Consider the following 54,907-nt stretch of genomic DNA (forward strand, 5'->3'; position numbering starts at 1 on the left):
TCATGCGCCCGACCGTTCCTCACCCCTTCCCTCCGCCGTGGCTCTGCCCTAGGGTCCGCGCCATGCCTCACCGCCGCCCCCGCTTCTCCGCATCTCTCCTCGCCTCCCTCCTGCTCGCCGCCGCCCTCGCCGGCCCGGCCGCCAACCCGGCGACCGCCCAGCAGGCCACCCCACAAACCAATGGCTTTCCGCCCGCTCCGCTTCCCCCTGGCCTTCCCCCCGCCGAACCCTGGGAGCCGGTGGAGCAGGTCAAGACCTATGGGATCCGCGGAACGACCGGCATCGATCTCTACCGCTCGATCGGCGAGCGCGGCCCGGCCGCCGGCGTGCAGGCCATCGCCCATACGAGCTTCAAGCTCACCTGGACGCGCGATTACCGCCCGCAGCCGGACGGCTCCTGCATGCTCGCCGTGGCGAAGCCGAAGCTGATCGTCACCTACACGCTGCCCAAGGCGCCGGCCGGCCTGCCGCCCGTGGTCGCGGAAAAATGGCAGCGCTTCATCGCCGGCGTCGAGAAGCACGAGCGGGTGCACGGCCGGCAGATCGTCGACATGGTGCGCAGCATCAAGGCCTTCAGCCGCGGCCTGGCGGCGGCGGACGATCCGGAATGCCGGAAGGTGCGGCAAAAGCTGCAGGCGCGGCTGAAGGAGTTTTCCGACGAGCGGGTGCGCCAGTCGCGGGAGTTCGACGAGGTCGAGCTGACGGAAGGCGGCGCCGTCCACCAGCTGATCCTGGCGCTCGTCAATACCCCCGACTTTTGAGGGGTGAACGAAAAAGCCCCCGCGGCGCTTGCCACGGGGGAGAGTTCGACAGGAAGGCTATTGTTACTGCTGTTCCGGGGTCTCGGAGCGCAGGCCCTCGAAGGCCGGGGCGTCTTCCAGCTGCTGGCGGGTGACGTTCAGCACGATCCGCTCCGGCAGGCCGTCCGTCCCGATCATGATGGCGCCGTCATTGCCGTCATTGCCGGTCTCTGCCGAGGCCATCTGGTCGTCGCCGGTGGCGGGCATGCCGGTTCCGGTGGTGGTGTTGCCGGTCGTGGCGCCGGACGGGGCGGCACTGTCATTCGTCATCGCCGTGTCGGTGCCGGTCGCCGCCGTGCCCGCGCCGCCGGCCGGCGGCGTCGTGGTGCCGGCGCCGGTCGAGGCGGTCGTCTCGCCGGAGACATCGCCCGGTGCGGCTTCCGGATTGGCAGCGGAAGCGGCATTGGCTTCGGCCTGGGTGGCACCGGGGCCGAGCTCGAGCGCGTTCATGTCGACCGCCACATCCTTGGCCCCGATGCCGAGGAAGCCGCCGACGCCGATGATCACGGCATTGACCGAGCCGTCCTGGCTGACGAGGACATCGCTGATCGAACCGATGTTTTCGCCGTCGGTCCCATAGACCTCCTTGCCTTCGAGGTCACTGACCCGCCATGCGCCGGTTTCCGGAACCGTCACGAAGGGACCTTCCGTGGTGGCGCTCGGACCCGAAGCCTGTTCCATCGGCTTGGCATCGTTCGTGCCGCCCGCGGCGTCGGGCGCGGTCTGCGCGTTCTGGTCGGCGGCGGCACCCGGATTGGTGATCGTCGTGCCCGACTCGCCGGCTGCCGTCTGCGCCATGGCAGCCATCGGGAAGGCGGCAGTCATGAGAAGGATCGGAAGTAGACGCTTGGCCATGAGAAAGCTCCTTGTGCGTTGCGGTTGGTCGCAGGGGACAAGGACCTAACCCCTGCGCCAAGGCGTGGTTCCGCGATAAAATAGATGTGAGAAGGCCGTATCAGCCCGCCTGCTGCTTCGCACCGGCATCGAGGTCCACGACGGCAAACGCGGCGCCGATCACCTCCGGCCCGGCCCCCGGCTTCGTCGGTTCCGTCGACAGGATCTGCCGGTACCGGCGGGCGCCGGCAAAACCCTGGAACAGCCCGACCATGTGGCGCGTCACCTGGTTCAGCCGCCCCCCGGACGCGATCACCCGGTCGGCATAGGCCATCATCGCATCGCGCAGTTCAAGCCAGTCCGGCTCCCGATGCGCCTCGCCCAGAACTCTCTCGTCCACCTCTGCCAGAAGTCCGGCATTCTGGTAGGCTGCCCGTCCCAGCATCACGCCGTCCATCACCGTGAGATGGCGCGCCGCCCGGTCGAGATCGGTAATGCCGCCGTTGATGCCGAGGAAGACATCCGGGTTCTCCCGCTTCATCCGGTGGACGATCTCGTAGTCGAGCGGCGGGATCTCCCGGTTTTCCTTCGGCGAGAGGCCCTGCAGCCAGGCCTTGCGGGCATGGATCCAGACGGCATCGGCACCGGCGCCCACCACGCGGGAAAGAAAGTCGGGGAGCACCGCTTCAGGCTCCTGCTCGTCGACGCCGATGCGGCACTTCACGGTCACGGGCACCGTCGCCACCCGCTTCATCGCGACCACACATTCCGCCACCAGTTCCGGCGTCTTCATCAGACAGGCGCCGAAAGTGCCGGACTGCACGCGGTCGGAGGGGCAGCCGACATTGAGGTTGATCTCGTCATAGCCGAAGTCGCTCGCGATCCTCACCGCCTCCGCGAGCTTCGCCGGATCGGAGCCCCCGAGTTGAAGCGCCACCGGATGCTCCTCCGGCGAATAGGACAGGAGCCGCTCCCGCGGCCCGTGGATGATCGCATCGGCGACGATCATCTCCGTGTAGAGCAGCGCATGGGCGGTCAACTGCCGGTGCAGATAGCGGCAGTGCCGGTCCGTCCAGTCGATCATCGGGGCAACCGCAAAGATCTTGCGGCCCGTCTTCAGCGCCTCGGCATACATCGCGTTCCTTTCCTTGCCGCCGCTCATACATCAAGCGCGACACCTTCGCCAGTTTGGCGAAGATGCCGCAGCAGCTAGGATAGGATGGAATCGCGGGCAGGAAATAAGAGAGCGAGCCCGCCACCTGGAGGAGACATCATGCCGCTTTACGCCCTCGGGCAGATCCAGCCGAAGACCCCTGCCCCCGACCGCTATTGGTTAGCGCCGACGGCGACCGTGATCGGCGACGTCCATATCGGCGACGACGTCGGCATCTGGTTCGGCGCGGTGCTGCGCGGCGACAACGAACCGATCGTGCTTGGAGAGCGCACCAACATCCAGGAGGGCGTGATGATCCACAACGATCTCGGCTTCCCCGTGACCATCGGCGCCGGCTGCACCATCGGCCATCACGCCATCATCCACGGCTGCACGATCGGCGAAAACTCGCTGGTCGGCATGGGCGCGACCATCCTCAACGGCGCGAAGATCGGCAACAACTGCCTGATCGGCGCCAATGCGCTCGTCACGGAGGGCAAGGAGTTTCCGGACAAGTCGCTGATCGTCGGCTCGCCCGCGAAAGCGATCCGCACGCTTGAGGAAAGCGCCGTCGCGGCACTCAAAAGATCGGCGGCCCACTACGTCGAGCGCTGGAAGCTCTACGCCCGCGACCTGCGACAGCTCCAAGATTGACGAGCGCTGCCGTGCCCGGACGGGCGGGCGGAGCTACTTGATCTTCAGGAGATGCATCTTGCCCGCCATGGTGATGGCATGGGGGGATTCTTCCGGAGCCACTTCGTCATTCAGCGGCTTCACGAGACCGTGTTCGCGCAACTCGGTCAGGGTGGCGGTGGTCAGGAACTTGATCTTCTGCGGGCGCTCCTTGAACCGGTCGTTCCTGGCATAGGTCACCTGTGCATTGAGATGCGTCCACTTCTTCCCCTCCTGCGGATGGACGTCTCCGTCCTTCGCAAGTTTGAGACCGCGGATCTGGGTTGGCGTCAGTTCGATCATTTTCTCGTCTTTCGTGTCGGTAGTCTGTACGGCAGCGCCAAGGGCGCGATGCGATTATGAGGGCGACGTGGCGGTGCGAAACGTCACCAGCTTCCGGCGCTCCTCGTCCCAGAGCACGAGCTTGACGCACCGCAGGCTGTCCAGGAGCGTGATGCGGCCGATCCCCACCAGTTGCGGATGGTCGCGAAGAACTTCCGGTAACCGGTAAAAGGGAATGCGGCTCGACAGGTGGTGGACATGGTGGATGCCGATATAGCCGGTCAGCCAGCGCAGCACCGGCGGCAGATCGTAATGGGAGGCGCCGTGGAGGGCCGCCTGGGGAAACTCCCAATCCTCGCCCGTCGACCAATGGGTCTCCTCGAACTGGTGCTGCACATAGAAGAGCCAGATGCCTGCTGTGCCCGCCAGCAGGACGATTGGCAGGTGGATGAGCAGGAACGGCACCAGACCGACAAGCGATACCAGTAGTCCGCCAAACAGGATGATCCCTGCATTGGTCGCCATGGTCGAGATCCAGGGCAATGCACCTGAAGTCAACATTCCGAACGGCAGGCGCTGCTTCAACAGGAAAAGCCAAGCGGGACCGACGCCGAACATAACGAGCGGATGACGATAGAGCCGATAGCCGAGGCGCTTCAAAGGAGAAAGAGCCCGGTACTCGGCAACGGTCAGCGTGGTGATGTCGCCTACGCCGCGATCGTCGAGGTTGCCTGCAGAGGCATGATGGGCTGCGTGTGCGCGCCTCCAGTAGTCATATGGCGTGAGCGTCAGGACGCCCAGCAACCGTCCCGTCCAGTCGTCGAGGCCGCGGCGGGCGAAGAAGGAGCCGTGGCCGCAGTCGTGCTGGATCATGAACAGCCGGAGCAGGAAGGCGCTTGCCGGCAAAATGGCAATCAGGCCGAGCCAGAATCCGGTGACCAGGGAATAGTAGGCCGCGGCCCAGAAAAGGGCGAATGGCAGCAGTGTGACGATCAGTTCGAACACGCTCCGCCCAAGGCGGGGCTGCCGGTACTTTGCCAAGGCCTTCAGCCAGGCCGCCGGATTGTCGGCAGCAGGTGGAGGCGGCGGATAGACATGTGCGTTCATCGGAACCGATCTGTTTTTGGGCTCTACAACCGTCTTCGGAATTCGCTGCGCCGGCGGACGCAGCTCGTGTGTCAGCCCTGGCGAGCCTTACGCGCCGCATAGCGCCGGTCGCGTTCTGCCTTGCGGGCCGCCTCATCGGCGATCACGCGGGAAACCCGATCTGCCATCTCGGCCTGCCGGGCTTCCGCTTCGGCTCTTTCGTCTGCTTCGGCTGCAGCCGCCAGTGCTGCCGCCTGAGCCAGTTCCCGCTCGCGTTCCGCGGCCTTCAGCGCGTCACGCTCGGCACGCCGTGCTTCGCGGGCAAGGCTTACCGCCTCGCGGGCGGCGAGCTTTTCCTGCATTTCGGGATCGGTCGGCTTCGGCGCGGATGCGAACTTCGCCAGAAGTTGGCGTTTTGCATCGGCCGCGGCACTGCGCCGTTCAACGAAACCATTGTCGTTCGGATGTCTCAATCGCTAGTCCTCTTGATGGTATGGGTGCATCCGCGGGCTTCTGGCAGTGGCCAGGCGTGCAGGACGTCTGCAGCCGCAACGGAAAAAGGCCAGACTCTGCGCCTGGCCTTCTTGAACGTCTTTGCCGCTATGCCAGTACATCCGTGGTCATTGGCGGCGAAAAGCGTCAGGCAGCGCGAAGCTGGCCTGCGGACATCTTGCCCGACTTGCGGTCGCGCTCCAGCTCGAAGCCGAGCTTCTGGCCTTCGGCGATCGAGCCCATGCCGGCGCGTTCGACGGCGGAGATGTGAACGAACACATCCGCGCTGCCGTCATCCGGCTGGATGAAGCCGAAGCCCTTGGTGGAATTGAACCATTTTACTGTGCCTGTGGTCATGACGAACCCTTTCTTAGCAACGGTGATTACCGCAGGGCGAAGGCCCAACGGGGTTTCGACTTTTGAGAGAGGGAAGTTCGTTCAGAAACGCGCGAGGCGCGGCAAAAACAAATATCGGCAAACAAAGTGTCGATGTCTCTTCATAGACAGGATCGGCCGCCGCGTCAACTTCTTGTTTGGTTTTTTGCGCAAATACAACTTAAAGAAGAAGCTCTCTCAGCTAGTCGCCCTATTGCTTCCCGCCCGACCGGGACGGCGTGGACTCTCTCGGGGATCCCGGCGCTTCAACGGATAGGCCTCTGCCTCGTAGAGACGCTGGATCTCCGGACCCCCGAAGCGTGCCTCATCGACCTCGAGGATAGAGCCTTGGAGCATGGAAGCCGGCATATCCTCGATAGCGAAGCGCAGGGCTTCCGCCACGGTATCGAACCTCCTGTACCGGATCCGGGTGGTCCTCCTCACCGTCTTGCACGGGTAGAGGCCTGCGCCTGCGCTATAGTCAACCATGGGATTGCGCCGCGGCGACCGAGGCGATCAGCGCCGTGGCAGCGGCTGGACGATTGCGCTTCTCCAGACGCTCCTGGCGCTCGTCCATCCTCGCCCGGTGCATCCGGGTCTTCTGTCTCAGCCGAAATTCCTCCAGCTTGGCAGCATTGCTGCCTGTAGCCGCGGGATGCCTGAACAGGCTCTCCGCTGCATGGCGGGTCGTCTCTATCATTGATATGTCCTAAATCTGGTGCGGGCACGCTTTAGCGATGCCTGCAGGTGATCCGTTATGAGAACGGAATCGATCGTTCCGACGATCGTGAAATGCAGTCGACCGTGGTTCGGAAAGATCGACGGTTGCGCCTTGTGGCAACCCTTAGATGGCGACGTTGGCCGGCTATTCAAGACGGGGCGGTTCACGACCTGTCGGGCGCCCTGCCGAGAGCCTCGCAGGGGTAGAACCGCCTCTCGCCTGCTTATCTCTTGCGCGCCGCCTCGGTTACGCTTGCGAACTTGACCTGCGACCCTTGCGGAGCAGCGGCTGGAGCAACGCCTTTGTCCTTCTTCGGCTTCCGCGCTTCCTTGTTGCTTCTTACTTGACCCTTCGCCATGGCGATCTCCTGGTTTGATCTGGTGACAGACATATGCGCTGCCGCTCCAACCTTTGGTTAGGTTGCCGATGGCGCGGGAATGCCCGCGGCGACACCATGCGCTGCGGCGCACAGGGGCAGTGACCGCGGACCGGCAACGGCGAGCCTCGCCAGCCGGTAGATCACGGGCGTGCCCCCGGTCGCGGCATGAGGTAGGCCGGTGGCGATGTTCTCGCGATAGCCGAAGCCGCTGATGCTGACGAGATTGCGCGATACGGTATGTCGGTGGAGGTCGGAAGACATCTTGTCCTCCTTTCGTTGGGGCCGGGGTATTCAGCCCCGAAACAGCAGCGCCCTTTAATGTGGCTGCTGACGACTCACCTTGCGCCCTTTGACGGGTGAAAGCAACTTATATCACCACCGCGCCGACGGGCGGACAGGCCGCCGCCGCCATAGGCCTCTCCTAGGCGGCGCAGGCTTCGCAGAGCCCGCGGATTTCGATCGTGGTCTTGGCGGGCTTGAACCTGCGGTGGCGGGCCCAGTCTTCCAGCCGGTGATCGACCTCGTGGTCGTGGAACTCGACGACCTGCCCGCAGCTCTCGCAAATGGCGAAGGCGACCGTGCCGTGTCCGTGGCCGGCACAGCAAGCATTCTGCGGGTGGGCACAGGCAACGAAGGCGTTGAGGCTTTCCAGCCGGTGCACCATGCCGCGCTCGAGCAGCTTGTCGAGGGCGCGATAAACCTGCAGCGGCGCGCGAAACCCCTCGCCGCGCAGCCGGTCGAGGATGGTATAGGCACTGAGCGGCCCGTCCGATTTCGTCAGCACGTCGAAGACCAGCGACTGGTTGCGGGTCAGGGCCGGCACCGCAGCGGCGGCGATCGTTCCAGTCATGGGCGCACTCCTTTGTTCACGGCCGTCTCGTGGCGGGGCTTGCCGGCCGGCAACAGGCTCAGGATGAAGAGCACAAGCGCGGCGACGACGATGGAAGGCCCGGACGGCGTATCGTAATGTAGGGATCCGAACAGGCCCGCCACAACCGCCAGCGCACCGATGAGCGAGGCCAATACCGCCATTCCTTCGGGACTTGCCGAAAAGCGCCGTGCGGTGGCCGCAGGGATGATGAGCAGCGCGGTGATCAGCATGATGCCGACGATCTTCATCGCGATGGCGATGACGAGCGCCATCAGCAGCATGAAGACGAGCCGTGCCCGCTCGGGCCTCAGGCCTTCCGCCTCGGCGACGTCCTCGCTGACGGTGGAGGCGACAAGCGGGCGCCAGAGCCAGATCACGGCCGCAAGCACCGCCAGCCCCCCGGCCCAGATCAGTGCGACATCGCCCGGCGTGACGGCGAGGATGTCGCCGAACAGGAAGGCCATCAGGTCGATCCTGACCCAGCTCATGAAGGCGACGAGCACGAGGCCGATGGCGAGCGTCGAATGCGACAGGATGCCGAGCAGCGCATCGGCCGAAAGCGCCTGGCGCCGTTGCAGGAAGAGGAGCAGCAGCGAGATCACCACCGCGACCGCGAAGACGCTGACAAGCAGGTTGAGTTCAAAGAGCAGCGACAGCGCCACGCCGAGCAGCGCCGAATGCGCCATGGTGTCGCCGAAATAGGCCATCCGCCGCCAGACGACGAAGCAGCCGAGCGGACCGGCGGTAAGCGCCACGCCGATTCCGGCGAGAAGCGCCCGCATGAAGAAGTCGTCAAGCATCGCGCGCCTCCCCCTCTCGCCCTTTTCGATCATGGCCGTGATCGTGGTGATGGTCATGGCCGTGGCGGGAATGATCCTCGTGATGGTGATCGTGATGCCCGTCGTCCGGGTAGCAATGGTCGGTGATCGAGCCGTCGCCGTGCAGCACCCGCCCGTCCGGCAGGTGCGTATGGTCGTGACGGTGGCTGTAGACGGCAAGGCCGCGCGCCGCACCACCGAAGAGGCGCTGGTAGTCCTCGCTGCGGCTAACCGTTTCCGGCGTGCCGCGGCAGCAGACATGCCCGTTGAGGCAGATCACCGTATCGGTGCCCGCCATGACCATGTGCAGGTCGTGGGAGATCAGCAGGATGCCGCAGCCGGTCGTATCGCGGATCTGGCGGATAAGATCGTAAAGTGCCGTTTCGCCGGCGAAGTCGACGCCCTGCACCGGCTCGTCGAGAACAAGCAGATCGGGCCTGCGGGCAATCGCCCGTGCAAGAAGCGCGCGCTGGAACTCGCCGCCGGAGAGATGGCGCACCTCGGCATCCACCAGATGCGGAATGCCCGTCGCCTCCAGCGCATCCAGAAGATCGGCATCGGACAGACGCCCTGTCAGCCGCATCAGGCGCCGCACGGAAAGCGGCATGGTCCAGTCGATGGACAGCTTCTGCGGCACGTAGCCGATGCGCATGTCGTGGCTGCGCTCGACCGCGCCCTCGTTCGGCCGCAGCACGCCCGTCACCATCTTGGCGGTGGTCGACTTGCCGGCGCCGTTCGGGCCGATCAGCGTCAGTATCTCGCCGGACGCGATCGTCAGGTCCACACCGCGCACCAGCCACCGGCCGTCGCGGCGAAGCCCGGCATTCTTCAGTTCGACGAGGTGGCGGCGGTCGGACGACGCGCCCTTGTTGGTCATCAGCATCTTTTTCTGCAGCCCTGTTGCACGAGGCTATGGCACACGTTATAGCATAACGCAATTGATGTAATAATATTACACAACCAGGACAAGGATCCCATGAAGCCTCTCTCCCTCCTTCTCGCCAGTTCGGTCCTTTTCGGCGCCTCGGCGGCAGCCGCGGCTCCGCAGGTTGTGGTTTCGATCAAGCCGATCCACTCGCTGGTCGCATCGATCATGCAGGGTGTCGGCGAACCGGCGCTGATCGTGGAAGGAGCGGCCTCGCCGCATACGTTCACGATGCGGCCTTCGAACGCCCGCGCAGTCGAAGCCGCCGACATGGTCTTCTGGATGGGGCCCGGCATGGAGGCCTTTCTCGAGAAGCCGCTGGCGGCGCTGGCCTCCGATGCGACGGTCGTGGAACTCGACGATGCGGAGGGGTTGACTAGGCTGCCTTTCCGGGAAGGCGGGGCCTTCGAAGCGCATGACCACGCAGATCATAGCCACGGCGAAGCCGGACATGACCACGCCCATCAGGAGGGGGAAGAGGGCGATGATCATGATCACCACCAACACGGGCAGTTCGATACCCATCTGTGGCTCGACCCGATGAACGCGAAGGCGATGGCAGCCGCCATCGAACAGGCACTTTCCGCCGCCGATCCGGCAAATGCCGAGAGCTATGCCGCTAATCTCGAAGAGCTCAACGGGAAGATCGACAGCCTGGACCGGGAGATTGCGGAGACACTGGCGCCGGTGAAGCACAAGCCCTTTGTCGTCTTTCACGATGCCTACCAATATTTCGAGGCGCATTACGGCGTCCGCGTCGTCGGCTCTGTCACCGTCAGCCCCGAAGTCATGCCCGGCGCGGAGCGGGTGAAGGAAATCCACCGGAAGGTCGAGGAGCTCGGCGCCGCCTGCGTCTTCGCCGAGCCGCAGTTCGAGCCGAAGCTGATCCAGGTGGTGACGGAGGGGACGGAAGCCCGGTCCGGCACGCTGGATCCGGAAGGCGCTTCGCTGACCGAAGGTCCAAACCTCTATTTCGACCTGATGCGTTCGATTGCCGCAAGCCTCAAGGGCTGCCTGTCCGGCACCTGATCACAGCCTCATGGAAAAGGGGCGGTATGGAGCCGCCCCTTCCTATGTCACCGTTCGGCGATAATGCCGGTTTGACGTCACCGTCCGGCGATAATGCTGGCTATGATGCCGGATGTGATGCCGACCAAGAGGAAGTCGTTATCCACCCGTACCCACCGGTGGCCCCGCGGTGGTGCAGACAGACGGTGACGCCGGTAGTCGCGAACCTCCTGCATGCGCCGACGATCACCGGCGCTCATGCGATGTCCCCTGCTCCACCGGTGCTTCTGAACGATCACCTTCTTGTGCGGGCTCATCTTGTGGTGCGGTGCGGACCGCTCGATATGACGGCCACGGTCAGGCCCCCGATGGTCGTCCCGCGCTTGCGCTATCGGAGCTGCAAGGATCGTGGCAGCGAGCAGAGTGATCGCGAACTTCTTCATGTCTGTTTCCTCGTGTTGAACACGCTGGAAACTAGGGCTTGGCTGATGAACGCGATATGAACACTGACATTACAGATGTGTAATAAAAATAGCAGCTTGAGGCTGAAAATTAACAAGAGGCGTTAACGTCCTTTCAGGAATTTCCTGGATTTGCCGGAGATTCGTAGATGAACCTTTGGAAGTCCGCTGCCCGGCCGCGGCCGGAGGTGTCGAAGGCAACCATCCCGGTAAAGGCGCCGGTGAAGGAGCCGTGTTCGCCGCGGCCGCCCTCGTCGGAGATCACTCCTGCATCGAGTACCGGCCCGATCGCCTGCCATGAGCCACCGGAGGCGGCTCGCCAGAAGAACTGCAGATCGTTCTCGCGGATTTCCATCGCCAGGTCCACCGGCCCCTCCGGCGCGGATATGCCGCTGTCGATGGGGAAAACCATGCGCCCATGCGGAAAATCGCCGGGGCAGGAGAAGATGGTCACGACACGCCCGAGCTTTTCGTGCAGCGTCACCACCAGGGCGTGGAACTTGTGGCGGTTGTAGTAGTGCGTCAGGCCCGCCACCTGCTGATAGGTCTCAGGGGAAAAATCGACGGTCGTCTCGGCTCGGAAGGAATGATGCTCCTGCCGCCGCGCGACCAGCGCCTGCTCGAACCAGGAGCCGATGCTTTCACGCCCATAGAGACGTAGATGGCCCGGCCGCTCCGAGAGGCTGAAGATGCGTTCCGGCTGCGGCGTACGCAGCCACTGGAACTCCTTCGGCAGCGGCCCCGGCTCGAACCGGGTCTCGATGCGCGATGGCTGCTCCACCGCCTCGACACTGGTCGGCGCCGGGACAACGACATCCGGCACGACGCCGCCCTGGGCAAGATAGAGCCAATCGTCCTCCCATATGCACTTCTGCAGCGCCGTCTCTCGGCCGAGCGTGCAGCGCCGCTTCGGCGGCATCGGACGGCCGCAGAGATGCGTGTGATAGGCCTGCCCGTCGGCTGCCTCGACATACTGCCCGTGCCCTGCCCTCTGAAGGACTGCGTTCGGAGCGTCCTTGGACGTGATGAGATGCAGGTTCGGATGCATCTCATAAGGACCTTCGATAGCGCGCGAGCGGGCCATGGTGACCGCATGGTCATAGCCGGTACCGCCCTCGGCCGTCGTCAGGTAATACCAGCCATTGCGCTTGAAGAGATGCGGCCCCTCGACCAAACCGAGCGGGCTGCCCGCAAAGATGTTCTTGATCGGGCCCTTCAGGCTTTTCGTTTCCGGGTCCCATTCCTGCAGCAGGATGCCGTCGAAAGCCGGGTGTTTCGGCGCGCCGCCATAGCTTTCCGTCCGGTGGTTCCACTGCATGTTGAGGAACCACTTGCGGCCGTCGTCGTCATGGAAGAGCGACGGATCGAAGCCCGAGGAGTTCACATAGACCGGATCCGACCACTCGCCCTCGATGGTGGGCGAAGTGACGATGTAGTTGTGGGCGTCCTTGAAGTTGCCGTCATAGCGCTTGACGTCGGTATAGACGAGCCAGAACAGGCTGTCGGCATAGGAGAGGCAGGGCGCCCAGATGCCGCAGCTGTCCGGGTTGCCGCGCATGTCGAGCTGGCTCGCACGCTCCAGCGGCCGGCGCACCAGCGTCCAGTTGACGAGGTCACGGGAGTGGTGGATCTGCACGCCCGGATACCATTCGAAGGTGGAGGTGGCGATATAGTAATCCTCGCCCACCCGGCAGATGGACGGGTCGGGATTGAACCCCGGCAGGATCGGATTGCGGATCATCTTGCTGCTCCTCCAACTGTGATGCCCGACGGCAAACCGCCGGGCATGAATGGCTTAGTGCTTGCGCTGGGGGCCCTGCCGCTCGGCCGATGCGGCCCAGAGGTTGATGTTGCCTTCTTGGGCGTAGCGGTCGATCTCGGCCAGTTCCTCCGGCGTGAACTCCGGATTGTCGAGCGCGTGGACGCAGTCCTCCACCTGCTCCGGCCGGCTCGCACCGATCAGCGCGGTCGTCACGCGGCCGCCGCGCAGCACCCAGGCAATCGCCATCTGCGCCAGCGTCTGGCCGCGCTTCTCCGCGATGGCGTTGAGCGCCCGAAGGTTGGCGATGTTCTCGTCGCTCAGGAACTCCGAGCGCAGCGATTTGCCTTGCGCTGCCCGGCTGTCCTCTGGGATGCCGCCGAGGTATTTCGAGGTCAGCATGCCCTGCGCCAGCGGCGAGAAGACGATCGAGCCGATGCCGAGGTCGTCGAGCGTGTCGAGCAGCCCGTCCTCCTCGATCCAGCGGTTGATCATCGAATAGCTCGGCTGATGGATGAGGATCGGCGTGCCGAGCTCCTTCAGGATCGCCGCGGCTTCACGCGTACGCTGCGAGTTATAGGAGGAAATACCAATATAGAGTGCCCTGCCCGACCGCACGATCTGATCAAGCGCGCCGCAGGTTTCCTCGAGCGGCGTGTCCGGATCGAAGCGGTGGGAATAGAAGATGTCGACATAGTCGAGGCCCATGCGCTTCAGGCTCTGGTCGCAGGAGGCGATCAGGTACTTGCGGCTGCCCCACTCGCCGTACGGGCCCGGCCACATGCCGTAGCCGGCCTTGGAGGAGATGATCAGTTCGTCCCGGTAGCCGGCCAGATCCGTGCGCAGGATCTCGCCGAAGGCGATCTCGGCGCTACCGCCCGGCGGACCGTAATTGTTGGCGAGGTCGAAATGGGTGATGCCGAGGTCGAAGGCTTTGCGGCATATCGCCTGCTTGCGCTCGTGCGGCGTGTCATGGCCGAAATTGTGCCAGAGGCCGAGCGACAGAGCGGGTAGCTTAAGGCCCGAGCGGCCACAGCGGTTGTATTTCATGTTCGAATAACGATCGTCTGCCGGTTGCCAGGCCATGACATCCTCCTTCTGTCCAGATGCGACGCGGGCGCGAACGGCCCGCATCGCATTGATAGCCGATCACCGCAGAAGCGCCAGAGCCTCGGCGATGCCGAGCGGCTCCGGCTGGGTGCAGGTGGTCGTCATCTCCACGAAACGCCCCTCCTCGCCGGATTTCAGGATCGAGGTCAAGACGTCGATGCCATGCAGGGAGCGGTCGAGCGAGCAGCGCGGGTCGCGGTTCTCGATCAGCGCCATGGCCATATCGGCAAGGCCGGCGGCGCGATAATTGGCACGCGGGCCGTTGGGATGCTCCTGGTTTGCCTTGGAGAACGGATGGTCCCAGGCCGGCAGCGGCTTGATGTCCTTGTCGCGGCTGGACGCCTCGACGAGGCCGCCGAAGAAGTTCGGGTCGGGCACATAGAGCGAGCCCTCGGTGCCGTAGAGCTCCATGTTGGCATGCCGGTGCGACCAGACATCCCAGCTCGCCGACATGGTGATCGTCGCGCCGTTCACGAACTCCAGCAGCGCATGGATGTTGGTCGGCGTTTCGACCGGGATCGTCTGGCCGGCGAGCGGCTGGCTGGTGATCGTGCGCGTCGGGTTTGCCATGGAGGTGAGCGCCGCGACCCGCTTCACCGGCCCGATCAGGTTGATGAGGTTCGCCACATAGTAGGGACCGAGGTCGAGGATCGGCCCACCGCCCTTGAGGAAGAAGAAGCCGGGATTGGGGTGCCACATCTCCATGCCGGCGCTCATGACGTGGCAGGTGCCGGAGGTGATGCGGCCAACGCCGCCTTCGTCCACATACTTGCGGGCAAGTTGGTGAGCGCCGCCGAGGAAGGTATCCGGGGCACAGCCGATGGCCAGCTCCTTTTCCCGGGCGATCCGCCGGAGCTCCTCTCCCTCTTCCAGAGACAGGACCAGCGGCTTTTCCGAATACACGTGCTTGCCGGCCTCGAGGATGGCCTTGGAAACGGCAAAATGGGCATCCGGAATCGTCAGGTTGACGATGACGTCGAGTTCGTCATTGGCGAGAAGTTCACCGATCGACTGCGCCTTGACGCCATATTCCTCCGCCCGCAGTTCGGCTGCGCTGCGGTTGAGGTCGGCGCAGGCGAGCATCTTGATGCCCTTGAACAGCGGCGCCAGCGCCAGATAGGTGATTGAAATATTGCCGCATCCGATGATGCCGACGCCGAGTTCCTTGGCCATGAAGGGCTCCGAAAATGCTGTTGTGTCAGTAGGTCTTGAAGGCGGCGATGGAACGGGAAATCAGGCGCTCCAGGTCGTTCGGATTGTCGTGCTCGACGATGAAGTGCTTCGCCGGCGTCTTGCCGCGAAGAGCCTCCATGAGCCCCTTCCAGTCGACGGTGCCGTGGCCGACATCGGCCCAGCCATCTTCGTCGGTATTCTCGCCCGCCGGCGCGATGTCCTTGACGTGGACAGCGGTGATGCGGTCGCCGTAGCGGTCGATCCAGGCGATGGGATCGGCCCCGCCGCGGATGACCCAGGCGATGTCGGCTTCCCAGGCGAGATCCGGACCGCCTTCGAGGATCTGCTGCTGCGGAATCGTGCCGTCTTCGAGCGTCTTGAACTCGAAGTCGTGGTTGTGCCAGCCGAAGGTGTAGCCGGCGTCTTTGTAGCGCTGGCCGGCTTCCGAGAGCCGCTTGCCGAAGGCGCGCCAGCCAGCCGCTTCTGTCGGACGCTGGTCGGGAGCGAGATGCGGGCAGTAGATAGCCTCCATCCCGAGCGTCTTTGCGATCAACAGGGCCTGCTCCGGCTGCTTCTCGAGAAGATCAAGCCCGAAATGGCCCGTCGGCATGGTCAGGCCATTGGCGTCGAGGTCGGCCTTCATCGCCTTCAACTGGCTTTCGTCCATGCTCGCATAGAGGCCGCCATAACCTTCGACCTCTGCATAGCCCGCCTTGGCGAGGGCGGTCAGCGTATTGGCGAGCGGCGGGAAATTGCGCGCGCTGTAGAGCTGGAAACCGAGTTTGGTCATGTCATCCTCCCTGGGCTCCGCGCCCGTCTGCAAGAAAGATTCATCCCACCGACTGGCAGGAATAAAGGTCGTAGATCCGGAACACCGGCGCTGCTGCGCTGGGCTCCGATGGCGTGAAGGTGATGCGGCGGCTCTCGCCGGCCGTCAGGTCGAAGGCGTTGTCGGAGTAGCGGCCAGGCGTGTTGCTCTCGACCATGACGAAGAGCGCCAGCCCCGACGCCTGAACTAGCAGGTCGACCGCGCCGTCACCGGCCGGCAACATGGAGACTTCCAGTCCAGGCGGTGCGAGATCGAACGCCTTGTAGGTGCCGTGCACGTAGTGCCCCTCGCCGCCCATGCCGTTAGTAGCGGTGAAGCTCCAGAAGAGGATCGCGTCCGGCGGAAGGTCCGACGCAGACAGGGCAACCGCCGTCACCGCCGCATCCGGCGAGCAGAGGGCGTCGACGCTTTTCAGCGATGTGCGGGCTCCCTCGAGAGAGACCGTTGACAAGTTGATGGTGACGGTGACGTCCTCCATCGTGTCGTTGACCAGCGAGATGCCGATCTCCGAACCGTCTGCCGAGGGAATGGCGGCAACGGCCACCGGCTGGAAGAAGCGCCTAGCGACATAATGCAGGACCTTCCAGCCACCGCCATAGTCGAGGCTCGACCAGGAGGCGACCGGCCAGGTGTCGTTGAGCTGCCAGTACAGTGTCCCCATGCAATGGGGCTTCAGCGACCGCCAGTAGTCGACGGCGGTCCGGATCGCGAGTGCCTGCTGCACCTGGCTCAGATAAACGAAGTTTGCGAAGTCCTTCGGGAAGCGGAAATAGCGGAACATCGTCGCCGAGATCCGCTCGTTGCCGCCGGCATTCTTCTGATGGTGCTCCATCACCGGCGAGGCGATGTTCATGTCCTCCGCGTCGGCATAGGTCCGGATGACCGGCAGCGAGGTATAGGACTGGAAGCCGAATTCCGAGCAGAAGCGCGGGCGGACGGAACGATAGTTGTCGAAGCTCTTGTTCTCGTGCCAGACCGACCAGTAATGCATGTCGCCTGAACCATCTGCGTGCCAGGCATCGCCATAGTCGAGATAGCCGGATGCGGGGCTTGACGGCCACCATATCGCCTCCGGTGCCGCCTTCTGCAGCGCCTGCTCGATCGTCCGGTTGAGGCGGTCGTAGGAGACGAGATAGCGGTCGCGGTTCTCCAGCGATTCCTTGAACCAGTTGAGCGCGCCGACCAGCTCGTTGTCGCCGCACCAGACGACGATCGAAGGGTGCGAGATGAGGCGGCGAACCTGGTAGTCCACCTCCTCCCCCACGGCGTCGAGGAAGTCCGGCGTCGACGGGTAGAGGCTGCAGGCGAATTGGAAGTCCTGCCAGACCATCAGGCCCAGCCGGTCGCAAAGGTCATAGAACCAGTCGTGCTCATAGAAGCCGCCGCCCCAGACGCGGATCATGTTCATATGCGCATCGGCCGCGGAGCGCAGCAGGTTTTCCGTCTTCTCGGGGCTCGACAGCGAGAACAGCGCGTCCGCCGGGATCCAGTTGGCGCCGCGGCAGAAGACTTCACGGCCGTTGATGCAAAACGCGAAGCGCGCGCCTGCCTCGTCCGGGGTCGTCAGGAGTTCCACGGTGCGCAGGCCGATCTGCCGGGTGACCTGCTCTTCGGGGATATCCACCGTCAACCGGTAGAGATGCTGCTCACCACTGCCGGCCGGCCACCAGAGCCGCGGTTCGTCGATCTCGAAGACATGATGGACGACCGTCTCTCCCGCAGCGATGCCGCAGTCCAGCCGTACGCGCTCCCCGTCGAGGTCGAAGTGCACCGGCACAACGGCCGGGTCCTGCGCAAGGAGCGTCAGCGCCACATGCAGTTCGACCTTGCCGTCCGCATGTCTCTGGCGGGTGACGATGTGCTCGATGCGGGCCGTGTCGAGGCGTCTGAGCGAGATTTCGCCATAGAGCCCGAGCGGCGCGAGCGCGATGTTCCAGTCCCAGCCGAAGTGACATTGCGGCTTGCGCAGCATGTTGCCGTTGGGGATGGGGCAGTTCCCGGTGGAATAGGGAATGTAGAAAGGCTGACGCGCCTGCCGTTCGGCGCCCGCGGCGACGCTGGAGTGGAAGTGAATGCGGATCCTGTTCTCCCCCGCCTGCAAGGCGGAGGAGACGTCCGGACGATAGCGGCGGAAGCAGTTGTCCGCCGAGAGTACCGGAACGTCGTTCACGAAGACGACGGCAACGGTGTCGAGATAGGTGATGTCGAGATACCAGCTGCCGTCGGGATCATCGATCACAAACTGCCGCTCGATCACCCACTCCCGCTCGGCGACCCACTGAACCTGCTCCTCGTTGCGGCCGACATAGGGGTCCGGGATGATGCCGGCGAGCTTCAACGCGGTATGGGCGTCTCCGGGCACGGGCATGGGAGCCCGATGCCGGCCGTCGCTGGAGGCAAGTTCCCAGGTACCGTGAAGATCGATGTGGGAGATCGACATTTTCCGGTCAGACCCGCTCTTCCGTCTCTGCGTCGAAGAGGGAAGCGACCGACATGTCGAACGACATCTGGAGCTTCGTTCCGGGCGCGAAACGCTTGGCACCGCCGGTGCGGACGGACATCGTGTGGCCGGCATGCTTCAACCACAGGAGATTGTCGGCACCCATCGGCTCTTCGATGTCGACGACTGCGTCATGCATCTCCGCGCCGGGCTCATGGTTGTCGACATGGATGTGCTCCGGCCGGACGCCGAGCACGACCTTGCGTCCCGGAGCAAGCGGCTCAGTTGCTTCGTAACCGGTCAGGGAGAAGGAGACGCCATGGGTCCGGAAGACGGCGCGACCGCCCTCCTCCGCCAGTTCCCCATGCAGGAAGTTCATCGAGGGCGAGCCGATGAAGCCGGCAACGAAGAGGTTGACCGGACGGTTGTAGATCGTCACCGGATCATCCAGCTGCTGAATCACGCCGCTCTTCATGATGGCGATCCGGTCTGCAAGCGTCAGCGCCTCGATCTGGTCGTGGGTGACGTAGATCATCGTGTTCTTCAGCGAATGGTGCAGCCGCTTGATCTCGACGCGCAGTTCGGAGCGCAGCTTGGCGTCGAGGTTCGACAGCGGCTCGTCGAACAGGAAGACGTCGACATCGCGCACCAGCGCACGGCCGATCGCCACGCGCTGGCGCTGGCCGCCCGATAGTTCCGCCGGCTTGCGGTTGAGGAGCGGCTGGATCTGCAGGATGTCGGCGGCGCGGGCGATGCGACGCTGGATGTCCTCCTTGGGAACCCCGGCGACGCGCAGGCCGAAGGACAGGTTCTTCTCCACCGTCATCTGCGGATAGAGCGCATAGGACTGGAAGACCATGCCGATGCCGCGGTCCTTCGGCTCCTCCCAGGTCACGTTGCGGCCCTTGATGAAGATCTGCCCGTCAGTCGGCTCCAGGAGACCGGCGATGCAGTTGAGGAGCGTGGACTTGCCGCAGCCGGAGGATCCCAGAAGCACGAGGAATTCGCCGTCGCGGATCTCCAGGTTGAGGTCCTGTAGCACCTTCACGGCGCCGAAGGAGAGCGAAAGGTCGCGGATGGATACGCTGTTCGTCATGGAAAGTCTCACCCCTTCACTGCACCTGCGGCGATGCCGCGGACGAAAAGCCGGCCGGACAGGAAGTAGACGATCAGCGGAACCGCCCCCGTCAGAAGCGTCGCGGCCATGTTGACATTGTATTCCTTCACTCCCTGGACGGAGTTGACGATGTTGTTGAGCTGGACCGTCATCGGGTAGACGTCAGGCCGCGTGAACACGACGCCGAACAGGAAGTCATTCCAGATGCCTGTCACCTGCAGGATCATCGCGACGACGAAGATCGGCAGCGACATGGGCAGCATGATGCGGAAGTAGATCTGCCAGAATCCGGCACCATCGATGCGCGCAGCCTTGAACAGCTCCACCGGAAGCGAGGCGAAATAGTTGCGGAAGAGCAGCGTCAGGATCGGCATGCCGAAGATCGTATGGACGATGACGAGGCCCGTGAGCGTCCCGTAGACGCCGATCTCGCGCAGCGCGATGACCACCGGATAGAGCATTACCTGATAGGGAATGAAGGCGCCGATGATGAGGATGGAGAAGTAGAACTCCGAGCCCTTGAAGCGCCAGTTGGCGAGCGCATAGCCGCTGACCGAGGCGACCGCGATGGACACGACGACCGACGGCACCAGAATGCGGACCGAATTCCAGAAGCCGCGCGACAGTCCGTCGCAGTTGAGGCCTGTGCAGGCTTCGGCCCAGGCTTTCACCCAGGGCTCGAAGGTGATTTCCATGGGCGGCGAGAAGATGTTGCCCATGCGCACTTCGGGCATACCCTTGAGCGAGGTCACGACCATCACGTAGAGCGGCAGAAGGTAGTAGAGCGCGAAAACGAAGAGCGTGCCGTAGAGCATGATGTTGCGGGGCGAGAGCGTGCGACGGGGCTTTCTGCCGCGCGGGCCGCTCGCGACCTGATCGGACACGGCATCGAAACCGGCCGCGGTGGTGTTGAGGGTGGAGATGTTAGCCACGCTTCTTCCCTCCGAATTCGAGATAGGCCCACGGGATGATGATGATCGCAACGGTGAGCAGCATCATGGTCGACGCCGCGAAGCCCTGACCGAGGTTCTGGGCCTGGAACATGTAGTCGTAGACGTATTTGGCCGGGACTTCGGAAGCATTGCCCGGGCCGCCGCTCGTCTGGGCCACCACGAGGTCGTAGACCTTGACGATGCCGCTGGCGATGATGACGAGCGTCGTGATGAAGACCGGCCGCATCATCGGGATGACGATGAAGAGATAGGTCCGCCACATCGGGATGCCGTCGACGCGCGCCGCCTTCCAGATGTCCTCATCGATGCCGCGCAGGCCGGCGAGCATCAGGCACATCACGAGCCCCGTTCCCTGCCATAGCCCGGCGATCAGGATGCCGTAGATGACGATGTCGGCATTGTAGAGCGGATCGAAGCTGAAGCTTTCCCATCCGAGCGAACGGACGATGCCCTGGATGCCGAATTCGGGATTGAGGATCCACTGCCAGACCAGGCCGGTGACGATGAAGGACAGCGCGAACGGATAGAGGAAGATGGTGCGGAACGTGTTCTCGAAACGGATCTTCTGGTCCATCAGCGCCGCCAGCAGGAAGCCGATCACCATGCTGAAGATCAAGGACAGGATGCCGTAGATCGCCAGGTTCTGGATCGAGATGATCCACCGCGAGGAGGACCACAGCCGCTCGAACTGGTCGAAGCCGACAAAGCTGGCCCGCGGCAGGAGCTTGGAATTGGTGAACGAGTAGACGACGGTCCAGAGCGAACCACCGAGGAAAATCCCGAGCGCGATCAGGATCATCGGAATGGATGCAATCTTGGCGGTCAGATTGCGGAAGAGCTGGTTGGGGCGTTTGGCAGGCGCGTGACCTGTCATGTCTCGATCCTCCTCGAACGGGGCGCGGCATGGGGACGGTGGCCGCCGCAAAAGGCGTCGGCGGCAACCGGCCGCAAAGCCGTTCCACCGGCCGGCGCCCTCCGAAGGAACGCCGGCCGGCCGCGGTCGCTTGGGATTAGTCGGCCGAGGAGATGATCTCGGCGAAGCGCTCCTGAGCCGCCTCGGGAGTCATCGAGGTGCTGGAGAAGAACTCCGTCATCAGGTCCTGCTTCTGGCTTTGCGAGTCAGGCGAGAGCAACTGGTCGGTGCTGGTGAGCGCGTTGCCCTGGGCGACGATCTCCAGGCCCTTCTTCATGCAGTCGTTGGCCGTCGCCAGATCAACGTCGCCCCGGATCGGCAGTGATCCCTTCTTGAGGTTGAAGGCAACCTGGGTTTCCGGCGCGACCAGCACTTCGGCCAGCGCGTCCTGCGCCTTCGATCCCTCCTCGTCCTCGAGGACGGGGAAATAGAAGGCATCGCCGCCGGTGGTGATATACTGGCTGACGCCAAGGCCCGGAAGGCAGCTGTAGTCCTTGCCCGCCACCTTGCCGGCAATCTGGAACTCACCTTGCGCCCAGTCGCCCATGACCTGCCCAGCAGCCTTGCCGGTGATCACCATGTTCGTCGCCTGGTTCCAGTCCTGCACATTGGTGCCGATAGACAGTTCACGCGCCTGGGCCGCGGCGTCGAAGATCTTCTTGACCTCCGGACCGGCGGCGGACTCGGCATCCTTCTCCACATAGACCTTCTCGTGCAGCTCCTTACCGCCGAGCGCCAGGAGCAGGGTGTCGAACAGGCCGTTCGCCTGCCAGGGCTGGCCGCCGAGCGCCAGCGGATGGATACCGGCCTCCTTCAGCTTCGGACCGGCGGCGACGAACTCGTTCCAGTCCTTGGGAACGGGAACGCCGGCCTTCTCGAAGGCTTCGTTGTTGAGCCAGAGCCACTGCCAGGAATGGATGTTCACCGGCACGCAGTAGATCTTGCCGTCGATCGTGCAGCTTTCGAGCAGGCTGGCCGGCTTGATGACCTCTTTCCACTTGCCCTTCTCGGCAACCGCCGTGAGGTCGCGCATCAGCCCTGCCTCGACCAGTTCCTGCGCCTGACGGCCATGGTTGAACTGCGTCGCGCCCATCGGATCGCCGCCGGTGATGCGGCTGATCATGATCGGGCGCGCGGTGCTGCCACCCCCGGCGATCGCGCCGTCCACCCATTTGTTGCCGGTGGCGTCGAACGCCTTGGCGAATTCGGCGACGGCAGCAGCCTCGCCGCCGGAAGTCCACCAATGGGTCACTTCCAGATCGGCGGCCTTGGCGAGACCGAGCGGCAGCACGGCGGTTGCCGCCAATGCGGCTGCAAATGCACGAATATTCATGAGTCTCCTCCCTCACTGAAACGATGCAGTAAAAAGCTATGTCAAAGCCGGCACACGCGCAACCGGGTCGGGCCGAAAAAATGACAGGACCTCGCATAACAGGCTCCAGGCAGAAGGATGGTGCAGCGCCGAAGTTGAAGAAAAGTCCATCATATGTCTGATAATCAACGCCATTTTTCACACCGCCCAAGGCGGGCATTTTGCTTCTGCAAAAATCCCATTCGCAACCGGCTGGTTCGCCTCGTCGAAGCAGTTTGGACATCGGCTGCAAAATTTCGCTCGACAACTCTCCTGTATCGTTTCAGTTTTGATGCCTGACACACCGGCAGATGGAGGAGGCATCCGTTTCCAGTCGCGGCTAAGACATCTATAGTCGGGACCGGATTCGGATAGCGGCAGGGCATGGACGACAGCAGCACAACGAGAGCAGCGAAATCACCGTTGGCGGCGGGAGATCGACCGACGCTCAAGACGATCGCCTACATGACGGGCCTTGGCATCACCACCGTGTCTCGCGCATTGAAGGACGCGCCCGATATCGGGACGGAAACCAAGGAGCGGGTTCGGCTGGTCGCCAACCAGCTCGGCTACCAGCCCAACCGCGCCGGCGTCCGCCTCCGGACCGGCAAGACCAACGTCATCGCCCTTGTCCTCAGCATCGAGGAAGAGCTGATGGGCTTCACCAGCCAGATGGTGTTCGGCATTTCGGAGGTTCTGGCCGGGACGCAGTACCATCTGGTCCTGACGCCGCATTCGCACCAGAAGGACCCGATGGTTCCCGTGCGCTACATCCTGGATACGGCGTCGGCAGACGGGGTCATCATCTCCCGCATCGCTCCAGACGATCCGCGGGTCCGGCTGATGACCGAGCGCAACATGCCGTTCGCGACCCACGGACGAACCGACATGGGGATCGTCCATCCCTTCCACGACTTCGACAACGAGGCATTCGTCTACGAGGCGGTGGCCAAGCTGGCCTCCAAGGGCCGCCGACGGATCGCCTTTCTGCCGCCACCCGCCACCCTCTCCTTCTACCTGCACAGCCGCACGGGCTTCGAGCGCGGCCTTGCGGACTTCGGCCTGACGGAAGTTTCCATGGGCCGGATTTCGACGGAAACTCCGCTCGGCGATATTCGGGCCTATGCCGAAACGCTGATGCGCTCCGTCAATGCTCCCGACGGCATCATCTCCATCAGCGGCAGTTCGACCATCGCGCTCGTCGCGGGCATCGAGGCGGCGGGCAAACAACTGGGGAAGGATGCCGATCTCGTCTCGAAGCAGTCTGCGGAATTCCTCAACTGGATCCGCCCCGAGATCTACACGGTGAACGAGGATGTGCGGCAATCGGGACGCGAACTGGCGAAGGCCGTGATCGCGAGGATCGACGGCGTCGCACCCGAACTGCTCCAGAGCATCAGCAAGCCGACATGGTCGACGGTGGGGCCGCAGGACTAGGCAGCGACCTGGCAGGGCCCGTAGGCCTTACTTGCCTCGGCACATGAAAAACCCGCTACAAGGGCGGGTTTTCATGATGCTTCTGACAAGTCAGTCCTGGTTGAGCCCGCTGCCCCACGGCCCGTGCGGACGGTCGAGGCCGTCCACCCGTTCGAAACCATGGGCGCCGAAGAAGTCTCGCTGCGCCTGGATCAGGTTGGCGGTGCCTCGCCCGCGCCGATAGGCATCGAAATAGGCCAGCGCGGACGAGAGGGCCGGCGCCGGCAGTCCCGAAAGCACGGCATAGGAAACGACGCGGCGCAGCGCTCCGTCCGTCTCCTTGACCATCTGCGCGAAGGCCGGAGTGACGATCAGGTTGACGTCCGGATCCCTGGTGAAGGCCGAGGTGATCTCGTCGAGGAACTGGGAGCGGATGATGCAGCCGGCGCGCCAGATGCGGGCGATCGTCGGCATCGGCAGGTTCCAGCCGAATTCGGTGGAAGCTGCCGACATCACGGCGAAGCCCTGCGCATAGGCACCGATCTTTGCCGCAAGAAGCGCATTCTCAAGGTCCGCGAGGAAGGCTTCGCGATCCTTCGGCGCTTCGGCAAGGGCCGGCAGGCCGAGGATCTTCTCGGCAGCCTCGCGCTCGCCCTTCTGTGACGAGAGAATGCGGCCGGCGACGGCGGCCTCGATGGCGGTCGCGGCGACGCCCATGTTCTGCGCCTCGATCACCGACCACTTGCCGGTGCCTTTCTGGCCGGCGCGGTCGACGATCATGTCGACCATCGGCTTTCCCGTGACCGGATCGGAGGCTTTCAGTACCTTCTCCGTGATCTCGATGAGATAGGAGTTGAGACGTCCCTTGTTCCAGCGGCCGAATACCTCCCCGATTTCCTGGGCGCTCATGCCGAGGCCGTCACGCAGGATGCCGTAGATCTCGGCGATCATCTGCATGTCGGCATATTCGATGCCGTTGTGGATGGTCTTCACGAAATGGCCGGCGCCGTTTTCGCCGAGCCACGCAACGCAGGGGTCATCGTTGAACTTGGCAGAGATGGAGGTCAGCACCTTCTCGACGCGCTTCCAGCTCTCCTGCGTACCGCCGACCATGATCGACGGGCCATGGCGTGCGCCTTCCTCGCCCCCGGAGACACCCATGCCGATGAAGGTCAGGCCCGAGTCTTTCAAGGTGTCGAAGCGGCGCATCGTGTCGCGGAAATTGGCATTGCCGGCGTCGATCATGATGTCGCCGGCGGAAAGGTAGGGCTTGAGAGCCTCCATCTGCTGATCGACCGGATCGCCCGCCTTGATCATGATGATGATCGGCCGCGGCGGACGGATCGAAGCGACGAACTGCTCCAGCGTCTCGCAAGGAACGATCTGGCCCTGCAAATCGCCGGCCTCGGCGAAGAACTTCCGCGTGGCCTCCGGGCTGCGGTTGAAGACCGCAATGCGGTTGCCCTTTTCGGCGATGTTGAGCGAGAGGTTCGAGCCCATGACGCCGAGCCCGATAAGGCCGATTTCTGCCTGTTCCACGGATGTGCCTCCATTTGCGATTGGCGGCTGTTTTGGCACCGCAAATCGCAAACGGCAAGGCTGGACCGATCAAATAGAGAATATCATCCGCTTGTCAGACAGCTGGACGATCATCGTCATCGTCAATGGCCCTCCAGGCCGCGCCATCCAGATCGTCATACTGGCCGCTTTTCAGGGACCAGAGGAAGGCGAGAAGCCCCAGTCCTCCGAGGAAGAGCGCAATCGGGATCAGATAGACCAGCATGTTCATGCCAGGCGCGCCTCCACCGCAACCGGCCTCGATGCTGCCGGCACCGACAGTTTCCTCTCCACGCCGGCCAGCCTATTCAGCCGCAGCGCATTGGCCACCACGATGATCGACGACGTCGACATGGCGACGGCGGCAATCAGAGGCGTCGCATAGCCGGCGAGCGCGATCGGCACGGCAATCACGTTGTAGCCGATGGCGAGCGCGAAATTCTGGCGGATCAGGCGCCCTGCCCGCCGCGACACCTCGATGGCCAACGGCACGGCGTTGAGGCTGTCGTGCATGAAGACGAAATCCGCCGCCTGGCGGCCGACATCGGCCGCCGTGGCGGGCGCGATGGAGACATGCGCGGCCGCCAGCGCCGGCGCATCGTTGATGCCGTCGCCGACCATCAGGACCTTGGTACCGGCGCAATCGAGCTCCGCAACCGCATCGACCTTGTCGCGCGGAGAGAGTTCAGCCTTCCATAGTGAGACGCCGAGTCGGCGGGCGAGCGCCTTGACGACAGGCGCGCGATCCCCCGACAGAATGCCGGTCGCAAAGCCCGCAGCATCAAGCCCTGCGACAGCCGCAGCGGCATCCGGACGCAAGGCATCCTCGAAGAGGAAGCTCTGGAGCTCCTCTCCGTCGAGCGACAGGACGACTTCCGACAATTCGGCAGACGGAACGGCACCTCCGCCCGCAAAACGGCGGTTCCCGAGACGATAGACGCCCTCCCCGGTCGACACCTCCAGTCCCTGCCCAGGGAGTTCCGATACTCCCGCAAAGCGGGCGGCGGAACCGGAAGCGCTCCGGTAGAGCGCCTGGGACAGCGGATGGCGGGAATGCATTGCAAGGCCGCCGGCGAGTGCGAGATAGCCCGGATCGATGTCCTGCCCGTCGACAAGACGCGGCCGGCCGAGCGTCAGCGTTCCCGTCTTGTCGAACATGATCGCATCCACCTCCGCGAGACGTTCCATCGCCGAACCGTCCTTCACCATGATGCCGTTCTTGAACAGCCGACCCGCCGCAACGACCTGGACGACCGGCACGGCAAGCCCCAGCGCGCAGGGGCAGGTGATGATGAGAACGGCGATGGCGATCAGCATCGCCTGTTTCCAGTCCCCTCCGAATATTCCCCAGCAGACGAAGGCGACGATGGCCAAAAGGTGCACCGCCGGCGAATAGAGCTGTGCCGCGCGGTCGGCAATCCGGCGATAGCGCGCCCTGCCCCCTTCGGCGGCTTCCATTAGGGAGATGACCTCCGCCAGGAAGGAGTCCCTGGCCGCCGCCGTCGCGCGGATGACGAGCGAGCCGGTCATGTTCAGGACGCCGCCCTGAACAGCATCCCCCGGACCGGCCACGGCGGGTGCGCTTTCGCCGTTGACGATCGAAAGATCGAAATCGCTGCTGCCGCTCTCCACCATCCCGTCCACCGGGATGCGCTCGCCCGCTGCGATCATCAGACGGTCGCCGGGGCGGACCTCCTCGATCGGCCGGTATTCCCGCCCGCCGTCCCCGGCAAGAACCATCGCGCCGCGGGGTGACAGGCGTGCGAGGCCGCTGATCGCGGCGCGCGCCCTGTCGCGCATCACGTGATCGAGCGTGCGACCGATGAGCAGGAAGAACAGAAGCGAGACCGTCGCATCGAACCACGCATGCTGGCCGTGATGCATGGTTTCCCAGAGGGAGACGGCATAGGAAAGCGTGATGGCGAGCGCGATCGGCACGTCCATGTTGGTGCGTCCGTGCCGGACGGCGTTCCAGGCGGACTGGTAGAAGAAACGGCCGGCATAGACGAGCGCGGGCGCCGCGATCATCGCCGAGATCCAGTGGAAGAGGTCGCGAGTCGAGGCCTCGGCCCCAGACCACACGGAAACCGACAAAAGCATGATGTTGGCGGCGGCGAAACCGGAGACGGCAACCGCCCGGATCAGATCGCGCTGCAGCCTGTCGCCGGCATCTTCGGCGTTCGAAAACAGATGAGCGTCATAGCCGGTTGCGCGATGGATGGTCTGGACCAGGTCCAGCGGGTCCGTCTTCCGCCCGTCGACGGTTTCCTTCCAGACCACCGATACCCGCTTCGTGGAGAGATTTACCCGCGCCCGCTCCACTTCGGGAAGCGCCTGGAGTGCCTTCTCGATCGTCGTGATGCAGGTGCCGCAATGGACGCCGGGGACACTGAGGTCCGTCTGCCGCAGGCCCGGCTGCACCTGCCGGCTCGAAAGAACGAGTTCTTCCGTCGACGGGAGGGCGTGGCTCAGGCGTTCAAGTTCCACCGCTCCTTCTGTGCCGGGAGCGCAGCAGGTGGTCATCTTGCTTCTCCGGCAACCGAAATCCGCTGCGTGTGGTGCAGGATACGCCTGCCCTCCTTCACCGCCTCGACCTCGACGATCCATGTTCCGCCGGCAAGATCATGGCGTGCCGCGAAGGTCCCTTCCCCCTGCGGCTGAAGCGACAGGTCGAAATCCTGATCCTCACCGACGGGCCGCTTGAAGCTGAGCGTGACGCCATCCGCCGCCACGGCCTTTTCCGAGGCATCAACGAGCCGGTAGCGGATATCGGAGCCGTCGATGTCGAGCGTGCCGGCAATGCCGCTCGCGGCGAGTGCCCTCGCCTCGGCCACCTTGCCATTGAACTCCTGGCTGGCGATGTAGGTGTTCTTCACCACCAGTCCGCTCCAGGTGTGGGTCGCCTGCCAGGCCATGTAGAAGTTCACCGAGATGATCGTCCCGAAGAACAGGCACATGACGCCGATCATGTGCCAGCCGGTGAAGACGAAGCCCTTGCGGTCGGTCGAACTCATTTCTTTCCCTCCGGCGCGTAGAAAGTTGCATCATAGCGGTCACGCTCGTGGCTGGAACGATCCTCGGCCACGAAACTGAAACCATCGCTGCCGTCCGGCAGGGCGTCGGCCGGCAGGGTGACGAATACCTTCAGCGCGGTCGCCTTGTCGGGATCGACCGAGATCGCGAACTGCCGGTCGTCTTCGCTGGTGAGGCCATTGATCTTCATCGTGGCCTCCGGCAGCCCGTCCAGAGACAGGAGGATGGTGCGCGGTTCGGGGATCATGTTCAAGAGGCGAATTGTGTACCCGTTGCGGATCGAGCCGTCCGATTCCAGGACATATTGCGGATTGCGGTCGTGGATGACGTTGACCTCCAGCCGGTCGCGGCTGAGGAGCGCCACCAGCAGGCCGATTCCGACAGCCGTCCAGACCCCCATGTAGAGCAGCGTGCGCGGCCGGAAGATGATGCGCCAGTCGAAGTGGCGGACCTTGTCAACGAAGGAGCCGTCCGCATCGCGAACGCGGTCCGGGTTGATCGGGGCCGTGCCGTTGTCGGTGGCGAGCGCCATGTTGGCATCGTATTCGTTGAGGGTCGCATAGGCGATCAGGCCCCGCGGCTTGCCGATCTTGTCCATGACGCTGTCGCAGGCATCGATGCAGAGCGCGCAGGTGATGCAGGCCATCTGCTGGCCATCGCGGATGTCGATTCCCATGGGACAGACGGCGACGCAGGCATCGCAATCGACGCAGTCGCCGACGGGTTGGCCCGCGGCGGCCGCCTTCTTGGCATGCTTCGTCCGCGGCTCGCCGCGCCAGTCGTTATAGGTCACGACCAGCGAGTTGTCGTCGAGCATGGTGGCCTGGATGCGCGGCCACGGGCACATGTAGATGCAGACCTGTTCGCGCATCAGTCCGCCGAACACATAGGTGGTTGCCGTGAGAATGCCGACCGTCGAATAGGCGATGAAGGCGGCATTGCCGGTCACGAAGTCATAGGCCAGCGTCGGGGCATCGGCGAAATAGAAGATCCAGGCGCCGCCGGTCGCGACCGCGATGGCGAGCCAGATGGCGTGCTTCAAGACGCGCTTGCGGATCTTCTCCAGGGTCCAGGGACCGGCGTCGAGCTTCATGCGCGCATTGCGGTCGCCCTCCACCCAGCGTTCGACGACGAGAAAGAGATCGACCCAGACCGTCTGGGGACAGGCATAGCCGCACCAGGCGCGGCCGACTGCCGAGGTGACGAGGAACAAACCGAAGCCGGCCATGACGAGAAGGCCCGCTACGAAAAAGAACTCCTGCGGCCAGATCTCGATGAAGAAGAAGTAGAATCGGCGGTTGGCGAGGTCGACCAGCACGGCCTGGTCGGGCGCGTACGGTCCCCGGTCCCACCGGACCCACGGCGTCAGGTAGTAGATGCCGAGCGTGATCAGCATCACCAGCCATTTGAAGCGCCGGAAGCGGCCTTCCGCCCGCTTCGGAAAGATCTTCTTGCGGGCTTCGTAAAGCGGACCATCGGACTTTGCCGCGTCGGTGGCGGAAGCCTGATGGACATCTCCGGTCGCTTCGATATTCTTGGCGGTGTAAAGATTCATGGCGCAGTCCTACTTCTGTGCCTGCCTTTTCCCACCTGGGCGGGCAAGTATCCTTGACATAAATCAAGTTCCGACACGGAGCCGCCGCGCTCATTGTCGCAGGCCAGAGACCGGAGGACATCCTTGGCAGCAGATCAGGTCGAGATCATCCACACGACCATCAACAGGGAATGGCGGGAGGTTTACGAATACGCCCGGCAACCGCAGAACATGGCGCACTGGGCTGCCGGGCTCGCCGCGGGACTGCGGCAGGAAGGCGACGAATGGATCGGCGACGGCGGCCCTCTCGGTGACATCCGGGTGAGGTTTGCGCCGCCGAACGGGTTTGGCGTGATCGACCACGACGTGACCCTGCCTGACGGCACAGTTGTCCACAATGCGCTGCGCGTCGTCCCCAACGGCGATGGCGCCGAAGTCATGTTCACCCTCATTCGCCAGCCTGGCATGGACGATGCCGCCTTCGCGGCGGATGCTGCCGCGATCAGAAGCGACCTCTCCACCCTGAGGTCGCTCCTGGAAACGGAATGACCGGCAGAGCCCGTGACTTTCTTATTGGCGCGGCCGCCCTACCATATGCGATGTTCCATCTGCACTGGGAGAGGTGAATGTCCGCAATAATCGATGTCCTGAACCTGATCCTCTGGGAATACGTGCTGGTCTACGGGCTGCTTGCCATCGGGCTCTATTTCACGATCCGTTTGCGGCTCATCCAGATCCTGCATTTCGGCGAAATGTTCCGCGTGCTGCGGGGTAGCCCGACCGAGGACAAGGCGGGCATCAGCCCGTTCCAGGCACTCACCGTCAGCCTCGCGTCGCGAGTCGGCACCGGCAATATCGCGGGTGTCGCCGTCGCTCTCTATCTCGGCGGTCCGGGAGCCATCTTCTGGATGTGGATGGTGGCACTGCTCGGGATGGCCACCGCCTATTCCGAGAGCGCGCTGGCTCAGCTCTACAAGGTGAAGAACGCCGAAGGCATGTATCGCGGCGGCCCGGCCTTCTACATCGCACGCGGCCTGCGAGCACCCTGGGCCGGCGGCATCTTCTCCGTCTGCCTCATCCTCTCCTTCGGCCTCGTCTTCAATGCCGTTCAAGCCAACTCGATTGCCGACGCGATGGAAGGAGCCTTCGGTGTGCCGAAGCTCGGCGTGGGCTTGGTGGTCGCCCTATTGGCCGGCATCGTCATCTTCGGCGGCATCCGCCAGATCGCACGGGTGGCGGAATTCATCGTGCCCTTCATGGCAGGAGCCTACCTGCTCGCGGCGATCTACGTACTGATCATCAATTGGTCGGAGGTTCCGGCGATCCTCGGCAGCATCTTCGCGAGCGCCTTCGGTTGGCAGGAGGCGGCAGGCGGTACCACCGGCGGCATCATGGCCGCGATGTTGAATGGCGTGAAACGGGGGCTTTTCTCCAACGAGGCCGGCATGGGTTCGGCGCCGAACATTGCAGCCGTCGCTACGCCCGAGCCTCACCACCCTTCCTCCCAGGGCTTCGTTCAGGCGCTCGGCGTCTTCATCGATACCATTCTCGTCTGCACCGCCACGGCCATCATGATCCTGCTCTCCAGCGCCCTCGTACCCGACAGCGGCGTCACCGGCACGCAACTGACGCAGGCGGCCATGGACGAGCATCTCGGCGGCTTCGGCTCCTACTTCGTCGCCATTGCCATCTTCTTTTTCGCCTTCACCTCGATCATCGGCAACTACTCCTATGCCGAGAACGCCATGACGTTCCTCGGCGCCGGAACAGGCCTGGGAATTGTCCTTCTCCGCAGCGCGGTGCTGCTGATGGTCGTCTGGGGGGCCTACGAGACGGTCACGACCGTGTTCAACGCAGCCGACGCATCCATGGGGTTGATGGCGACGATCAACCTGATCGCAATCGTCCTGCTGTCGGGCACGGTGGCGAAGCTGACGGCGGACTACTTTGCGCAGCGAAGGGCGGGGGAGGTTCCGGTTTTCCACGCCGCCGACTATCCGGAGCTTGCTGGCAAGATCGACACGTCGATCTGGACACGTGACTAGCAGGACGACTTAATCAGGAGAAAACCATGGCTCCCAGCGAGGCCGACCAGAAGATCGACTATATAGAGATGAACGTGAAGGACATCGAAGGGGCGAAGCAATTTTACGGAGAAGCCTTCGCCTGGACCTTCACCGATTATGGCCCGGACTACTGCGAGTTCCGCGACGGCCGCCTGAGCGGAGGCTTTGCCAGGACCCACACCGTGACGCCGAAGGGAGGACCGCTGGTCATCCTCTTTGCAGCAGACCTGGAGGAAACGCTCTCGCGGGTTGAAAAAGCCGGGGGCAGCATCTCCCGCCCGATCTTCTCCTTCCCCGGCGGACGACGTTTCCACTTCGTGGACCCGGAGGGTTACGAACTCGGCGTCTGGTCCGACCGGTAAGCATTGAAAAGGCCGCGCCGGGTTGCCCCGACGCGGCCTCCTATCCTATCGGCGTTCTTATTCGCCGCCGCCCAGCGAATGAACGTAGACGGCGAGCTGCTTGACCGTCTCGTTGCTGAGGCGGGCGTTCCAGGCCGGCATGACGCCGTGACGCGGTGCCTGGATCTGCTGCGCGATACCGGCTTCACCCTCGACTTTCAGCCAGATGGCATCGGCCAGGTTCGGAGCCCCGAAATCCCGCATTCCCTCGCCATTCTCGCCGTGGCAGGAGGCGCAGTTGTCGGCATAGAGCTGCTTGCCCGGTTCGACCATCGACGCGTCGCGGGGCGTGCCGCTCAGGCTGACGACGTAGGCCGCCACCTGACGGACTTCCTCCGGCTGCAGGATGTCCATGAACGCCGGCATTTCGGAGATGCGGGTGTCGGGATCGACACTGTCGCGGATGCCGTGGGCGATGGTCTGGTAGATGGCGTTGATATCGCCGCCCCACAGCCATTCGTCATCGTTCAGGTTGGGATAGCCCTGACCTCCGGCAGCCCCGGTGCCATGGCACTGGACGCAGTTGACGCGGAAGGCGGAGGCGCCGCCGGCGGTGGCGAACTGGGCGAGCTGCGGGTCCGCCAGGATTTCCTCCAGCGAGACCTTGGAGATCTTCTCCATGATGCCACCCTGAGCGATCCTGGCTCCTTCCAGTTCGCCCGCGAGCTCGGCGCGGGTCGAGTAGTTCAGGACACCCCTCGTCGCCTCGTTCACCAGCGGCCAGGCCGGATAGAGGATCGTATACCCCACCGCCCAGACAATGGTCGCGTAGAAGGTCCAGACCCACCAGCGCGGCATGGGGTTGTTCAGTTCGCGGATGCCGTCCCACTCGTGGCCGGTGGTTTCAACGCCGCTGATTTCGTCGATATGCTTGTCCGCCATCTCTCAATCCTCCTTCAGAGGGATCTGGGCGGCATCTTTTGCAAGAGCCTTGGCGCCCGGGCGCAGGGTGAAAAGGACGACGCCGATGAAGAACAGGGTCATGGCAAGCAGGGCCCAGCTATCGGCGAACTGGCGGAGTGCGGTGTAGACTTCCATCTCAACCTCCTCAGCGGTAGCCGGCGGCGTCGTCATAGGTCGAGAAGTCGACCAGGGTGCCGAGCATCTGCAGATAGGCGACGAGCGCATCCATCTCGGTCAGTTCGGCGGCATTGCCGTCGAAATCGCCGATCTTCGCCTTCGGGTAGCGTTCGCTGACCCCTGACGTATCCGCATTGGGATCGGCCTGGGCCTTGAGATCGGCCTCGGCGTTCTCCAGCATCTCGTCGCTGTAGGGGACGCCGACCGTGCGGTTCGCCTGGAGTTCCATGGCAACATTCGTCACCTCCAGCGGCGTCTCCTTCAGGAAGGCGTAGCTCGGCATAACCGATTCCGGTACGACCGAGCGCGGCTCGATCAGGTGCTGGACATGCCATTCATTGGAATAGCGGTCGCCGACGCGGGCAAGGTCGGGCCCCGTCCGCTTCGATCCCCACTGGAACGGATGGTCGTACATGGATTCCGCCGCCAGGCTGTAGTGCCCGTAGCGCTCCACCTCGTCGCGGAAGGGGCGGATCATCTGGCTGTGACAGACATAGCACCCTTCGCGGATGTAGATATTGCGGCCGGCCAGTTCGAGCGGCGAATAGGGCCGCATTCCCTCGACCTTCTCGATCGTGTTCTCCAGGTAGAAGAGCGGCACGATCTCGACGATCCCGCCGATCGACACCACGAAGAGGGAGCCGACCAGCAGCAGGGTCGCGTTGCGTTCGACAAATTTGTGTTTGTCCAGAAGAGCCATGGATCCGCTCCTTATTCGGCCGGCTGGAGGGCCGCCGGTGCTGCAGCACCCGGGACCTTCTCGCGCCGCTCATAGCCGAGGATTGTCATTGTGATGTTGAAGGCCATGATCACCGCGCCGGCGAGGAACATGGCGCCACCGACCGCACGCAGCACGTAGTACGGGAACATGGCCGCGACGGACTCCGCGAACGAGTAGACGAGGAAGCCCTGGTCGTCGTATTCGCGCCACATCAGCCCCTGCTGGACGCCGGCCACCCACATGACCGCCGCGTAGACGACGATGCCGAGCGTGGCGAGCCAGAAGTGCCAGTTGACGAGCTGGATGCTGTAGAGGCGGTCGCGGTTCCACAGCTTCGGAACGAGGTAGTACAGCGCACCGAAGGTGATCATGCCGTTCCAGCCGAGGGCGCCCGAATGCACGTGACCGATGGTCCAGTCCGTGTAGTGGCTGAGCGAGTTGACCGCCTTGACCGACATCATCGGGCCTTCGAAGGTCGCCATGCCGTAGAAGGCAACGGCGATCACCATCATGCGCACGATCGGGTCGGTGCGGATCTTGTCCCAGGCGCCCGAGAGCGTCATCAGGCCGTTGATCATGCCGCCCCAGGAAGGCATCCAGAGCATGACCGAGAAGACCATGCCGAGCGTCTGCGCCCAGTCCGGCAGCGCCGTGTAGTGAAGATGGTGCGGACCGGCCCAGATATACATGAAGATCAGGGCCCAGAAGTGAATGATCGACAGCCGGTAGGAATAGACCGGGCGGTTCACCTGCTTCGGGATGAAATAATACATCATGCCGAGGAAGCCGGCGGTGAGGAAGAAGCCGACGGCATTGTGGCCGTACCACCATTGCGTCAGCGCGTCCTGGACGCCCGAGAACGCCGAGTAGCTCTTGGAGCCGAGGAAGGAGACCGGGATCGCCAGATTGTTGACGATGTGCAGCATCGCGATCGTGACGATGAAGGCCAGGTAGAACCAGTTGGCCACGTAGATGTGGGGTTCCTTGCGCTTCAGGATCGTGCCGAGGAACACGACGAGGTAGGCCACCCAGACGATGGTCAGCCAGAGGTCGACGTACCATTCCGGCTCCGCATATTCCTTGCTCTGGGTGATGCCCAGCAGGTAGCCGGTGGCAGCCATCACGATGAACAGCTGATACCCCCAGAAGACGAACCAGGGAAGGTTTCCACCGAAGAGGCGCGCGCGGGAGGTGCGCTGGACCACGTGGAAGGACGTCGCGATCAAGGCATTGCCGCCGAAGGCAAAGATCACGGCGGAGGTGTGAAGCGGACGCGTTCGGCCGAAATTCAGCCAGGGCTCGATGTTGAGGTCCGGGAAGGCCAGTTGCAGGGCCACGATGACGCCGACGAGAAAGCCGACGACGCCCCAGAACATCGTCGCGATGACGCCGTACTTGACGACCTCGTCCATATACTCCGATTCACGGGCAGCCTTCTGGGCCAAGGTGACGGGAGCGAAGCTGACCCGCCGCACCATGATGACGGTGCCGGCGAACAGGGCGAAGAAAAGCACCCACATATGGGCAGCGAAAAGACTGTCGTGGGCGAAGGCCACTCCCAGCAACGCAAGGAATGCACCGACAGCCAACGCCATCGTTTCAATAGTGTAGTTCATGTTGGACATCCCCCAACGGCGTGTTTGCATCTCGTACTCGTGTCGTGGCCACGCGAATCTCGGAAGCCAGACCTTTGCGATTGTGGGCACCATTGGCATCTCACGGTCAACCCGGCCTTGATTTGGATCAAGGCAACGGGCGGTCAGCTCGGCGATCCTCATGAAAAGGCAGAGGATCGAAGGAGCCATCAGAGTTGGGAGCGATGCTTATGAACGAGAGACCTGAAAATCAGAGACCGATTCTCGTGGCGCGCGCGGCATTTGTGCCGGACGAAGAGATGGTCGCCTGGCTGGCAAGCGCCCATGCCGAGCAACTCGCCCTCTGCGACGAGTTGGAGGAAATCGCCGATTCGCTTCCGGCCAACGTCAACAAGCAGAAATGCATCTATGCCGCCAAGGCGCTCATGCCGATGATCCAGGCCCTGCATCGATACGAGGAGACGGTGCTGTTCCCGCGCGTGCAGCAGAGAAACGGCGCAGACAGCCAGGGCGAGACCCTGTCACGCCTCAGATACGAGCATCTCGAAGATGAAGGTTATGCGGAAGAGCTCACGGAGACGCTGCTGAAGCTCGGCTCCGACGATCCGGTCAATGTCGAGGCCGTCGGCTACATGCTGCGCGGCTTCTTCGAGGGCATGCGCCGTCACATCGCCTTCGAGCGCACCCATCTTCTGAAGGACTTCGTCAACTGACAGCTCAGCCGGCACCGGCCCGCGGCCGCCGGCGATCGGCCATTTCCTGCAAGACCACCAGCGCACCGATCTGGGTGCTGGCGTCGGAGAAACAGGGCGACATCCGGCAGCAGACGACAACCGTCCCGCCGTCCCTCTCCTCGGCATAGGTGAGCGACAGGCTCTCGCCGGCAAGGCAGCGGTCCAGCGGCTCCCGCAGATCGCGCTGGAAATGATGGACGCCGGCAATATCCGCGAAATGCCTCCCGACCACCCGCTCCTTCGGCAATCCCGTACGCCGCGCAATCGTCTCGTTGGTGTAGAAGATGCGGTAGCCCGGCGCGACGACGAGAATCCCCTCGGGAATCCGGTCGAAGAGAACGGGATCGAGAAGCGCTGCCGGGCCATCGCCTGGCAGCGCAGGCGGAGCCGCCGGTTTACCGCCGGCGGCAGCCGTGGCGGCAACGTCGATCTGGGGCGCGAGATAACGCTCGACCAGCGTCTGCAGGAGATGACCATTGCGATGGACGCACCCCTTGTCGTCCGCCTCCTCCTTCAGGAGATCGAGCGCGAACCGGAACTGCGCCTGAATGCCTGCGGCATCGGCGACCTGATGCCTGAAGATGGCCTGGAGGAGCGGGTCGATCTCCCGGTCGAGCGCGCTCACGGCGGAAGGATCATCCTGATCCACCGCCGCCTGAAGTTTGCCGTACTTAGACCAGAACAGATCGATCAACGCTTCCACGAGCACCTCCCCGCGCAGGCGGAGACCATGTTCCGACGCCTCCGGAACCTCCTCCCGAAAGCCCGTCGGTTGCCCCAGATCTAGCCTCGCAAGCTTGCGCGAGCGTTGAGATCCCTGGCTAGTCCCGCAGCGTCTTCTTGATGGACCAGCGGTCATGATACCACAACCACTGCTCGGGATACTCCCGCACCCAGCTTTCCACCTTGTCGTTCAGCATCTGCGCCGTAGCCTGCACGTCGACGGCACCCTTCTCGTCCCGCGGCACCTCGATCCTCGGCTCGATTTCCAGCCGGAAGCGGTTATCCGGCAGGCGGATGCAGCGGGCCGGATAGACCTCGGTATCGAACTGGCGAACGAGCTTCGCGAGTAGCGGGTTGGTGCGCACCGGGCGGTTGAAGAAGCGGGTGGTCAGGCCCCGGCCGAATTTCTGGTCCACCAGCACGCCGACTCCTCCCCCGGCTTCCAGCCGGCGGGCAAGCGCGAAGGACGAGCCCGCATGCGAGGGCACCAGCTGGCCCATGCGGGCGCTGCGGAACGCGAAGACCTTGTCGGCGATATAGGGATTGTTCGGCGGCCGGAAGAGGACCATCACCTCCAGGCCGAAGCTGTTGCCGGCGACCGGAAGCAGCTCGAAATTGCCGGTATGGGCCGTGAAGACGATGAATGGCCGCGGATTGTCCCGAAGGTCGAGGAAGATCGGTATCCCCGAAACCTCGATGCGCCCCGGTTCCGGGCTCGCCGGATCGAAGTCGAAGAGCTGGTCCAGGAAGACGTATTCCGCGGCGAGGCGCCCCATATGCCCCCAGCTCGCAAGCGCGATCTGCTGCAGTTCGGCCTCCGTCTTCTCCGGATAGGCGTTGCGCAGATTGGTCAGCATCAGCCGGTGACGGGCGAGCTTCGGACCGATCCACCGCGCCGCCCGGTCCGCGAAGCCTATCGCCGAGTCCGCCGGAAAGAGTTTCAGGATGTTGAGGATGCCGAAGACCGCCTGCGCCACCAGCCATTGCTGGAAGCGCCGGAGCGCCAGCACGATCCTCGTCAGAAACATCTTCAACGGGTCAATCCATCCGCAGGACGATCTTGCCGAACACCTGCCGCGTTTCCATCCGCTCCAGCGCGCGGTCGATGTCACCGAAGGTCACTTCCGTATCGATCACCGGATGCACGATGCCGCGCGCCATCTTCTGCATGGCATCGGCCATGTTTTCCATCCGGCAGCCGAAGGAGCCGAGGAGCTTCAGTTGCTGCTGGAAGAGCATCATCAGGTTCATGCTGGTGGAAACGCCGGAAGTCGAGCCGCAGGTCACGAGCCGCCCTCCCCGCTTCAGCGACAGCATGGACCCCGCCCAGGTATCGGCGCCGACATGTTCGAAGACGACATCGACGCCCTTCTTCTTCGTGAGCTTGCGGACCACGCCTTCGAAGCGGTCGGTCCGGTAGTTGATGACGTGATCGGCGCCGAGCGCCCTGGCGCGCTCGATCTTTTCGTCGGAGCCTACGGTGGTGATGACGGTGCAGCCGGTCTTCTTGGCGAGCTGGATCGCCGCCGTACCGATGCCGGAGCCGCCGGCATGAACGAGAATCGTCTCGCCCGGCTCCAGCTTGGCGTTGTCGAACAGCATGTGCTCGACGGTGCCGAAGGTGACCGGAGCCAGGGCCGCCCCGACGGCATCGACGCCGGGAGGCGCCGGGACGAGGAGGCGGGCCGGCAGGTTCGTCTTCTCCTGCGCGAAACCATCGAGGTGGAAGCCGTGCACGCCTGAGACGTTTTCGCAGAGGTTGTCGCGCTTCTCGCGGCACGGCTTGCAAAGGCCGCAGGTGCGCGCGCCGTAGATCGAGACAAGCTGGCCCGGCAGGACGTTGGATACACCCGGGCCGATCGCCTCGACGACGCCGGAAGCTTCCGCCCCGATCGTCAGCGGCATCTTGCGCTTTGCGAACGCCATGCCGCGCCAGCCCCAGACGTCGATATGGTTGAGCGCCACCGCCTTGACCCGAAGGGTCACCTCGCCGGGACCCGGCGCCTCCGGCTCCGGAATATCCACGGCCTCGAGCTTGCGGTCGTCGATCAGTTGCAGAGCGCGCATAACAGGTCTTCCTCCGCCCCAAGGGCGTTACGGGTCGTCAGATGGGATTGGCGACGGTCTCTAAGCCGGTTCCAGCGTCATGACAAGGCTGGCATTCTGCCCGCCGAAGCCGAACGAGTTCGACAGGACCGCATGGACCTGCTGATCGCGCTTGGTATCCGGCACGACGTCGAGCACGATGGCCGGATCCGGATTGACGTAGTTGATCGTGGGCGGAAGCGTGCCCGTCAACATGGTCTGGATCGAGAACACCGCCTCCACGGCCCCGGCCGCCGTCAGCGTGTGTCCGATCATAGACTTGTTCGAGGACACTGGAATGTCCTTCAGGCGCTCGCCGAAGACGGCAAGCATGGATCCGTATTCCATCTTGTCGTTTTCGGGAGTCGACGTGCCGTGGGCGTTGATATAGCCGATGCCGCTTTCGTCCATGCCCGCATCTTCCAGGGCCGCGCGGATCGTCGCGATCGCGGGGCCGCCATCGGGAGAAGAACGGGTCCGGTGGAAGTGGTCAGCCTTTTCGCCACAACCCTTGAGAATGCCGAGCACCCTGGCGCCTCGCGCAACCGCCGACTCGAGCGATTCGAGAACGAGCGTGGCCGCACCTTCGGCGATGACGAAGCCGTCGCGATCCTTGCTGAAAGGCTTCGATGCCTTTTCCGGCGGGTCGTTTTGTGTCGAGAGAGCCGACAGGAGAGAGAAACGGATCAGCGCTTCGGCGCTGACCGAGCCATCGGTGGCAACCACCAGCGAACGGTCGGTGCGGCCCTGGCGGATCGCCTCGACGCCGAGTTGGATTGCCGTGGCACCGGAGGCGCAGGCGGTGGACAACGTTACCGGCAGGCCACGGGTACCAAACCTGTCGGAAAGGCGCTCGGAGATCGAGCCGAACTGGACGGCCTCCAGGAAGGCTGGATCGGGACGTTCGCGCATTGCGGCGAGGAAGCGGTCATAGGCATCGCCCTCCGTCTGCGACGGCGGGGCGCGGTCGGCAAGGGAAAAACGCGCCGACCATTCCGGCTCCACCGGTGGAGCCGCGAGGAAGAGCGGTCCTTCGAAATCGCCCGACACGCCGGCTTGGGCCAACGCTTCCGTCGTCGTCTCGCGCGCGAAGGCATAGGATCGCTCGACGGCATTGTCGACCGGCACCGCTATGAAATCGACCGTACCGCTGATGCGCGTGGACAGCCCTTCCGTCGGGAAGCGGGTGATCCTGTGGATGCCGGAGGTCCCGGAGGTCAGCGCCGCCCAGTTGTCCTCAAGCCCCTGCCCGAGAGACGTGATGACGCCCATGCCGGTAACGGCGATGAGCGGCCGGCCCAGATGATCCTTGAAGCGATTGTCGCTCATTGCTGTCTCCTCACGCCTCCGGTGAAAGGACCGCCAGGCCCTCGCCGCGCGTATAGCCGACGGTGGTCACCACCGCACGTTTCGCGGGCACCGCCATCGGCTGCTCGATGCTCGAATCGAAAGACGGGACGCGAAGGCCGCCGTCGAGGGCAAGGGCGGCGAGCGCCAGTCCAAGGGGGAACTGCGCCTCCATGGCGTGACCGGTCACGCCGCCATAGCCGCGCAAGGTCGCGCCGGCGAATTTCTGCCGCAGAACGTTCCGCTCCCGCGCCGACGGGTCGGCAAGCCCGCTGGCTCCCGAAAGCACCAGCGTCTCCGACGGATCGGCATTCGCAGCCAGGCCGGCCAGGCGGTCGAGCCGCTGCTCCAGCTTGCCCTCGTCGCGGCTGCCGCGGTCGCCTTCGACGGCATCGACCGTCGCGTACACATGCGCGCCGCGCCCTTCTGCGTGCGCCCTCGATTCCAGCACCAGGAACGCGCCGACCGAGCCCATGATCATGCCGCCGCCATTGTCGGCGGAGCGCTGCCAGAGCGGATGCCACGCGCCGGTCGCATGCGCCCGGATGCCTTCCACGAGCAGAATGATATCGGCGCGTTCCGCGACGAAGGCGCCGCCGACGAGACTGTGCGTCGACTGCCCCGACTTGATCCGATGAAATGCGGTTTCGACGGCAGAGATGCCTGCCGCTTCCTCGCCCATGAAGGTTCGCGACGAGCCGGTCACCTTGTGAACGATCGAAATATTGCCCGCAAGAAGGTTGGAGAGCTGCGCAAGGAACAGGGTCGGGCGAAGCTCGGTCGTCAGCTTCTCGTTGAGCAGCACCTCGCGGTCGTTGCGCTTCAGCGCCTCGTCGACGATCAGCGAATCCACCTTGATATCCCGCTCGCCGCCGCCCGCCGCCACGATCATGTCCATCGACGCACAGGCTTCGGCATCGTCCTTCAGGCCCGCATCATCGAGCGCCAGTCCGGCTGCAAACACGCCGAGGCGTTGCCAGTTCTCCATCTGCCGCTGGTCGCCGCGCTTGGCGATCTGCTGCGACCAGTCGATTTCCGGCATCGGGTGCACCGGATAGGGCCTGAAGCGCTCGGTATCGACGCGCGGCGGCGCGGCCTCGGCCGCGGAAAGAAGCGCCACATGCGGCTCCTTGCCTACGCCATAACAGGTGACGATCCCCACTCCGGTGATCACGACATCATTGGCAGACTTGCTCATCCTGTCCTCATTGCCCGGCGGTCACGCGCCAGCTTGAAGCGCGTCCATGAGCCCGACTTCTTCTGCACGCTTGCGAACGATATCGGCGAGCGGCACTTCACTGAACGGCATGGTGCGCAGCTTCAGCTGCGCGTCGCAGACCTTCTTGCCGGCCGAGGTGATCTGTGCCTTGGTGACGGCGTAGCCGGATCCCTCATGCTCCAGGAACGCCTCGATGTCGAGGACCGCTTCCGGCTCCACGAAAGACCGCATCTTGGCGCCGTCTACCGACATCAGGAACGGCATCGCGGCGAAATCCGTCGCTCCAAGGACGAGCATGCCCGAAGCCTGCGCCATCGTCTCGATCAGCAGAACCCCCGGCACCAGCGGCATTCCGGGAAAGTGTCCCTCGAAGACCGGGCTCTTTGCCGGAACGACCGACCTTGCCTTCAGCACTTTGGCGGAAAGGTCGACGGCCTCCACCCGGTCGATCATCTGGAAGTATTCAAGAAGCATCCATGCCTTGGGAACGGCGTCTCAGCCCTTCGCCGCCCTCAATTCGTCGATCTTGGCGCAAAGGTTCTTGAGGACGAAATACTCCTCGGTCGACACCTTGCCCTCGTTGACCTCCTGCGTCCACTGCTCGAGCGGTATCTTGATGCCGAATTCCTTGTCGATCGCAAAGACGATGTCGAGGAAATCGAGGCTGTCGATACCGAGGTCGTCGATGGTATGGCTTTCCGGCGTGATCGTCTCGCGGTCGATCTCGCTGGTTTCCTCGATGATGTCGGCAACTTTGTCGGATGTAGCAGTCACGCCAATGTCCTCTGGATAATCAAATCAGGTTCCACATAGGGAAAACGGGGGCAAATGCCAATCCCCGTCTGTTCCGCATGCGATTTTGTGGACCCACTGTTGCAAGCCGGATCACTCCGCCGCCTCGCTCGCGACGCCAGGCATGGCGAAGGGACAGCCCCCGGCTCCGCTGCGGCAAGGTGCAAAGTGTCGCAGCGACGATTTCGCGAATGTTGATTCAAATCAATTCGCTGCATGAAGAGTTGACGAAGATCAACGGCATTTCGCCACTGCAGACAATGATCGGGACGGCATAGGATGGACATGCAGACCAAACAGATGCACCACATGGAGATTCCCGTGGTCTGTCGGTCCTGCGAGGCGCGTCATGGCGGCGTGTGTTCCGCCCTCACCCCCGCCCAGTTGAGCGAGTTGAGCAAGCACTCGTCGCGCAGGAAGGTCGAAGCGGGCAACGAGGTCATCGGCCAGGGGGAAAGCATCACCTCCTACAGCAGCATCCTGAACGGTGTCGTGAAGCTTTCGAAGGTGATGGCCGACGGCCGCCAGCAGATCGTCGGCCTGCAGTTCGCGCCCGATTTCATGGGCCGCCCCTTCCTGGGGGAAAGCCGCATGAGCGCCGAGGCGGCGGTGGATACGGAAATCTGCGTCTTCCCGCGCCGCGCGATCGAACGCCTGATCCACGATGCCCCCGACCTCGGGCACCTTCTCCACAATCAGGCCCTGAAGGAGCTCGACGACGCCCGCGACTGGATGCTGACGCTCGGCCGGAAGACGGCACAGGAAAAGGTGGCGAGCTTCCTCTGGCTCATCGCCAACCACAGCGACCCGGCGGAAGGCGACAGGAGCTGTTTCGAACTGCCCCTGTCCCGCGCCGACATCGCCGATTTCCTCGGCCTGACGATCGAGACGGTCAGCCGGCAGATGACGAAGCTCCGCAAGGACGGCATCATCCAGATCGAGAACAACCGGCATATCACCGTGCCCGATCTGGAGAGACTGGCCGAGGCCGCCGGCATCGACCAGTAGGACAAGACCCTCAGGCTGCCCTGCCCTCCACGATGGCGGCGCGGATGACTTCCAGCACACGATCGCCGTCCACGTCGGTGCAGACCAGCTGACTCGGATGCCCGTCCCAGTGGCCGGGCGGAAACACCTTGCCGTCGGGCTTCTGGATGGTCTGTCCATCGGCGATACCGCCGCACACGACCCGCACCGGCCCGCTGCGCGTCTGAAACAGCTGCGGCGCGACGAGGTAGACGCAGGCGCAGCTGTCGTGCACGACCATGCCGTCGCCCACGCGGTGCCTGTAGAATTCGATATAGAACTGCGAGATGTCCGACAGCAACTGAACCGCCTCGCCGCCCGACGCCGCCATTTCACCCAGGTAGCCACTGGTCATCACCGTCTTCAGCGTGACGTCGAGCCCGATCACGGTCACCCGCCATGGCGCGGTGAAGACGAGATCCGCCGCTTCCGGATCGCCGTGGATGTTGGCCTCCGCCGCCGGGCTGACATTGCCGTTGAGATCGAAGGCGCCGCCCATGACGACGACCTCCTTCACCAGCGCCGCAAAATCCGGATCGGCCTTCAATGCGAGGGCGAGGTTGGTCATCCGCCCGACCGCGATCAGCGTCACCTCACCGGGCTGGGCGCGCACCGTATCGATGATGAACTCCCAGGCGGGCCGCCCGTCCGGACGCGCATCGATGCGCTCCGGGATATCGATATCCCCGAGACCGTTTTCACCATGGATGAAGGTCGGCCAGTGGCCTTCGGGTCGGGACGGATCGAAGGTGACGCCTGCGCCTTGCGCGACGGGTGCGGCAATGCCCCACTCCTGCTTGAGGAAAAGGGCATTGCGGGTCGTCAGTTCGATCGGGGCATTGCCGAAAACGGTGGTGATGCCGATAAGATCGATCTCGGGGTGCCGGTGAAGGAAAAGCAGCGCCATCGCATCATCGATGCCCGGATCCGTGTCGAAAATGACCTTGTGCATGTCTACGCCCTGAAAATGAACCAACGAGGCCGCGAGCGGCGCTGGCACCATATCCTTGATTCGCCGCGGCACAATCCCGGACGACGCAGCCCTGTTGCAAGACACGGCCCCCGGTGGCAGGAGGCGATCCTCTTCTCCCTTATTCCGAGTCTCTCCCTTGGACGATATTGCACACCATCTCATCGCGCTGCTCTTCATCGCGGCCTTCGTTGCCGGCTTCGTGGATGCGATCGCCGGTGGCGGCGGGCTGATCACGATCCCGGCCATGCTGATCGCCGGCATTCCGCCGCTGGAATCGCTGGCGACGAACAAGCTCCAGGCCCAGTTCGGGGTGGCGTCGGCAACCGTGGCCTATTCCAGGAAAGGCCACGTCGACCTGAAGCGCCAGCTCCCGATGGCCGCCCTGGCGTTTCTAGGGGGTATCGCAGGCGCCCTTCTGGCCTCGTACGTGCCGGCGTCCTTTCTGGCGGCAGCCATTCCGTTCCTGCTGATTGCGATCGCGCTCTTCTTCGCGCTGAAGCCGAACCTCAGCGACCTGGACAGTCACCGCCGGGTGACGCCGCTCCTCTTCTCCCTCACCGTCGTGCCGGCGATCGGCCTCTATGACGGCGTCTTCGGCCCCGGCGCCGGCTCCTTCTACATGCTCGCCTTCGTGCTGCTCGGAGGCTTCGGCCTGCTGAAGGCGACGGCGCATACGAAACTTCTCAACCTGGGTTCCAACTTCGGGTCGTTCCTGGTCTTCGCGGTTACCGGCTCGATCCTCTGGAAGGTCGGCCTGATCATGGGCGTGGGACAGATCCTGGGCGCGCAGGCAGGGTCGCGCGCTGCGATGCGCGGCGGCGCCAGGATCATCAAGCCGTTGCTGGTGATTTCCTGCCTGGTGCTGGCGACAAAGCTGATGGCCGATCCGTCGCATCCGGTTCGGCTCTGGCTCGGGGTCTAGAACACCACCAGCACCAGAGCGCCCGTGGCGATCAGCAGGATGCCGAGCCAGTGCACGAGGCTCAGGGCCTCCCCGAGGAACATCACGGCGAAAACAGCGACGAGCACGATGGAGAGCTTGTCCACCGGTGCCACCCTGGCGGCATCGCCGACGCTGAGCGCCCGATAGTAGGCAAGCCAGGACGCGCCCGTCGCCAGTCCCGACAGGACGAGGAAGATCCATGTCTTTCCGGATATCGTAGAGGGCGACTGCCATTGACCGGTCGCCGCGACGATCGCTGCCGTGACGGCGAGGATGACCACGGTGCGGATGAGGGTCGCCATGTCGGCGGGCACCCCCGCCACGCCGATCTTCCCGAAGATCGCGGTAAGTGCGGCGAAAACCGCCGAAAGAAGTGCCCAGAAGACCCAGCTCGCCGACACCGTCTACCCCTTCATTTTCAGGGGAAGCCCTGCCGCGACGAAATAGACTTCGTCGGCAACGGCGGCGATCTGCTGGTGCAGACGGCCGGCATGATCGCGAAACTCGCGGGCCATCCTGTTATCGGGCACGATGCCAAGGCCGACTTCGTTGGAGACGAGGAGGAGCCGGCCCGAATGGCTGCGGAGATGCTCCGCGAGGCCCTCCACGGCAGGCGAGATATCGGCATTCGCCATCATCAGATTGGTGAGCCACAGCGTGAGGCAATCGACGAGAACGACATGCCGGTCCGAATCGATCTGCCGCAGGCATTCCACCAGTTCCGTCCGTACTTCGTGTGTCGCCCAACCCGTACCGCGATCCGACCTGTGCCGCTCGATCCTGTCGCGCATCTCGTCGTCATAAGCCTGCCCTGTCGCCACATAGTGCCGATCAAGCCGCGTCTCACGCGCCATCCGCTCGGCAAAAGCCGACTTGCCCGAACGGGCGCCGCCAAGAATGAGGACGATACGAGCGTTACCCGGCATCGGACATGCATTCCGAGGCATACGCCAGGGGCGGAAAGGGTGGAAGTGCGGCAGGGCAAGGTCTGAAAGAACGGACGATTCGTAGATCCATGAGGCGCCCGCCTGGGTTCATCAGCATCGCGCTGCCGCGGTCGGAAGATGGGAGCTCCGCATGCGCATGTCAAGCGGACCTCCACAGGCCATGCGGCGCAGGCAAAGAATGAAAAGAAGCGGCGGGTACGCACTACCTGTCCCGGCGCTTGGGCGGAACAACCGTCCGCGAGAAGATGATTAGCGCCAGATCGTTACCGGAAGGTTATTGGCGGATGGCACGATGACTTTTTTCCTCTCCCCGGCCGAGGATCACGGTCCTTTCTCCCGTCAGCATCAAACCGGTTGATTTCGCAGACCAAAACCCTAGTTTCATCGGAAGCTCCCTCCGGTCGCGGGACCGGAGGCCACTTCCCGGAAAACGCAGTCGGGAGCCGGCCAGCCGTCGGTCCGATGGATGTTGATGATGCGAAATCTTCTTGCCGGCGCCGCACTTCTGATCGGGATCTGCCTCTTATCCGGCGGTGCCGAGGCCGCCTGCGGCGAGGTGACGATTGCCGAGATGAACTGGGGCTCGGCCGCCATCGCCGCGCATATCGACAAGATCATCCTGGAGCGCGGATTCCACTGCAAGGTCACGCTGGTGCCCGCCGACACCGTGCCGACATTCACCTCCATGCTGACCAAGGGGCAGCCGGACATGGCGCCCGAGTTCTGGATCAACGCCGTACGTGGCCCTCTCGGCCAGGCGACCGACGAAGGCCGGCTGGTGCTGGGTGCGGAGATCCTCGAAGACGGCGCGGTCGAGGGATGGTGGATCCCGAAGTTCATCATCGACGCCAATCCGGAGATCCGGACGGTCGAGGATGCGCTCGCGCGGCCGGATCTCTTTCCGTCTCGCACCGACCCCGACAGAGGCGCGCTTCACGGCTGCCCGGCGGACTGGAGCTGCCAGGCCAGCACCGCCAATCTGTTCCGGGCGTTTGCCGCCGACGAGAAGGGTTTCGAGCTCATCCAGCCGAAGACGCCGGAGGAAATGGACGCCGCCATCGAGGAAGCGTTTCGGACGCAGACCGGATGGCTCGGCTATTACTGGGCGCCGACGGCGGTGCTCGGGAAATATCCGATGGTCAAGCTCTCCTTCGGCGTCACCTTCAACAAGGCGGAATGGGACAGCTGCACCGCAGTTCCCCATTGCCCGAGCCCGCAGCGCAACGCCTATCCCACCTCCCAAGCCTTCACCCTGGTCACCCAGGAGTTCACGGAGAAGGCCGACGATGCCATCGGCTATATCCGGCTGCGGCGCTGGTCCAATGCCACGATCAACAATGTGCTCGCCTGGCAGCAGGACAACAAGGCCAGCAATGGGGAAACCGCCCTGCATTTCCTTAGGGACCACGAGGCGGTCTGGGCAAAGTGGGTGGTTCCAGTGATTGCGGAGCGGATAAAGGCGGCCCAATAGGTGCCGCAGGCGCCACAACGTCGCAAACCGCACCACTTCCGCGTCGCAGATGCACCAGTTCGAAAACGGGAAGCGTCTAACGTGGAAGGAGGACGGTACAGGCGACGGGGGACGAATGGCACGGACGGCGCATGGCTAGCCACGGGATCGAGATCAGGGGCCTCTACAAGATCTTCGGAGCCCGGGCTGAGGAATATGTCGGCGCGGTCCGCCAGGGCATGTCGAAGGCGGAGCTCAACGAGCAGCACGGCCATGTCCTCGGCCTGCGCGACATCAACATCTCGATGCCGGCCGGCGGGATCACCGTGGTAATGGGGCTGTCGGGCTCCGGCAAGTCGACCCTCATCCGGCACATCAACCGCCTCATCGAGCCCACCGCCGGCGAGGTGATCCATGACGGCGTCGACATCTGCCGCATGAACGAACGCGAACTGCGCGACTTCCGCCGCCACAGGACTGCGATGGTCTTCCAGAAGTTCGCGCTGCTGCCGCACCGCACGGTGATCGAGAACACCGTCTACGGCCTCGACATCCAGGGCGTCCCGCGTGAGGACAGCACCAGGAACGCGCACCGCTGGATCGAGCGGGTAGGCCTCCAGGGTTTCGAGAACCACTATCCGAACCAGCTTTCGGGCGGCATGCAGCAGCGCGTCGGGCTGGCGCGGGCGCTTGCCAACGACGCCGACATCCTGCTGATGGACGAGGCCTATTCGGCGCTCGATCCGCTGATCAGGGTGGACATGCAGACGGTGCTGCTGGACCTGCAGGCGGAGTTGAAGAAGACGGTGGTCTTCATCACCCACGACCTGGACGAGGCGCTGCGCCTCGGCGACAAGATCGCTATCCTGCGCGACGGCCAGGTCGTACAGCAGGGCAGCGGCCAGGAGATCGTACTGTCTCCCGCCGACGACTACATCGCCGCCTTCGTCAAGGAGGTGAACCGGGGACGCGTGATCCAGGCGCGCACCGTGATGAAACCCCTGCTCAGCCCCCTGGACGGCGTGAAGGTGGCGGCCACGGAGACGCTCGAATCGGTCGCCCAGCGTCTCACCCAGGCGGGCCGTCAGGAGGCCGTCGTGGTGGAGGACGACGGTTCGGAAGCCGGCGTGCTCGACCTGCAGACGATCCTCGCCGCCATGGTGACGCCGGCGGCACGTCATGGCGACGCGGCCACGCCTCGGCCTGATTGAATTCGCCCCGCCGAAACCGTATAGCCCGAGAAGCACGAGGAGCACCCCATGACGGCCCCCAATCCCCTTTCCGACCTGCTGGCCGAAAAAGGCGTGCTGCTGGCCGACGGCGCCACGGGCACCAATCTTTTCGCCATGGGACTGGAAGCGGGCGAAGCGCCTGAGCTCTGGAACGAGACGCATCCCGGGCGCATCGACAAGCTGCACCAGGATTTCGTCGATGCCGGTGCCGACATCATCCTGACCAACTCCTTCGGCGGCACCCGCCACCGGCTGAAACTCCACCATGCGCAGGACCGGGTCTTCGAGCTCAACCGGCGGGCGGCGGAGATCGCCCGGGCGGTTGCCGATCGCGCGCCGCGCAAGGTGATCGTCGCCGGCTCCGTCGGCCCGACGGGGGAACTGCTGCTGCCGCTCGGCGCACTGACCTACGAGGACGCCGTGGCCGCCTTCGCCGAGCAGATCGAGGGCCTGAAGGCGGGCGGCGTCGACGTCGCCTGGATCGAGACGATGTCGTCGCCCGAGGAAATCCGTGCAGCCGCCGAAGCAGCAGCCAAGGTCGGCGTGCCCTACACCTATACCGGTTCCTTCGACACCGCCGGAAGGACCATGATGGGTCTCGACCCGAAGGACATCCATGGGGTGGCGGCAGACATCGGCGAAGGACCGGTTGCCGTCGGCGCCAATTGCGGTGTCGGTGCCTCCGACATCCTGTCCAGTCTCCTCGACATGACGGCGGCCGATCCGGACGCCGTCACCATCGTCAAGGGCAACTGCGGCATTCCGGAATATCGCGGCGCCGAGATACACTATTCCGGCACCCCGCCGCTGATGGCCGAATATGCAAGGCTTGCCCGCGACGCGGGGGCGAAGATCATCGGTGGCTGCTGCGGCACCTCCTGCGAGCATCTGGCGGCGATGCGCCATGCTCTCGATGATTACACACCGCGGCCACGGCCGACGATCGAGGAAATCGTCGACCGCATCGGGCCGCTGCGCAACAAGACCGCCAGCCAGGGGGGCGGCGAGCCCGGCCGCGAACGCCGGCGCAGACGAGGCTGATCCATGACGAACGTTTCTCCCATAGCCAACCGTGACATGGTAGCGGACAGCCTGGCCGGACTGAGCGACGAGAACCGGTCCTGGCTGATGCTGCTGATGGAGAACCCGGCGGCGGACGACACGCTGCTCGATGGCCTGCACCTCTATCTGGACCGGCAGTCGGAGGCCCGCATACTCAATTCACTGAAGCTGCAGACATGCGCCGAATGGCTGGGCGGCACGGCGCCGGCGCGGTTGCAGGTGCGCCTGATGGAAGCCGCACGCTCCAGCCAGCACGCAGCCTATGCCAGCTTCCGCGAAGGCCTCGTACGGTCGGGCGGCCTCGAACGGGCCTATCCGAAAGCCAAAATCTAGAAGAGCGCCTGCATGTGGAACCGCACTTGTTCCGGCGGGTAGCGGAACTGCGCGCCGACGGGACAGGCATCGCGGGCGCGGCAACCTTCCACCATGCATGTCTCCTGCCCGGCGTCAGAGCGAAGATAGGCTCTGCAGGCTGCAACATCGAAGCGTTCCTTAGCCACCGCACCGGCCGGACAGGCCGCGGTGCAGGCGTCCTCCCAGCCGTCAGCGGACGGATCTCGATCGCGCAGGGACAAGCATCCGTCAAGTTCGAAGGGGAAGCCGAGGGCGCCGCGATAACCGTGCCAGAGGCCGTAGCGCGGATGGAGAAGGATGCCGAGCGGCGACGGGGCGAGCGCCTCCGCCCGCATCGCCCATTGCTGAAAAGGCTGGTAGGGCGGATCGGACGGGAACCAGGCAGTCGCTGCGAGCTTCCGGGCAACCGGCTGGATCATCGCCTTCGACCAGGTGTCCAGCGGATCGGGCCCGCCATAGCGGCGGCGCCAGCGCGAAAAGGCGGGCCAGACCGACCCGCCGATATTGCCGAGAAGAACGACGGAAAGGGCAGTTCCGCCACCGTCAAGCGCGGGTCCCTCCCCTTCGCCGAACCGCGCGATCCCTCGAAGCAGGATCCCGGCCGGCTCGAGCCCCGCCGAAATCTGGTCCAGGATGCCCCTGCCCGTCACCGCGGCTCACCGGGCTTGTAGTGCGGCCGCCAGACCTCGGCCTGGATGAAGTCTGCGACGGCCGCCGCACCGCCTTGCTCCCTGGCGGCTCCGGGATCCTTTCAGGTGAAGGCGTCGGGCATGGAATCCTTGCGCTCCTTGATGAAAGCGAGCAGCGCCTCGTCGATGGCCGAATCGAGCGCCGGCGCTTCGTAGCCTTCCAGCCAGGACCGGCAAAGCGCATTAGCGCGCTCCTCGATCCGCTTTTCGCCCTCGATCTCCCATTGCTCAAACGAGTTGTTGTCGGCAATCGGCGAGCGATAGAAGGCCGTCTGGAAATTGGCCTGCGTGTGGGCGCAGCCGAGATAATGGCTGCCGGGACCGACTTCGCGGATCGCGTCGAGCGCCTGGCCCGATTCCGACAGGTCCACGCCCTCGGCGAACTTCTGCATCATGCCGAGTTGGTCCTGGTCGATCATGAACTTCTCATAGGAGGAGACGAGCCCGCCCTCCAGCCAGCCCGCCGCGTGAAGCACGAAGTTCGTGCCCGCGAGCAGCGTCGTGTTGAGCGTGTTGGCGGATTCATGAGCCGCCTGGGCGTCCGGCACCTTGGAGCCGCAAAGCGAGCCGCCGGTCCGGAACGGCAGGCCAAGCCGCCGCGCCAGCTGTGCCGCGCCATAGGATACCAGCGACGGCTCCGGTGTCCCGAAGGTCGGCGCACCCGACTGCATGGAAATGGAGGCGGCGAAGGTGCCGAACAGGACCGGCGAGCCCGGCCGGATGAGCTGGGTCAGAGCGGCGCCGGCCAGCACCTCGGCGAGGATCTGCGTCAGCGTGCCGGCGACCGTCACCGGGCTCATGGCGCCCGACAGGATGAAGGGCGACACCACGGACGCCTGGTTGTGCCGGGCATAGACCTTCAATGCTCCGACCATGGTCTCGTCGAACACCATCGGCGAATTGGCATTGATGAGGTTGAGCGTCACGCAGTTGTTGTCAACGAACTCCTCGCCGAACACCAGCTTGCACATGGTGATCGTGTCTTCCGCCCGCTCCGGGGCCGTCACCGATCCCATGAACGGTTTGTCGGAATACCTGATATGGCTGTAGACCATGTCGAGGTGACGCTTGTTCACCGGAATGTCCACCGGCTCGCAAACCGTGCCGCCCGACGAATGCATGGACGGCGCCATGTAGGCGAGCTTCACGAAGTTGCGGAAGTCCTCGATCGTCGCGTAGCGGCGCTTGCCCTCGAGGCCGCGCACGAAGGGCGGACCGTAGACGGGAGCAAAGACAGTCGCGTTGCCGCCGATATGGACATTGCGCGCCGGGTTGCGCGCATGCCAGGTAAACTCCCTCGGCGCCGTCTTCAGAAGTTCGCGGCAGAGGCCTTTCGGAAAGTGGACGCGCTGGCCTCTGACGTCCGCTCCGGCCTCTGCCCAGAGCGCAAGGACCTCCTCGTCGTCGCGGAACTCGATACCGATCTCTTCGAGAATCGTATCGGCATTGCGCTCGATGAGCTGCAGCCCCTCCTCGTCGAGCACTTCATAGACGCCGATCCTGCGGGTGATATAAGGCAGCGAAGATCCCGGTCCGCCGCCTGTTCGCAAGGCCCGCCGGCCTGCCGCACCGCGCTCTCCCCGCGAGCGCCGCCCCCCGCCTGCCGCTTCCGTATGCTGGTTCAAATCGTCCATGGTCTTCCTCGCCTCGCACCGCCGGCGCCTGCCGTCACTGATGCGCCATGCTAGGCTGCGGGGCAGGACGAACCCTGCCTTTCTGCGCCACGGGCTTGCGCAGATCAGACATCGCCGCGGACTCCTCCGTCGCTTTTCCATCAAGCCGAGGTCGTTTTCGAGGAAGTTGCGAAGCGTTTTGCGTTTCATCATGTCCGGACAGGCGCGATCCCGTGCCGCACCAGAATGGAAACGCCATGTCCGACGACGAGATCATTCTCTCCGAACTTTCCGACAAGGAACTCGTGCAGCAGATGCACGACGACCTCTACGACGGCCTGAAGGAGGAGATCGAGGAAGCAACGCGCATACTGCTCGACCGCGGCTGGGCGCCCTACGACATCCTGACCCAGGCCCTGGTCGAGGGCATGCGGATCGTCGGGATCGACTTCCGCGACGGCATTCTTTTCGTTCCCGAAGTCCTTCTGTCGGCGAATGCGATGAAGGCCGGGATGACCATCCTGCGTCCGCTGCTGGCTTCGACCGGGGCACCGAAGCAGGGCAAGATGGTCATCGGCACCGTCAAGGGCGACATCCACGACATCGGCAAGAACCTCGTCGGCATGATGATGGAAGGCGCCGGCTTCGACGTCATCGATCTCGGCATCAACAATCCGGTCGAGAATTACCTGGAAGCCATCGAACGCGAGAAGCCGGACATCCTCGGCATGTCGGCACTGTTGACCACCACCATGCCCTACATGAAGGTCGTCATCGACACGCTCAAGGAAAAGGGCATCCGGGAGGACTACATCGTCCTCGTCGGCGGCGCGCCGTTGAACGAGGAGTTCGGCAAGGCGGTGGGCGCCGACGCCTATTGCCGCGATGCGGCCGTGGCGGTCGAGACGGCCAAGGACTTCATCCGCCGAAAGCACAACTCGCTCGCCGCGCGTTGACAGGAAAAAGCCGGCGCGAGGCCGGCTTTTCAGTCCGCACGTCAGCGGGCGGCGCGGTCTACGCTACGGCCGGCGTCCTGGGTAGCATCCACCGCGTTTGCCGTATCCTGGCCTACGCCGCGGATCGTATTGCCGCATGAACTGAGAGCTGCCGCCGTAGCGAAGAGGGCTGCTATAAGCGTGACTGTCCTTGCCGTCATGATAGAGTTCTCCGATGGTTGACGATCGAAAAAATGCGGAAAATGACCTTCCGCCACAGGAACGCCCTAATCGCGAAAAGGTTCACGTGATCGCGTGCGGGGCGCTTGCGCGTGAAATTCTCGCCGTCTGCGCCCAGCACGGGCTCAGCCATGTAGACATCCGGTGCCTGCCGGCGATCTGGCATGCCTATCCGCAGAAGATCGTCCCCGGCCTGCAGGACGCGGTCGCCGAAGCCCGTGCAGCCGGCTTCGAGAAGATCTTCTTCGCCTATGCCGATTGCGGCACCGGCGGCGACATCGACCGCCTCTGCGAACGGGAAGGCATCGCCCGCATCGAAGGACCGCACTGCTATTCCTTCTTCTCCGGCAATGCGCATTTCGACGCGAAAGCCGAAGACGACCTCCTGAGCTTCTTCCTCACCGATTTCCTCGCCCGCCAATTCCAGGCCTTCGTGGTGGAGCCGCTCGGCCTCGACCGGCACCCGGAACTGAAGGACATGTATTTCGGCAACTACCGCAAGCTCGTCTATCTGTCCCAGGAAGAGGACGAGGCGCTCCAGGAAAAGGCCAGGGCCGCGGCCGATTTCCTCGGCCTCGAATACGAGTACCGCGTTACCGGCTACGGCGATCTGGTTCC

59 protein-coding genes (1 of these 59 cut by a window edge) are annotated in these 54,907 nt (G+C 63.9%); 16 read left to right on the plus strand and 43 right to left on the minus strand.

Annotation, left to right across the window (positions count from 1 at the left end):
- Positions 1-62 precede the first annotated feature (62 nt).
- Positions 63-761 carry a DUF922 domain-containing Zn-dependent protease gene (locus RTCK_RS00005; RefSeq protein WP_142590629.1) on the plus strand — a complete coding sequence of 233 codons (699 nt, stop codon included), beginning with the start codon at positions 63-65 and terminating at the stop codon, positions 759-761.
- A gap of 63 nt (positions 762-824) precedes the next feature.
- Here the strand turns inward: RTCK_RS00005 and RTCK_RS00010 are convergent, their stop codons facing one another.
- Entirely contained in the window at positions 825-1,655 is an 831-nt protein-coding gene (locus tag RTCK_RS00010) for a PRC-barrel domain-containing protein (protein ID WP_142590631.1), read from the minus strand.
- 100 nt (positions 1,656-1,755) lie between these two features.
- Entirely contained in the window at positions 1,756-2,769 is a 1,014-nt protein-coding gene (gene dusA / locus RTCK_RS00015) for a tRNA dihydrouridine(20/20a) synthase DusA (protein WP_142591406.1), read from the minus strand.
- Positions 2,770-2,907: 138 nt separating this feature from the next.
- On the opposite strand from dusA, the gene RTCK_RS00020 reads away from it, so the two are divergent.
- Positions 2,908-3,441, plus strand: a complete 534-nt coding sequence (locus RTCK_RS00020) for a gamma carbonic anhydrase family protein (protein ID WP_142590633.1) — start codon at positions 2,908-2,910, stop codon at positions 3,439-3,441.
- A 33-nt stretch (positions 3,442-3,474) separates the two neighbouring features.
- On the opposite strand, the gene RTCK_RS00025 is transcribed toward RTCK_RS00020, so the two are convergent.
- From RTCK_RS00025 to RTCK_RS00065, 9 genes are all read right to left on the minus strand, one after another.
- Positions 3,475-3,762, minus strand: a complete 288-nt coding sequence (locus RTCK_RS00025; protein ID WP_142520502.1) for a hypothetical protein — start codon at positions 3,760-3,762, stop codon at positions 3,475-3,477.
- A 54-nt stretch (positions 3,763-3,816) separates the two neighbouring features.
- Entirely contained in the window at positions 3,817-4,848 is a 1,032-nt protein-coding gene (locus tag RTCK_RS00030) for a fatty acid desaturase (RefSeq protein WP_142590635.1), read from the minus strand.
- Positions 4,849-4,919: 71 nt separating this feature from the next.
- The gene (locus RTCK_RS00035) at positions 4,920-5,300 is read right to left on the minus strand and encodes a DUF6481 family protein (protein WP_142590638.1); all 381 of its coding nucleotides are present in this window, start codon (positions 5,298-5,300) and stop codon (positions 4,920-4,922) included.
- A gap of 166 nt (positions 5,301-5,466) precedes the next feature.
- Positions 5,467-5,676 (minus strand): cold-shock protein, encoded by a 210-nt coding sequence (locus RTCK_RS00040; protein WP_142590640.1) that lies wholly within the window; start codon positions 5,674-5,676, stop codon positions 5,467-5,469.
- Between the two features lie 499 nt (positions 5,677-6,175).
- Positions 6,176-6,394: a hypothetical protein gene (locus RTCK_RS00045; RefSeq protein ID WP_142590644.1), complete on the minus strand. Its 219-nt coding sequence runs from the start codon at positions 6,392-6,394 to the stop codon at positions 6,176-6,178.
- 436 nt (positions 6,395-6,830) lie between these two features.
- Positions 6,831-7,055 carry a hypothetical protein gene (locus RTCK_RS00050; RefSeq protein WP_142590646.1) on the minus strand — a complete coding sequence of 75 codons (225 nt, stop codon included), beginning with the start codon at positions 7,053-7,055 and terminating at the stop codon, positions 6,831-6,833.
- A 160-nt stretch (positions 7,056-7,215) separates the two neighbouring features.
- Positions 7,216-7,644, minus strand: coding sequence for a Fur family transcriptional regulator (locus RTCK_RS00055; protein ID WP_142590648.1), 429 nt, complete (start codon positions 7,642-7,644; stop codon positions 7,216-7,218).
- The gene (gene znuB, locus RTCK_RS00060) at positions 7,641-8,465 is read right to left on the minus strand and encodes a zinc ABC transporter permease subunit ZnuB (RefSeq protein ID WP_142590650.1); all 825 of its coding nucleotides are present in this window, start codon (positions 8,463-8,465) and stop codon (positions 7,641-7,643) included. Before znuB ends, RTCK_RS00055 begins: the two co-directional genes overlap by 4 nt.
- Entirely contained in the window at positions 8,458-9,366 is a 909-nt protein-coding gene (locus RTCK_RS00065; RefSeq protein WP_142590652.1) for an ATP-binding cassette domain-containing protein, read from the minus strand. The genes znuB and RTCK_RS00065 overlap by 8 nt, the downstream gene beginning before the upstream one ends.
- Positions 9,367-9,459: 93 nt before the next feature.
- Between RTCK_RS00065 and znuA the strand changes: the two genes are divergently transcribed.
- Complete coding sequence (znuA, locus tag RTCK_RS00070) at positions 9,460-10,437, plus strand: zinc ABC transporter substrate-binding protein ZnuA (protein WP_142590654.1); 978 nt, start codon at positions 9,460-9,462, stop codon at positions 10,435-10,437.
- Positions 10,438-10,514: 77 nt separating this feature from the next.
- Here znuA and RTCK_RS00075 read toward each other — a convergent pair whose 3' ends face one another.
- From RTCK_RS00075 to RTCK_RS00120, 10 genes are all read right to left on the minus strand, one after another.
- Positions 10,515-10,859: an RcnB family protein gene (locus tag RTCK_RS00075; RefSeq protein WP_142520492.1), complete on the minus strand. Its 345-nt coding sequence runs from the start codon at positions 10,857-10,859 to the stop codon at positions 10,515-10,517.
- Between the two features lie 133 nt (positions 10,860-10,992).
- Positions 10,993-12,618, minus strand: coding sequence for a glycoside hydrolase family 43 protein (locus RTCK_RS00080; RefSeq protein ID WP_142590656.1), 1,626 nt, complete (start codon positions 12,616-12,618; stop codon positions 10,993-10,995).
- Positions 12,619-12,672: 54 nt separating this feature from the next.
- Positions 12,673-13,722, minus strand: coding sequence for an L-glyceraldehyde 3-phosphate reductase (gene mgrA, locus RTCK_RS00085; RefSeq protein WP_142590658.1), 1,050 nt, complete (start codon positions 13,720-13,722; stop codon positions 12,673-12,675).
- A 63-nt stretch (positions 13,723-13,785) separates the two neighbouring features.
- Positions 13,786-14,919 carry a Gfo/Idh/MocA family protein gene (locus RTCK_RS00090; RefSeq protein ID WP_142590660.1) on the minus strand — a complete coding sequence of 378 codons (1,134 nt, stop codon included), beginning with the start codon at positions 14,917-14,919 and terminating at the stop codon, positions 13,786-13,788.
- Between the two features lie 25 nt (positions 14,920-14,944).
- Positions 14,945-15,709, minus strand: coding sequence for a sugar phosphate isomerase/epimerase family protein (locus RTCK_RS00095; protein ID WP_142520488.1), 765 nt, complete (start codon positions 15,707-15,709; stop codon positions 14,945-14,947).
- A gap of 40 nt (positions 15,710-15,749) precedes the next feature.
- On the minus strand, positions 15,750-18,188 hold the full coding sequence (locus RTCK_RS00100; protein ID WP_142590662.1) for a beta-mannosidase: 2,439 nt from the start codon (positions 18,186-18,188) through the stop codon (positions 15,750-15,752).
- Positions 18,189-18,195: 7 nt separating this feature from the next.
- A complete protein-coding gene (locus RTCK_RS00105) occupies positions 18,196-19,284 on the minus strand; it encodes an ABC transporter ATP-binding protein (protein ID WP_142590664.1) in 1,089 nt (362 codons plus the stop codon).
- An 8-nt stretch (positions 19,285-19,292) separates the two neighbouring features.
- A complete protein-coding gene (locus RTCK_RS00110) occupies positions 19,293-20,237 on the minus strand; it encodes a carbohydrate ABC transporter permease (RefSeq protein WP_142590666.1) in 945 nt (314 codons plus the stop codon).
- The gene (locus RTCK_RS00115; protein WP_142590668.1) at positions 20,230-21,132 is read right to left on the minus strand and encodes a carbohydrate ABC transporter permease; all 903 of its coding nucleotides are present in this window, start codon (positions 21,130-21,132) and stop codon (positions 20,230-20,232) included. Before RTCK_RS00115 ends, RTCK_RS00110 begins: the two co-directional genes overlap by 8 nt.
- A gap of 136 nt (positions 21,133-21,268) precedes the next feature.
- The gene (locus RTCK_RS00120) at positions 21,269-22,504 is read right to left on the minus strand and encodes an ABC transporter substrate-binding protein (RefSeq protein WP_142590670.1); all 1,236 of its coding nucleotides are present in this window, start codon (positions 22,502-22,504) and stop codon (positions 21,269-21,271) included.
- A 402-nt stretch (positions 22,505-22,906) separates the two neighbouring features.
- Between RTCK_RS00120 and RTCK_RS00125 the strand changes: the two genes are divergently transcribed.
- Positions 22,907-23,959, plus strand: a complete 1,053-nt coding sequence (locus RTCK_RS00125) for a LacI family transcriptional regulator (RefSeq protein ID WP_142590672.1) — start codon at positions 22,907-22,909, stop codon at positions 23,957-23,959.
- 90 nt (positions 23,960-24,049) lie between these two features.
- On the opposite strand, the gene gndA is transcribed toward RTCK_RS00125, so the two are convergent.
- The 5 genes from gndA to ccoG all read right to left on the minus strand — a co-directional run bounded on the left by gndA (position 24,050) and on the right by ccoG (position 30,083).
- Entirely contained in the window at positions 24,050-25,477 is a 1,428-nt protein-coding gene (gene gndA / locus RTCK_RS00130) for an NADP-dependent phosphogluconate dehydrogenase (protein ID WP_142590675.1), read from the minus strand.
- Positions 25,478-25,571: 94 nt separating this feature from the next.
- Positions 25,572-25,727, minus strand: coding sequence for a cbb3-type cytochrome oxidase assembly protein CcoS (gene ccoS / locus RTCK_RS00135; protein WP_142520480.1), 156 nt, complete (start codon positions 25,725-25,727; stop codon positions 25,572-25,574).
- Complete coding sequence (locus RTCK_RS00140; protein ID WP_142590677.1) at positions 25,724-28,018, minus strand: cation-translocating P-type ATPase; 2,295 nt, start codon at positions 28,016-28,018, stop codon at positions 25,724-25,726. Before RTCK_RS00140 ends, ccoS begins: the two co-directional genes overlap by 4 nt.
- Positions 28,015-28,509, minus strand: coding sequence for a FixH family protein (locus tag RTCK_RS00145; RefSeq protein ID WP_142520478.1), 495 nt, complete (start codon positions 28,507-28,509; stop codon positions 28,015-28,017). Before RTCK_RS00145 ends, RTCK_RS00140 begins: the two co-directional genes overlap by 4 nt.
- Entirely contained in the window at positions 28,506-30,083 is a 1,578-nt protein-coding gene (ccoG, locus tag RTCK_RS00150) for a cytochrome c oxidase accessory protein CcoG (protein WP_142590678.1), read from the minus strand. The genes RTCK_RS00145 and ccoG overlap by 4 nt, the downstream gene beginning before the upstream one ends.
- A gap of 123 nt (positions 30,084-30,206) precedes the next feature.
- Here ccoG and RTCK_RS00155 point away from each other — a divergent pair, with 123 nt between their 5' ends.
- The 3 genes from RTCK_RS00155 to RTCK_RS00165 all read left to right on the plus strand — a co-directional run bounded on the left by RTCK_RS00155 (position 30,207) and on the right by RTCK_RS00165 (position 32,490).
- Positions 30,207-30,611: an SRPBCC family protein gene (locus RTCK_RS00155; protein WP_142590679.1), complete on the plus strand. Its 405-nt coding sequence runs from the start codon at positions 30,207-30,209 to the stop codon at positions 30,609-30,611.
- A gap of 77 nt (positions 30,612-30,688) precedes the next feature.
- Positions 30,689-32,107, plus strand: coding sequence for an alanine/glycine:cation symporter family protein (locus tag RTCK_RS00160; protein ID WP_142590680.1), 1,419 nt, complete (start codon positions 30,689-30,691; stop codon positions 32,105-32,107).
- Between the two features lie 26 nt (positions 32,108-32,133).
- Positions 32,134-32,490, plus strand: coding sequence for a VOC family protein (locus RTCK_RS00165; RefSeq protein WP_142590681.1), 357 nt, complete (start codon positions 32,134-32,136; stop codon positions 32,488-32,490).
- Between the two features lie 57 nt (positions 32,491-32,547).
- On the opposite strand, the gene ccoP is transcribed toward RTCK_RS00165, so the two are convergent.
- Genes ccoP through ccoN form a run of 4 tightly spaced genes read right to left on the minus strand, consistent with a single transcriptional unit; the run spans position 32,548 to position 35,946 of the window.
- The gene (gene ccoP, locus RTCK_RS00170) at positions 32,548-33,411 is read right to left on the minus strand and encodes a cytochrome-c oxidase, cbb3-type subunit III (protein WP_142590682.1); all 864 of its coding nucleotides are present in this window, start codon (positions 33,409-33,411) and stop codon (positions 32,548-32,550) included.
- A 3-nt stretch (positions 33,412-33,414) separates the two neighbouring features.
- The gene (locus tag RTCK_RS00175; protein WP_142590683.1) at positions 33,415-33,567 is read right to left on the minus strand and encodes a cbb3-type cytochrome c oxidase subunit 3; all 153 of its coding nucleotides are present in this window, start codon (positions 33,565-33,567) and stop codon (positions 33,415-33,417) included.
- Between the two features lie 10 nt (positions 33,568-33,577).
- Complete coding sequence (ccoO, locus tag RTCK_RS00180) at positions 33,578-34,309, minus strand: cytochrome-c oxidase, cbb3-type subunit II (RefSeq protein ID WP_142590684.1); 732 nt, start codon at positions 34,307-34,309, stop codon at positions 33,578-33,580.
- An 11-nt stretch (positions 34,310-34,320) separates the two neighbouring features.
- Positions 34,321-35,946: a cytochrome-c oxidase, cbb3-type subunit I gene (gene ccoN, locus RTCK_RS00185; protein ID WP_142590685.1), complete on the minus strand. Its 1,626-nt coding sequence runs from the start codon at positions 35,944-35,946 to the stop codon at positions 34,321-34,323.
- A gap of 209 nt (positions 35,947-36,155) precedes the next feature.
- Here ccoN and RTCK_RS00190 point away from each other — a divergent pair, with 209 nt between their 5' ends.
- Positions 36,156-36,638 carry a hemerythrin domain-containing protein gene (locus RTCK_RS00190; protein WP_235988426.1) on the plus strand — a complete coding sequence of 161 codons (483 nt, stop codon included), beginning with the start codon at positions 36,156-36,158 and terminating at the stop codon, positions 36,636-36,638.
- A 4-nt stretch (positions 36,639-36,642) separates the two neighbouring features.
- On the opposite strand, the gene RTCK_RS00195 is transcribed toward RTCK_RS00190, so the two are convergent.
- From RTCK_RS00195 to RTCK_RS00225, 7 genes are all read right to left on the minus strand, one after another.
- On the minus strand, positions 36,643-37,362 hold the full coding sequence (locus RTCK_RS00195; protein WP_185927853.1) for a PAS domain-containing protein: 720 nt from the start codon (positions 37,360-37,362) through the stop codon (positions 36,643-36,645).
- Between the two features lie 118 nt (positions 37,363-37,480).
- Positions 37,481-38,416: a lipid A biosynthesis lauroyl acyltransferase gene (locus RTCK_RS00200; protein WP_142590687.1), complete on the minus strand. Its 936-nt coding sequence runs from the start codon at positions 38,414-38,416 to the stop codon at positions 37,481-37,483.
- 4 nt (positions 38,417-38,420) lie between these two features.
- A complete protein-coding gene (locus RTCK_RS00205; RefSeq protein WP_142590688.1) occupies positions 38,421-39,449 on the minus strand; it encodes a zinc-binding dehydrogenase in 1,029 nt (342 codons plus the stop codon).
- A 60-nt stretch (positions 39,450-39,509) separates the two neighbouring features.
- Positions 39,510-40,796, minus strand: coding sequence for a beta-ketoacyl-ACP synthase (locus RTCK_RS00210; protein WP_142590689.1), 1,287 nt, complete (start codon positions 40,794-40,796; stop codon positions 39,510-39,512).
- A 10-nt stretch (positions 40,797-40,806) separates the two neighbouring features.
- Complete coding sequence (locus RTCK_RS00215; RefSeq protein ID WP_142590691.1) at positions 40,807-42,012, minus strand: beta-ketoacyl-ACP synthase; 1,206 nt, start codon at positions 42,010-42,012, stop codon at positions 40,807-40,809.
- Positions 42,013-42,033: 21 nt separating this feature from the next.
- Positions 42,034-42,507 (minus strand): 3-hydroxyacyl-ACP dehydratase FabZ family protein, encoded by a 474-nt coding sequence (locus tag RTCK_RS00220; RefSeq protein ID WP_142590693.1) that lies wholly within the window; start codon positions 42,505-42,507, stop codon positions 42,034-42,036.
- Between the two features lie 21 nt (positions 42,508-42,528).
- Complete coding sequence (locus RTCK_RS00225) at positions 42,529-42,807, minus strand: acyl carrier protein (RefSeq protein WP_185927854.1); 279 nt, start codon at positions 42,805-42,807, stop codon at positions 42,529-42,531.
- 297 nt (positions 42,808-43,104) lie between these two features.
- Here RTCK_RS00225 and RTCK_RS00230 point away from each other — a divergent pair, with 297 nt between their 5' ends.
- Complete coding sequence (locus RTCK_RS00230) at positions 43,105-43,833, plus strand: Crp/Fnr family transcriptional regulator (RefSeq protein WP_142590698.1); 729 nt, start codon at positions 43,105-43,107, stop codon at positions 43,831-43,833.
- A gap of 10 nt (positions 43,834-43,843) precedes the next feature.
- On the opposite strand, the gene RTCK_RS00235 is transcribed toward RTCK_RS00230, so the two are convergent.
- On the minus strand, positions 43,844-44,803 hold the full coding sequence (locus RTCK_RS00235; RefSeq protein ID WP_142590700.1) for a nucleoside hydrolase: 960 nt from the start codon (positions 44,801-44,803) through the stop codon (positions 43,844-43,846).
- A 157-nt stretch (positions 44,804-44,960) separates the two neighbouring features.
- On the opposite strand from RTCK_RS00235, the gene RTCK_RS00240 reads away from it, so the two are divergent.
- On the plus strand, positions 44,961-45,746 hold the full coding sequence (locus RTCK_RS00240) for a TSUP family transporter (protein ID WP_142590703.1): 786 nt from the start codon (positions 44,961-44,963) through the stop codon (positions 45,744-45,746).
- Here the strand turns inward: RTCK_RS00240 and RTCK_RS00245 are convergent.
- Both RTCK_RS00245 and cobU read right to left on the minus strand, forming a co-directional pair.
- Complete coding sequence (locus RTCK_RS00245; protein WP_142590705.1) at positions 45,743-46,168, minus strand: EamA family transporter; 426 nt, start codon at positions 46,166-46,168, stop codon at positions 45,743-45,745. The two genes, RTCK_RS00240 and RTCK_RS00245, sit on opposite strands and share 4 nt — an antisense overlap.
- Before the next feature lie 3 nt (positions 46,169-46,171).
- Positions 46,172-46,693, minus strand: a complete 522-nt coding sequence (gene cobU, locus RTCK_RS00250; protein ID WP_142590707.1) for a bifunctional adenosylcobinamide kinase/adenosylcobinamide-phosphate guanylyltransferase — start codon at positions 46,691-46,693, stop codon at positions 46,172-46,174.
- Between the two features lie 496 nt (positions 46,694-47,189).
- Here cobU and RTCK_RS00255 point away from each other — a divergent pair, with 496 nt between their 5' ends.
- From RTCK_RS00255 to RTCK_RS00270, 4 genes are all read left to right on the plus strand, one after another.
- The gene (locus RTCK_RS00255; RefSeq protein ID WP_142590709.1) at positions 47,190-48,185 is read left to right on the plus strand and encodes a glycine betaine ABC transporter substrate-binding protein; all 996 of its coding nucleotides are present in this window, start codon (positions 47,190-47,192) and stop codon (positions 48,183-48,185) included.
- Between the two features lie 131 nt (positions 48,186-48,316).
- On the plus strand, positions 48,317-49,375 hold the full coding sequence (locus RTCK_RS00260; RefSeq protein WP_142590711.1) for a quaternary amine ABC transporter ATP-binding protein: 1,059 nt from the start codon (positions 48,317-48,319) through the stop codon (positions 49,373-49,375).
- Positions 49,376-49,423: 48 nt separating this feature from the next.
- The gene (gene bmt, locus RTCK_RS00265; protein ID WP_142590713.1) at positions 49,424-50,437 is read left to right on the plus strand and encodes a betaine--homocysteine S-methyltransferase; all 1,014 of its coding nucleotides are present in this window, start codon (positions 49,424-49,426) and stop codon (positions 50,435-50,437) included.
- Between the two features lie 3 nt (positions 50,438-50,440).
- Positions 50,441-50,791: a hypothetical protein gene (locus tag RTCK_RS00270; protein ID WP_142520456.1), complete on the plus strand. Its 351-nt coding sequence runs from the start codon at positions 50,441-50,443 to the stop codon at positions 50,789-50,791.
- Here the strand turns inward: RTCK_RS00270 and RTCK_RS00275 are convergent.
- Together RTCK_RS00275 and RTCK_RS00280 are read right to left on the minus strand one after the other, a co-directional pair.
- Positions 50,788-51,462, minus strand: coding sequence for a 4Fe-4S dicluster domain-containing protein (locus RTCK_RS00275; protein WP_142590715.1), 675 nt, complete (start codon positions 51,460-51,462; stop codon positions 50,788-50,790). The two genes, RTCK_RS00270 and RTCK_RS00275, sit on opposite strands and share 4 nt — an antisense overlap.
- Before the next feature lie 101 nt (positions 51,463-51,563).
- Positions 51,564-53,135, minus strand: a complete 1,572-nt coding sequence (locus RTCK_RS00280) for a trimethylamine methyltransferase family protein (protein ID WP_142590717.1) — start codon at positions 53,133-53,135, stop codon at positions 51,564-51,566.
- Between the two features lie 236 nt (positions 53,136-53,371).
- On the opposite strand from RTCK_RS00280, the gene RTCK_RS00285 reads away from it, so the two are divergent.
- Positions 53,372-54,070 carry a corrinoid protein gene (locus RTCK_RS00285; protein ID WP_142520453.1) on the plus strand — a complete coding sequence of 233 codons (699 nt, stop codon included), beginning with the start codon at positions 53,372-53,374 and terminating at the stop codon, positions 54,068-54,070.
- A gap of 41 nt (positions 54,071-54,111) precedes the next feature.
- Here the strand turns inward: RTCK_RS00285 and RTCK_RS00290 are convergent, their stop codons facing one another.
- Positions 54,112-54,270, minus strand: a complete 159-nt coding sequence (locus tag RTCK_RS00290; RefSeq protein WP_142520452.1) for an entericidin domain-containing protein — start codon at positions 54,268-54,270, stop codon at positions 54,112-54,114.
- Between the two features lie 14 nt (positions 54,271-54,284).
- On the opposite strand from RTCK_RS00290, the gene RTCK_RS00295 reads away from it, so the two are divergent.
- Positions 54,285-54,907: the 5' portion of a DUF1638 domain-containing protein gene (locus RTCK_RS00295; protein WP_142590719.1), read on the plus strand. Its footprint extends 19 nt past the window's final position; 623 of the gene's 642 nt are visible here — the first part of the coding sequence; it begins with the start codon at positions 54,285-54,287; its stop codon lies off the right edge, out of view.

The sequence above is a fragment of the Pseudorhizobium endolithicum genome (genome assembly GCF_902153245.2).
In the GTDB taxonomy this organism is placed as follows: Bacteria; Pseudomonadota; Alphaproteobacteria; order Rhizobiales; family Rhizobiaceae; genus Neorhizobium; species Neorhizobium endolithicum.

Coding starts and splice junctions, on each gene's coding strand:
- RTCK_RS00260 (WP_142590711.1), top strand. CDS start 48,317: ATGGCTAGCCACGGGATCGAGATCAGGGGCCTCTACAAGATCTTCGGA.
- ccoN (WP_142590685.1), bottom strand. CDS start 35,946: ATGAACTACACTATTGAAACGATGGCGTTGGCTGTCGGTGCATTCCTT.
- dusA (WP_142591406.1), bottom strand. CDS start 2,769: ATGTATGCCGAGGCGCTGAAGACGGGCCGCAAGATCTTTGCGGTTGCC.
- RTCK_RS00220 (WP_142590693.1), bottom strand. CDS start 42,507: ATGCTTCTTGAATACTTCCAGATGATCGACCGGGTGGAGGCCGTCGAC.
- RTCK_RS00160 (WP_142590680.1), top strand. CDS start 30,689: ATGTCCGCAATAATCGATGTCCTGAACCTGATCCTCTGGGAATACGTG.
- RTCK_RS00145 (WP_142520478.1), bottom strand. CDS start 28,509: ATGAGTTCGACCGACCGCAAGGGCTTCGTCTTCACCGGCTGGCACATG.
- RTCK_RS00190 (WP_235988426.1), top strand. CDS start 36,156: ATGAACGAGAGACCTGAAAATCAGAGACCGATTCTCGTGGCGCGCGCG.
- RTCK_RS00065 (WP_142590652.1), bottom strand. CDS start 9,366: ATGCTGATGACCAACAAGGGCGCGTCGTCCGACCGCCGCCACCTCGTC.
- RTCK_RS00270 (WP_142520456.1), top strand. CDS start 50,441: ATGACGAACGTTTCTCCCATAGCCAACCGTGACATGGTAGCGGACAGC.
- RTCK_RS00230 (WP_142590698.1), top strand. CDS start 43,105: ATGGACATGCAGACCAAACAGATGCACCACATGGAGATTCCCGTGGTC.
- RTCK_RS00285 (WP_142520453.1), top strand. CDS start 53,372: ATGTCCGACGACGAGATCATTCTCTCCGAACTTTCCGACAAGGAACTC.
- RTCK_RS00095 (WP_142520488.1), bottom strand. CDS start 15,709: ATGACCAAACTCGGTTTCCAGCTCTACAGCGCGCGCAATTTCCCGCCG.
- RTCK_RS00215 (WP_142590691.1), bottom strand. CDS start 42,012: ATGAGCAAGTCTGCCAATGATGTCGTGATCACCGGAGTGGGGATCGTC.
- RTCK_RS00290 (WP_142520452.1), bottom strand. CDS start 54,270: ATGACGGCAAGGACAGTCACGCTTATAGCAGCCCTCTTCGCTACGGCG.
- znuA (WP_142590654.1), top strand. CDS start 9,460: ATGAAGCCTCTCTCCCTCCTTCTCGCCAGTTCGGTCCTTTTCGGCGCC.
- RTCK_RS00205 (WP_142590688.1), bottom strand. CDS start 39,449: ATGCGCGCTCTGCAACTGATCGACGACCGCAAGCTCGAGGCCGTGGAT.
- RTCK_RS00115 (WP_142590668.1), bottom strand. CDS start 21,132: ATGACAGGTCACGCGCCTGCCAAACGCCCCAACCAGCTCTTCCGCAAT.
- RTCK_RS00210 (WP_142590689.1), bottom strand. CDS start 40,796: ATGAGCGACAATCGCTTCAAGGATCATCTGGGCCGGCCGCTCATCGCC.
- RTCK_RS00040 (WP_142590640.1), bottom strand. CDS start 5,676: ATGACCACAGGCACAGTAAAATGGTTCAATTCCACCAAGGGCTTCGGC.
- RTCK_RS00120 (WP_142590670.1), bottom strand. CDS start 22,504: ATGAATATTCGTGCATTTGCAGCCGCATTGGCGGCAACCGCCGTGCTG.
- RTCK_RS00080 (WP_142590656.1), bottom strand. CDS start 12,618: ATGATCCGCAATCCGATCCTGCCGGGGTTCAATCCCGACCCGTCCATC.
- RTCK_RS00105 (WP_142590664.1), bottom strand. CDS start 19,284: ATGACGAACAGCGTATCCATCCGCGACCTTTCGCTCTCCTTCGGCGCC.
- RTCK_RS00020 (WP_142590633.1), top strand. CDS start 2,908: ATGCCGCTTTACGCCCTCGGGCAGATCCAGCCGAAGACCCCTGCCCCC.
- RTCK_RS00280 (WP_142590717.1), bottom strand. CDS start 53,135: ATGGACGATTTGAACCAGCATACGGAAGCGGCAGGCGGGGGGCGGCGC.
- RTCK_RS00025 (WP_142520502.1), bottom strand. CDS start 3,762: ATGATCGAACTGACGCCAACCCAGATCCGCGGTCTCAAACTTGCGAAG.
- RTCK_RS00165 (WP_142590681.1), top strand. CDS start 32,134: ATGGCTCCCAGCGAGGCCGACCAGAAGATCGACTATATAGAGATGAAC.
- RTCK_RS00255 (WP_142590709.1), top strand. CDS start 47,190: ATGCGAAATCTTCTTGCCGGCGCCGCACTTCTGATCGGGATCTGCCTC.
- RTCK_RS00140 (WP_142590677.1), bottom strand. CDS start 28,018: ATGACCACCTGCTGCGCTCCCGGCACAGAAGGAGCGGTGGAACTTGAA.
- RTCK_RS00075 (WP_142520492.1), bottom strand. CDS start 10,859: ATGAAGAAGTTCGCGATCACTCTGCTCGCTGCCACGATCCTTGCAGCT.
- RTCK_RS00125 (WP_142590672.1), top strand. CDS start 22,907: ATGGACGACAGCAGCACAACGAGAGCAGCGAAATCACCGTTGGCGGCG.
- RTCK_RS00090 (WP_142590660.1), bottom strand. CDS start 14,919: ATGGCCAAGGAACTCGGCGTCGGCATCATCGGATGCGGCAATATTTCA.
- RTCK_RS00050 (WP_142590646.1), bottom strand. CDS start 7,055: ATGTCTTCCGACCTCCACCGACATACCGTATCGCGCAATCTCGTCAGC.
- bmt (WP_142590713.1), top strand. CDS start 49,424: ATGACGGCCCCCAATCCCCTTTCCGACCTGCTGGCCGAAAAAGGCGTG.
- RTCK_RS00100 (WP_142590662.1), bottom strand. CDS start 18,188: ATGTCGATCTCCCACATCGATCTTCACGGTACCTGGGAACTTGCCTCC.
- ccoG (WP_142590678.1), bottom strand. CDS start 30,083: ATGAATCTTTACACCGCCAAGAATATCGAAGCGACCGGAGATGTCCAT.
- cobU (WP_142590707.1), bottom strand. CDS start 46,693: ATGCCGGGTAACGCTCGTATCGTCCTCATTCTTGGCGGCGCCCGTTCG.
- znuB (WP_142590650.1), bottom strand. CDS start 8,465: ATGCTTGACGACTTCTTCATGCGGGCGCTTCTCGCCGGAATCGGCGTG.
- RTCK_RS00235 (WP_142590700.1), bottom strand. CDS start 44,803: ATGCACAAGGTCATTTTCGACACGGATCCGGGCATCGATGATGCGATG.
- RTCK_RS00010 (WP_142590631.1), bottom strand. CDS start 1,655: ATGGCCAAGCGTCTACTTCCGATCCTTCTCATGACTGCCGCCTTCCCG.
- ccoS (WP_142520480.1), bottom strand. CDS start 25,727: ATGAACATGCTGGTCTATCTGATCCCGATTGCGCTCTTCCTCGGAGGA.
- RTCK_RS00030 (WP_142590635.1), bottom strand. CDS start 4,848: ATGAACGCACATGTCTATCCGCCGCCTCCACCTGCTGCCGACAATCCG.
- RTCK_RS00055 (WP_142590648.1), bottom strand. CDS start 7,644: ATGACTGGAACGATCGCCGCCGCTGCGGTGCCGGCCCTGACCCGCAAC.
- ccoP (WP_142590682.1), bottom strand. CDS start 33,411: ATGGCGGACAAGCATATCGACGAAATCAGCGGCGTTGAAACCACCGGC.
- RTCK_RS00175 (WP_142590683.1), bottom strand. CDS start 33,567: ATGGAAGTCTACACCGCACTCCGCCAGTTCGCCGATAGCTGGGCCCTG.
- ccoO (WP_142590684.1), bottom strand. CDS start 34,309: ATGGCTCTTCTGGACAAACACAAATTTGTCGAACGCAACGCGACCCTG.
- mgrA (WP_142590658.1), bottom strand. CDS start 13,722: ATGGCCTGGCAACCGGCAGACGATCGTTATTCGAACATGAAATACAAC.
- RTCK_RS00045 (WP_142590644.1), bottom strand. CDS start 6,394: ATGATAGAGACGACCCGCCATGCAGCGGAGAGCCTGTTCAGGCATCCC.
- RTCK_RS00005 (WP_142590629.1), top strand. CDS start 63: ATGCCTCACCGCCGCCCCCGCTTCTCCGCATCTCTCCTCGCCTCCCTC.